The organism is Aeromonas sp. DNRA1, assembly GCF_963888745.1.
GTDB lineage: Bacteria > Pseudomonadota > Gammaproteobacteria > Enterobacterales > Aeromonadaceae > Aeromonas > Aeromonas hydrophila.
The window spans coordinates 390,407-445,773 of the sequence record NZ_CAWPKQ010000005.1; the positions used below are offsets into that span (position 1 = coordinate 390,407).

At 62.5% G+C, this 55,367-nt stretch carries 55 protein-coding genes (2 of these 55 running past the window's edge); 34 read left to right on the forward strand and 21 right to left on the reverse strand.

Translation table 11 applies throughout. The features are described from left to right. The 4 genes from AACQ43_RS17780 to luxS form a co-directional block, all read left to right on the forward strand. Window positions 1-86 carry the 3' end of an NAD+ synthase gene (locus AACQ43_RS17780; RefSeq protein WP_168968047.1) on the forward strand. The gene continues 1,537 nt to the left of window position 1, outside the view, so the window shows 86 of its 1,623 coding nt (coding positions 1,538-1,623); the start codon falls outside the window, past its left edge; the stop codon is at window positions 84-86. Between the two features lie 9 nt (window positions 87-95). Beyond that, window positions 96-434, forward strand: coding sequence for a nitrogen regulatory protein P-II (gene glnB / locus AACQ43_RS17785; protein WP_005308848.1), 339 nt, complete (start codon window positions 96-98; stop codon window positions 432-434). A 61-nt stretch (window positions 435-495) separates the two neighbouring features. Further along, on the forward strand, window positions 496-1,089 hold the full coding sequence (locus tag AACQ43_RS17790; RefSeq protein ID WP_275065681.1) for a transglycosylase SLT domain-containing protein: 594 nt from the start codon (window positions 496-498) through the stop codon (window positions 1,087-1,089). Between the two features lie 18 nt (window positions 1,090-1,107). Next, window positions 1,108-1,617, forward strand: a complete 510-nt coding sequence (gene luxS / locus AACQ43_RS17795) for an S-ribosylhomocysteine lyase (protein WP_011704660.1) — start codon at window positions 1,108-1,110, stop codon at window positions 1,615-1,617. Window positions 1,618-1,680: 63 nt separating this feature from the next. Here luxS and AACQ43_RS17800 read toward each other — a convergent pair whose 3' ends face one another. Further along, window positions 1,681-2,703 carry a GGDEF domain-containing protein gene (locus AACQ43_RS17800; protein WP_043127928.1) on the reverse strand — a complete coding sequence of 341 codons (1,023 nt, stop codon included), beginning with the start codon at window positions 2,701-2,703 and terminating at the stop codon, window positions 1,681-1,683. Between the two features lie 134 nt (window positions 2,704-2,837). Here AACQ43_RS17800 and rnr point away from each other — a divergent pair, with 134 nt between their 5' ends. The 6 genes from rnr (at window position 2,838) to AACQ43_RS17830 (ending at window position 9,097) form a co-directional block, all read left to right on the forward strand. Then, window positions 2,838-5,231, forward strand: a complete 2,394-nt coding sequence (gene rnr / locus AACQ43_RS17805) for a ribonuclease R (protein WP_146061694.1) — start codon at window positions 2,838-2,840, stop codon at window positions 5,229-5,231. After that, window positions 5,228-5,977, forward strand: a complete 750-nt coding sequence (rlmB, locus tag AACQ43_RS17810; protein ID WP_168968048.1) for a 23S rRNA (guanosine(2251)-2'-O)-methyltransferase RlmB — start codon at window positions 5,228-5,230, stop codon at window positions 5,975-5,977. The genes rnr and rlmB overlap by 4 nt, the downstream gene beginning before the upstream one ends. 10 nt (window positions 5,978-5,987) lie before the next feature. Then, window positions 5,988-6,554 (forward strand): Crp/Fnr family transcriptional regulator, encoded by a 567-nt coding sequence (locus AACQ43_RS17815; protein ID WP_168968049.1) that lies wholly within the window; start codon window positions 5,988-5,990, stop codon window positions 6,552-6,554. Between the two features lie 57 nt (window positions 6,555-6,611). Beyond that, window positions 6,612-7,061 (forward strand): GNAT family N-acetyltransferase, encoded by a 450-nt coding sequence (locus tag AACQ43_RS17820; RefSeq protein ID WP_011704664.1) that lies wholly within the window; start codon window positions 6,612-6,614, stop codon window positions 7,059-7,061. A 218-nt stretch (window positions 7,062-7,279) separates the two neighbouring features. After that, on the forward strand, window positions 7,280-8,140 hold the full coding sequence (locus tag AACQ43_RS17825) for a DMT family transporter (protein ID WP_029301975.1): 861 nt from the start codon (window positions 7,280-7,282) through the stop codon (window positions 8,138-8,140). Window positions 8,141-8,260: 120 nt separating this feature from the next. Continuing rightward, complete coding sequence (locus tag AACQ43_RS17830) at window positions 8,261-9,097, forward strand: DMT family transporter (protein ID WP_076361488.1); 837 nt, start codon at window positions 8,261-8,263, stop codon at window positions 9,095-9,097. Between the two features lie 33 nt (window positions 9,098-9,130). Here the strand turns inward: AACQ43_RS17830 and AACQ43_RS17835 are convergent, their stop codons facing one another. Both AACQ43_RS17835 and AACQ43_RS17840 read right to left on the reverse strand, forming a co-directional pair. Then, window positions 9,131-10,021: a hypothetical protein gene (locus AACQ43_RS17835; RefSeq protein WP_168968050.1), complete on the reverse strand. Its 891-nt coding sequence runs from the start codon at window positions 10,019-10,021 to the stop codon at window positions 9,131-9,133. Window positions 10,022-10,087: 66 nt separating this feature from the next. Then, complete coding sequence (locus AACQ43_RS17840) at window positions 10,088-11,311, reverse strand: Nramp family divalent metal transporter (protein WP_016349448.1); 1,224 nt, start codon at window positions 11,309-11,311, stop codon at window positions 10,088-10,090. A gap of 237 nt (window positions 11,312-11,548) precedes the next feature. Between AACQ43_RS17840 and rpsF the strand changes: the two genes are divergently transcribed. The 4 genes from rpsF (at window position 11,549) to AACQ43_RS17860 (ending at window position 13,537) form a co-directional block, all read left to right on the forward strand. After that, window positions 11,549-11,935, forward strand: coding sequence for a 30S ribosomal protein S6 (gene rpsF / locus AACQ43_RS17845; protein ID WP_005308887.1), 387 nt, complete (start codon window positions 11,549-11,551; stop codon window positions 11,933-11,935). Between the two features lie 30 nt (window positions 11,936-11,965). Further along, window positions 11,966-12,196: a 30S ribosomal protein S18 gene (gene rpsR / locus AACQ43_RS17850; RefSeq protein ID WP_005308890.1), complete on the forward strand. Its 231-nt coding sequence runs from the start codon at window positions 11,966-11,968 to the stop codon at window positions 12,194-12,196. Window positions 12,197-12,248: 52 nt separating this feature from the next. Beyond that, the gene (rplI, locus tag AACQ43_RS17855) at window positions 12,249-12,695 is read left to right on the forward strand and encodes a 50S ribosomal protein L9 (protein ID WP_168968051.1); all 447 of its coding nucleotides are present in this window, start codon (window positions 12,249-12,251) and stop codon (window positions 12,693-12,695) included. Window positions 12,696-12,796: 101 nt separating this feature from the next. Then, the gene (locus AACQ43_RS17860; protein WP_042064859.1) at window positions 12,797-13,537 is read left to right on the forward strand and encodes a ferredoxin--NADP reductase; all 741 of its coding nucleotides are present in this window, start codon (window positions 12,797-12,799) and stop codon (window positions 13,535-13,537) included. A 52-nt stretch (window positions 13,538-13,589) separates the two neighbouring features. Here AACQ43_RS17860 and AACQ43_RS17865 read toward each other — a convergent pair whose 3' ends face one another. Continuing rightward, on the reverse strand, window positions 13,590-13,901 hold the full coding sequence (locus AACQ43_RS17865) for a hypothetical protein (RefSeq protein ID WP_168968052.1): 312 nt from the start codon (window positions 13,899-13,901) through the stop codon (window positions 13,590-13,592). Between the two features lie 302 nt (window positions 13,902-14,203). On the opposite strand from AACQ43_RS17865, the gene AACQ43_RS17870 reads away from it, so the two are divergent. After that, window positions 14,204-15,202: a hypothetical protein gene (locus AACQ43_RS17870; RefSeq protein ID WP_039214230.1), complete on the forward strand. Its 999-nt coding sequence runs from the start codon at window positions 14,204-14,206 to the stop codon at window positions 15,200-15,202. Between the two features lie 48 nt (window positions 15,203-15,250). On the opposite strand, the gene AACQ43_RS17875 is transcribed toward AACQ43_RS17870, so the two are convergent. Beyond that, entirely contained in the window at window positions 15,251-15,418 is a 168-nt protein-coding gene (locus tag AACQ43_RS17875) for a hypothetical protein (protein WP_005308905.1), read from the reverse strand. Between the two features lie 56 nt (window positions 15,419-15,474). Between AACQ43_RS17875 and AACQ43_RS17880 the strand changes: the two genes are divergently transcribed. The 5 genes from AACQ43_RS17880 (at window position 15,475) to AACQ43_RS17900 (ending at window position 22,835) form a co-directional block, all read left to right on the forward strand. Then, a complete protein-coding gene (locus tag AACQ43_RS17880) occupies window positions 15,475-16,440 on the forward strand; it encodes an NADP-dependent oxidoreductase (protein WP_168968053.1) in 966 nt (321 codons plus the stop codon). Continuing rightward, window positions 16,437-16,874, forward strand: a complete 438-nt coding sequence (locus AACQ43_RS17885) for a YqaA family protein (protein ID WP_024944550.1) — start codon at window positions 16,437-16,439, stop codon at window positions 16,872-16,874. Before AACQ43_RS17880 ends, AACQ43_RS17885 begins: the two co-directional genes overlap by 4 nt. 19 nt (window positions 16,875-16,893) lie before the next feature. Next, window positions 16,894-19,707 (forward strand): insulinase family protein, encoded by a 2,814-nt coding sequence (locus tag AACQ43_RS17890; protein ID WP_168968054.1) that lies wholly within the window; start codon window positions 16,894-16,896, stop codon window positions 19,705-19,707. A gap of 60 nt (window positions 19,708-19,767) precedes the next feature. Next, window positions 19,768-21,366, forward strand: coding sequence for a glutamate--cysteine ligase (gshA, locus tag AACQ43_RS17895; protein ID WP_168968055.1), 1,599 nt, complete (start codon window positions 19,768-19,770; stop codon window positions 21,364-21,366). Window positions 21,367-21,620: 254 nt separating this feature from the next. Further along, a complete protein-coding gene (locus AACQ43_RS17900) occupies window positions 21,621-22,835 on the forward strand; it encodes an aldose 1-epimerase family protein (RefSeq protein ID WP_139703267.1) in 1,215 nt (404 codons plus the stop codon). A gap of 82 nt (window positions 22,836-22,917) precedes the next feature. Here AACQ43_RS17900 and AACQ43_RS17905 read toward each other — a convergent pair whose 3' ends face one another. Further along, on the reverse strand, window positions 22,918-24,708 hold the full coding sequence (locus AACQ43_RS17905) for an AMP-dependent synthetase/ligase (RefSeq protein WP_076361481.1): 1,791 nt from the start codon (window positions 24,706-24,708) through the stop codon (window positions 22,918-22,920). A gap of 185 nt (window positions 24,709-24,893) precedes the next feature. On the opposite strand from AACQ43_RS17905, the gene AACQ43_RS17910 reads away from it, so the two are divergent. After that, complete coding sequence (locus AACQ43_RS17910) at window positions 24,894-25,439, forward strand: hypothetical protein (RefSeq protein WP_168968056.1); 546 nt, start codon at window positions 24,894-24,896, stop codon at window positions 25,437-25,439. Window positions 25,440-25,462: 23 nt separating this feature from the next. On the opposite strand, the gene rimI is transcribed toward AACQ43_RS17910, so the two are convergent. Continuing rightward, a complete protein-coding gene (gene rimI / locus AACQ43_RS17915) occupies window positions 25,463-25,912 on the reverse strand; it encodes a ribosomal protein S18-alanine N-acetyltransferase (protein WP_168968057.1) in 450 nt (149 codons plus the stop codon). A gap of 50 nt (window positions 25,913-25,962) precedes the next feature. Next, a complete protein-coding gene (locus AACQ43_RS17920) occupies window positions 25,963-26,442 on the reverse strand; it encodes a DNA polymerase III subunit psi (protein ID WP_168968058.1) in 480 nt (159 codons plus the stop codon). A 238-nt stretch (window positions 26,443-26,680) separates the two neighbouring features. Between AACQ43_RS17920 and AACQ43_RS17925 the strand changes: the two genes are divergently transcribed. Both AACQ43_RS17925 and viaA read left to right on the forward strand, forming a co-directional pair. Continuing rightward, the gene (locus AACQ43_RS17925; RefSeq protein WP_168968059.1) at window positions 26,681-28,288 is read left to right on the forward strand and encodes an ATPase RavA domain-containing protein; all 1,608 of its coding nucleotides are present in this window, start codon (window positions 26,681-26,683) and stop codon (window positions 28,286-28,288) included. A 52-nt stretch (window positions 28,289-28,340) separates the two neighbouring features. Beyond that, window positions 28,341-29,795 carry an ATPase RavA stimulator ViaA gene (viaA, locus tag AACQ43_RS17930; protein ID WP_076361478.1) on the forward strand — a complete coding sequence of 485 codons (1,455 nt, stop codon included), beginning with the start codon at window positions 28,341-28,343 and terminating at the stop codon, window positions 29,793-29,795. A 9-nt stretch (window positions 29,796-29,804) separates the two neighbouring features. Here the strand turns inward: viaA and AACQ43_RS17935 are convergent, their stop codons facing one another. After that, entirely contained in the window at window positions 29,805-30,809 is a 1,005-nt protein-coding gene (locus AACQ43_RS17935; RefSeq protein WP_017409062.1) for a sensor domain-containing diguanylate cyclase, read from the reverse strand. A 223-nt stretch (window positions 30,810-31,032) separates the two neighbouring features. Between AACQ43_RS17935 and AACQ43_RS17940 the strand changes: the two genes are divergently transcribed. The 3 genes from AACQ43_RS17940 (at window position 31,033) to AACQ43_RS17950 (ending at window position 35,246) form a co-directional block, all read left to right on the forward strand. Beyond that, window positions 31,033-32,895 (forward strand): diguanylate cyclase, encoded by a 1,863-nt coding sequence (locus AACQ43_RS17940; protein WP_168968088.1) that lies wholly within the window; start codon window positions 31,033-31,035, stop codon window positions 32,893-32,895. A 254-nt stretch (window positions 32,896-33,149) separates the two neighbouring features. Continuing rightward, entirely contained in the window at window positions 33,150-34,739 is a 1,590-nt protein-coding gene (gene prfC, locus AACQ43_RS17945) for a peptide chain release factor 3 (protein WP_085946238.1), read from the forward strand. A gap of 168 nt (window positions 34,740-34,907) precedes the next feature. Further along, window positions 34,908-35,246 carry a nuclear transport factor 2 family protein gene (locus AACQ43_RS17950; protein WP_168968060.1) on the forward strand — a complete coding sequence of 113 codons (339 nt, stop codon included), beginning with the start codon at window positions 34,908-34,910 and terminating at the stop codon, window positions 35,244-35,246. A 66-nt stretch (window positions 35,247-35,312) separates the two neighbouring features. Here the strand turns inward: AACQ43_RS17950 and AACQ43_RS17955 are convergent, their stop codons facing one another. Next, window positions 35,313-35,789 carry a MarR family winged helix-turn-helix transcriptional regulator gene (locus tag AACQ43_RS17955; RefSeq protein WP_248281018.1) on the reverse strand — a complete coding sequence of 159 codons (477 nt, stop codon included), beginning with the start codon at window positions 35,787-35,789 and terminating at the stop codon, window positions 35,313-35,315. Window positions 35,790-35,869: 80 nt separating this feature from the next. Between AACQ43_RS17955 and AACQ43_RS17960 the strand changes: the two genes are divergently transcribed. After that, window positions 35,870-36,328 (forward strand): carboxymuconolactone decarboxylase family protein, encoded by a 459-nt coding sequence (locus tag AACQ43_RS17960; protein ID WP_168968062.1) that lies wholly within the window; start codon window positions 35,870-35,872, stop codon window positions 36,326-36,328. Window positions 36,329-36,385: 57 nt separating this feature from the next. On the opposite strand, the gene AACQ43_RS17965 is transcribed toward AACQ43_RS17960, so the two are convergent. Then, window positions 36,386-37,324, reverse strand: a complete 939-nt coding sequence (locus AACQ43_RS17965; RefSeq protein WP_146061678.1) for a bifunctional helix-turn-helix transcriptional regulator/GNAT family N-acetyltransferase — start codon at window positions 37,322-37,324, stop codon at window positions 36,386-36,388. Between the two features lie 204 nt (window positions 37,325-37,528). Continuing rightward, a complete protein-coding gene (locus AACQ43_RS17970) occupies window positions 37,529-38,566 on the reverse strand; it encodes an alkene reductase (protein ID WP_016349467.1) in 1,038 nt (345 codons plus the stop codon). Between the two features lie 188 nt (window positions 38,567-38,754). Here AACQ43_RS17970 and AACQ43_RS17975 point away from each other — a divergent pair, with 188 nt between their 5' ends. Continuing rightward, a complete protein-coding gene (locus tag AACQ43_RS17975; RefSeq protein WP_168968063.1) occupies window positions 38,755-39,321 on the forward strand; it encodes a TetR/AcrR family transcriptional regulator in 567 nt (188 codons plus the stop codon). Between the two features lie 197 nt (window positions 39,322-39,518). On the opposite strand, the gene AACQ43_RS17980 is transcribed toward AACQ43_RS17975, so the two are convergent. Next, window positions 39,519-39,854, reverse strand: a complete 336-nt coding sequence (locus AACQ43_RS17980; RefSeq protein WP_073348885.1) for an endonuclease domain-containing protein — start codon at window positions 39,852-39,854, stop codon at window positions 39,519-39,521. A 430-nt stretch (window positions 39,855-40,284) separates the two neighbouring features. After that, window positions 40,285-41,238: a LysR family transcriptional regulator gene (locus AACQ43_RS17985; RefSeq protein ID WP_168968090.1), complete on the reverse strand. Its 954-nt coding sequence runs from the start codon at window positions 41,236-41,238 to the stop codon at window positions 40,285-40,287. A gap of 153 nt (window positions 41,239-41,391) precedes the next feature. Here AACQ43_RS17985 and aguA point away from each other — a divergent pair, with 153 nt between their 5' ends. Together aguA and AACQ43_RS17995 are read left to right on the forward strand one after the other, a co-directional pair. Continuing rightward, window positions 41,392-42,489, forward strand: a complete 1,098-nt coding sequence (gene aguA / locus AACQ43_RS17990; RefSeq protein WP_168968064.1) for an agmatine deiminase — start codon at window positions 41,392-41,394, stop codon at window positions 42,487-42,489. 163 nt (window positions 42,490-42,652) lie between these two features. Next, entirely contained in the window at window positions 42,653-44,356 is a 1,704-nt protein-coding gene (locus AACQ43_RS17995) for an amidase (RefSeq protein ID WP_168968065.1), read from the forward strand. A gap of 60 nt (window positions 44,357-44,416) precedes the next feature. On the opposite strand, the gene AACQ43_RS18000 is transcribed toward AACQ43_RS17995, so the two are convergent. Continuing rightward, window positions 44,417-44,860, reverse strand: coding sequence for a hypothetical protein (locus AACQ43_RS18000; protein ID WP_168968066.1), 444 nt, complete (start codon window positions 44,858-44,860; stop codon window positions 44,417-44,419). After that, complete coding sequence (locus AACQ43_RS18005) at window positions 44,850-45,737, reverse strand: hypothetical protein (protein WP_168968067.1); 888 nt, start codon at window positions 45,735-45,737, stop codon at window positions 44,850-44,852. The genes AACQ43_RS18000 and AACQ43_RS18005 overlap by 11 nt, the downstream gene beginning before the upstream one ends. A gap of 853 nt (window positions 45,738-46,590) precedes the next feature. On the opposite strand from AACQ43_RS18005, the gene cphA reads away from it, so the two are divergent. Together cphA and AACQ43_RS18015 are read left to right on the forward strand one after the other, a co-directional pair. After that, entirely contained in the window at window positions 46,591-47,355 is a 765-nt protein-coding gene (cphA, locus tag AACQ43_RS18010) for a CphA family subclass B2 metallo-beta-lactamase (protein WP_168968068.1), read from the forward strand. Between the two features lie 165 nt (window positions 47,356-47,520). Beyond that, window positions 47,521-48,813, forward strand: a complete 1,293-nt coding sequence (locus tag AACQ43_RS18015; RefSeq protein ID WP_168968069.1) for a lipopolysaccharide biosynthesis protein — start codon at window positions 47,521-47,523, stop codon at window positions 48,811-48,813. A gap of 73 nt (window positions 48,814-48,886) precedes the next feature. Here the strand turns inward: AACQ43_RS18015 and AACQ43_RS18020 are convergent, their stop codons facing one another. The 3 genes from AACQ43_RS18020 to AACQ43_RS18030 form a co-directional block, all read right to left on the reverse strand. Continuing rightward, window positions 48,887-50,134, reverse strand: coding sequence for a DEAD/DEAH box helicase (locus AACQ43_RS18020; protein ID WP_168968070.1), 1,248 nt, complete (start codon window positions 50,132-50,134; stop codon window positions 48,887-48,889). A gap of 109 nt (window positions 50,135-50,243) precedes the next feature. Further along, a complete protein-coding gene (locus AACQ43_RS18025) occupies window positions 50,244-51,662 on the reverse strand; it encodes a GGDEF domain-containing protein (RefSeq protein WP_248281020.1) in 1,419 nt (472 codons plus the stop codon). Between the two features lie 326 nt (window positions 51,663-51,988). Next, window positions 51,989-52,903 carry a LysR family transcriptional regulator gene (locus AACQ43_RS18030; RefSeq protein ID WP_168968072.1) on the reverse strand — a complete coding sequence of 305 codons (915 nt, stop codon included), beginning with the start codon at window positions 52,901-52,903 and terminating at the stop codon, window positions 51,989-51,991. Window positions 52,904-53,121: 218 nt separating this feature from the next. On the opposite strand from AACQ43_RS18030, the gene AACQ43_RS18035 reads away from it, so the two are divergent. Beyond that, complete coding sequence (locus AACQ43_RS18035) at window positions 53,122-54,354, forward strand: MFS transporter (RefSeq protein WP_168968073.1); 1,233 nt, start codon at window positions 53,122-53,124, stop codon at window positions 54,352-54,354. 6 nt (window positions 54,355-54,360) lie between these two features. Here AACQ43_RS18035 and AACQ43_RS18040 read toward each other — a convergent pair whose 3' ends face one another. After that, a complete protein-coding gene (locus tag AACQ43_RS18040) occupies window positions 54,361-54,510 on the reverse strand; it encodes a hypothetical protein (RefSeq protein WP_168967858.1) in 150 nt (49 codons plus the stop codon). A 58-nt stretch (window positions 54,511-54,568) separates the two neighbouring features. Beyond that, on the reverse strand, window positions 54,569-55,024 hold the full coding sequence (locus AACQ43_RS18045; RefSeq protein ID WP_168968074.1) for a hypothetical protein: 456 nt from the start codon (window positions 55,022-55,024) through the stop codon (window positions 54,569-54,571). Between the two features lie 169 nt (window positions 55,025-55,193). Between AACQ43_RS18045 and AACQ43_RS18050 the strand changes: the two genes are divergently transcribed. Then, a protein-coding gene (locus tag AACQ43_RS18050; protein WP_016349479.1) for an SAM hydrolase/SAM-dependent halogenase family protein crosses the window boundary here: on the forward strand, window positions 55,194-55,367 show its beginning. Its footprint extends 735 nt past the window's final position; 174 of the gene's 909 nt are visible here — the first part of the coding sequence; it begins with the start codon at window positions 55,194-55,196; its stop codon lies beyond the right edge, outside the window.

Below are 55,367 nucleotides of genomic sequence, written 5' to 3' on the forward strand. Positions count from 1 at the left end.
CGGTCGGGCCCCGCATCACGGCCCGCAACTTTGGTAAGGATCGCCGTTACCCCATCACGTCCGGGTTTGGCAAACAGAACTGGTAAGGAGTCACCATGAAGAAGATTGAAGCCATCATCAAACCGTTCAAGCTGGACGATGTGCGCGAGGCCCTGGCCGAGATCGGCATCAACGGCATGACAGTGTCCGAGGTCAAGGGCTTCGGCCGTCAGAAAGGCCACACCGAGCTCTATCGCGGTGCCGAGTACATGGTCGACTTCCTGCCCAAGGTGAAGGTGGAGCTGGTGGTGCAGGACGAGGATCTGGATGCCTGCCTGGAAGCGATCCAGAACACCGCCCGCACTGGCAAGATTGGTGACGGCAAGATCTTCGTTTGTGAGGTGGAGCGCGTCATTCGTATCCGTACTGGCGAAGAGAACGAAGACGCCATTTGATGAGATGGCTGTGCCTCGTGATAAGACAACGAATGGAGACTCGATCCTGCTGATGTCCTGGATGCGCCTCGTTGCGGCGGCCGGCCTGCTGGCCGGTCTGACCGCCTGTAGTACCCGGCCGCCGGCCCAGCCGGAAAACCTGTGCCAGATCTTTCGTGAGAAACCGGACTGGCACAAGGCGGCGCTCAAGATGAACGAGAAGTGGGGAACCCCGATCCACGTGGTGATGGCCATGATGTATCAGGAATCCTCCTTCGTGCACGATGCTCAGCCGCCGATGCAGTATTTCCTCTTCATCCCGACCGGGCGGGCTAGTTCGGCCTACGGCTATGCCCAGGTCAAAGATGAAACCTGGGCCGACTACCAGCGGGAAACCGGCAACGGCTGGAGCGATCGCGACGACTTTGCCGACGCCATCGACTTCATGGGCTGGTACACTCACAAGGCCCAGCGGCTGAACGGCACCTCCAAGTGGGATGCGTATGGCCAGTATCTCAACTATCACGAAGGGTGGGGTGGCTATCGGCGTGGCAGCTACCGCAGCAAGGGATGGCTGATGAAGACATCCCGCAAGGTGGAGGCCCGCGCCCAGCGCTACGGCGCCCAGTATCGACAATGCAAGGATCAGCTCTCCAGCGGGGGCTGGTTCTGGTAACCAAATCAGGAGTCAGAAATGCCGTTATTGGACAGTTTTACCGTTGACCACACCCGCATGGCTGCGCCGGCGGTGCGTGTGGCCAAGACCATGCAGACCCCGAACAAGGACACCATTACCGTGTTCGACCTGCGTTTCTGCGTGCCGAACCAGGAGATCCTCTCCGAGCGCGGCATCCACACCCTCGAGCATCTGTTTGCCGGTTTCATGCGTGATCACCTGAACGGCAACGGGGTGGAGATCATCGACATCTCCCCCATGGGCTGCCGGACCGGCTTCTACATGAGCCTGATCGGTGCGCCGGACGAGGCCCGGGTTGGCGCCGCCTGGCAGGCCGCCATGAGCGACGTGCTGACCGTGCAGGAGCAGGGCAAGATCCCCGAGCTGAACGAGTATCAGTGTGGTACCTACAGCATGCACTCGCTGGAAGAGGCTCATGCCATCGCTCGCCACGTGCTGGAGCGCGGCATCGGCGTCAACCGCAATGACGAGCTGGCCCTGCCGGAAGAGAAGCTGAAAAGCCTCTGATTCCTAGGGTAGTAAACATGAAAAAGGCCGGTCATTGACCGGCCTTTTTGTGTGCTGACGAAATCAGGATGGCAGCGGCATCACCCGGTTGCGGCCCAGCTCCTTGGCTTTGTAGAGCAGCTTGTCGGTGCGTTCGACCAGGCTGTCGCCCGTCTCCTGGCCATTGTATTCACCCACCCCGAACGAGGCGGTGATGTGGTCGATACGCCGGCCCGACTTGCGATCCAGGATCGACATCTTTTCGATGGCCCGGCGCAGGCTTTCCGCCATCTGACGGCTCAGCGCCAGACTGCGCATGGGGACCAGCAGAGCAAACTCCTCGCCGCCAAGGCGGTAGGCTGTGACGCCCTCCTTGCAGGTTTCCCGCAGCCGCTTGCTGAAGGCTCGCAGCACTTGATCCCCCAGCAGATGGCCATATTCGTCGTTGAAGCTCTTGAAGCGGTCTATGTCCGACAGGATCAGGGAGAAGGGCTGCTTGCTGCGGATCAGGCTCTCTATCTCCAGATCGAAGGCACGCCGGTTGAGCAGGCTGGTGAGGGCATCCTCGTTGGCCAGTTTGCGAGTCTCGTTGAGCGCCTCGCGCAGCTCCTTGATCTCCTTCTCGGCGCTGCTGAGTTGGTTGCGAAAGTGCATGGTGGACATGCGCACGTCCCGTGACTCGCGCACCAGATCCCGCAGGATCCCCATGGTGTCTTCCAGGCTTAGCCCCTCGTCGTCGATGAGGCTCAGTCGGTCGAAGCTCTTGTCGAGCATGTCCTGAAACATACCGGTGTCGGAGAGGGCATCCTGCATGGTGTGACCAAGCTCGTTGGCCATGGCGGCCAGGTTGAGCTTCATGGTTTCCATCTGCTGCTCATCTTGCGCGGCGAGGTGCTGGTGATAGAGGCGTTCACAGGTGGTGAGAGAGCAGGTTCCCTGCAGCTTGATGGCCTGATCGATGGCCTGATTGAGCTCGGGCATGCTGGCCGCCACGTAGTTATACCAAAGGGTGTAATTATCCGGCGTGGTGGGGATTTGATACTTGATCATCAGGGGAACCGCCTGCTTGAGATAGGCGGCGGATTGGGCGAACGAGTCCTTGCTCATGAGTTCCATGTCTCATCATGCCTGCAAACTGTGCATAGTATGACAGAGAGATTGGCCAAAAGGCAGTCGATGGATGCCATTCGCCCCCCCCTCCGATATAATGGCACCGTTACCACCTACCCTAAGGCCTGCTTATGTCTCAAAAAGATCCTTTCCTCGAACGCGAGGCCGAAAAATACGAGAACCCCATCGCCAGTCGCGAGATGATCCTCGACCTCATCAAGGGCCATGAAAAGCCCATGTCCCGTGAAGAGCTGGCAAAGGTCCTCAAGCTGACCGAAGAAGAGCCGCTGGAAGCCCTGCGCCGTCGTCTGCGCGCCATGGAGCGTGATGGTCAGCTGGTATTCACTCGCAACCAGTGTTACGCCCTGCCAGATCGCCTGAATCTGGTGAAAGGCTACGTGCTCGGCCACAAAGATGGCTTCGGTTTTCTGCGCCCCGAGGGTGGTGGCCCGGATCTGTTCCTGAACAACCGTGAGATGCAGCGCCTGATGCACGGCGACTACGCCCTGGTGCAGCCTACCGAGATCGACCGCAAGGGGCGCCAGGAGGCGCGTCTGGTACGCCTGCTCAAATCCCGTGAAGCGGACATCGTCGGCCGCTACTTCGTCGAGAACGGCGTCGGCTTCGTGGTGCCGGATGACAGCCGCATCGGCCAGGACATCATCATTCCGGAAGGGGAGAACAAGGGGGCTCGCCAGAGCCAGGTAGTGGTCGTGCGCATCAATCAGCGCGCCACCGCTCGCTTCAATGCGGTCGGCACCGTGCTGGAAGTGCTGGGTGAAAACATGGCGCCCGGCATGGAGATTGAAATCGCCCTGCGTACCCACGGCATTCCGCATACCTGGCCGGAAGAGGTGACCAAGGAGGTCGCCGGTCTGGGTGAGCAGGTGCCGGAGAAGGCCAAAGAGGGTCGCATCGACCTGCGTGCCCTGCCGCTGGTCACCATCGACGGGGAAGATGCCCGCGATTTTGACGACGCCGTCTTCTGTGAAGCCAAGCGCGGCGGCGGCTGGCGCCTGTGGGTTGCCATTGCCGACGTCTCCGCCTACGTGAAGCCGGGCACCGCCCTCGACACCGAAGCCTATCAGCGCGGCAACTCGGTCTACTTCCCCGAGTTCGTGGTGCCCATGCTGCCAGAGGTGCTCTCCAACGGCCTCTGCTCGCTCAACCCGCAGGTTGACCGGCTCTGCATGGTGTGCGAGATGACCATCTCCGCCGCCGGCCGCATGTCCGGCTACAAGTTCTACGAAGCGGTGATGAACTCCCACGCCCGTATGACCTACACCAAGGTGGCGGCGATCCTGGATGGCGATCCCAAGCTGCGCCAGCAGTACGAGCCGCTGGTGGGCCACATCGAGGAGCTCAACAACCTCTACAAGGCGCTCAAGCATGCCCGCCATCAGCGCGGTGCGGTGGAGTTCGAGAGCGAAGAGACCCGCTTCATCTTCAACGCCCAGCGCAAGATCGACCGCATTGTACCGCTGGTGCGCAACGACGCCCACAAGATCATCGAAGAGTGCATGATCCAGGCGAACGTGGCCGCGGCCCGCTACATCGAGAAGAACGAGGCTGCCGCCCTGTTCCGGGTGCACGACCGCCCGGGCGAAGAGCGCCTGACCGGCTTCCGTGACTTCCTGGCCGAACTGGGCCTGGAGCTCAAAGGGGGTCTCGAGCCCGAGCCGAAGGATTTCGCCGACCTGGCCGCCAAGTTCGAAGGGCGCCCGGATGCGGAGCTGCTCTCCACCATGCTGCTGCGCTCCATGCGTCAGGCCATCTATCAGGCTGACAACATCGGTCACTTCGGTCTGGCGCTGAAGTCCTACGCGCACTTCACCTCGCCGATCCGTCGTTACCCCGACCTCATCCTGCACCGCGCGATCAAGTATCAGACCGCCAAGGAGCAGCAGGCCAACCTGCGCCACAAGTGGACCCCGAGCGGTGGTTACCACTACCAGTTGGAAGAAGTGGACCCGATGGGCGAGCACTGCTCCATGACCGAGCGCCGCGCCGACGACGCCACCCGTGACGTGGCAGACTGGCTCAAGTGCGAGTACATGCTGGATCACGTGGGTGACGAGTTTGACGGCGTCATCGCCAGCGTCACCGGCTTTGGCTTCTTCGTGCGCCTGGCCGAGATCCACATCGACGGTCTGGTGCACGTCAGCACCCTCACCAACGACTACTACCAGTTTGACCCGCTGCACCAGCAGCTGATCGGCGAGAACTTCCGCCGCCGCTACCGTCTGGGCGACAAGGTGCGGGTCAAGGTGATGGGCGTGAACCTGGACGATCGCAAGATCGACTTCGTTATGGTGGAAGAGCCCCTCAAGGCAACCGGCAAGAACGCCAAAGAGATGGCGCGCAAGCAGGCCGAGATCAAGAAAGAGAAGGCCAAGAGCGCACAGCGTCACGAAAAACGTAAAGAGGGCAAGGACCACGGCAAATCCGACAAGGGTGGCCGTGCCAAACCCAGCAACAGACGACCGAGCAAAAAAGCTCGCGACAAGGCCAAGAGCACTAAATGAGTACTGAACTGATCTACGGCATTCACGCTGTATCCGCGCTGCTGGAGCGCACCCCGGAGCGTTTCATCGAAGTGTGGGCCCTCAAGGGGCGCGATGACGACCGGCTGCAACCCCTGCTGGCCGAGCTGGATGCGCTCGGCCTCAAGGTGCAGAGCGTGAACCGCAAGACGCTCGACGACAAGGCAGAGGGCAACAATCACCAGGGCATCATGGCCCGGGTGAAAGAGGCGCCCAAGCTCGCCGAGCACGATCTGGCCAGCCTGCTGGACAAGTTGGCCGAGCAACAGACTCAGCCCTTCCTGCTGGTGCTGGACGGGGTGACCGATCCGCACAATCTGGGCGCCTGCCTGCGCAGCGCCGATGCGGCCGGCGTCCATGCGGTGATCGTGCCGCGCGACAAGGCCACCGGTCTGACGCCGATCGTGCGCAAGGTCGCCTGTGGCGCCGCCGAAGTGGTGCCGCTCATTCAGGTTACCAACCTGGCCCGTAGCCTGCGCGAGCTGCAGGAGCGTGGCGTGTGGATCGTTGGTACCGCCGGCGAGGCGGATCACGACGTGTTCCAGGCCAAACTCACCGGCCCCATGGCGCTGGTGATGGGGGCAGAGGGCAAGGGGATGCGTCGCCTCACTCGCGAGCACTGCGACGAGCTGGTGAGCATCCCGATGGCAGGGGCGGTATCCAGCCTCAACGTCTCGGTCGCGACCGGCGTCTGCCTGTTTGAAGCCGTGCGCCAGCGTCGTGTCTGAGGCGAGCTGAATGGACAGACCCCCGTTTTGCCGGGATCGGGTCACAGATGAGCAGGAGGCCGCGCGCCTCCTCTCTTTTGCCCGTCCGCTGACCCTGAGCCCCCGTGCCTGCCTCTGGCATGCTGGGGATCGACCTGATCTGCTGGTGATGGTGGAGCAGGGGCTGCTGCGGGCCAAGGTGGTGTTGGCGGATGGCCGCGAGTACATCAAGGAGTTCTACTGGGAGGGGGACGAGTTTCTCGACTTCCACCACCTGCTCAGTGGCGAGCCGGCCCGCTACAGCGTGGAGGCGCTGGAGCCCTGTCGGCTCTTGCTGTTCAATCTGGCCGACCTGCACACGCTCTCCTGCTGGCCCGCCTGGTATCAGCATCTGCTGGCGGTGCAACTGCGCATCAAGGAGGAGAAGGAGCTGCTGCTCCTGACCGAAAGCCCGCAGGCCCGCTATCAGCACTTTCTGCGCAGTTTTCCCGCGCTGGAGGCCAGGGTACCCGATCACCAGATTGCCGCCTACCTCGGCATCACCCCCATCAGCCTGAGCCGCATTCGCAAACGGCTGAAGGATCTTAACAAAGGTTAATGCCGACCCGCGTGTGGCTGGCTATGCTGCCCTTCTCATCATGAGCAAGGAACCTCCATGAACTGGTCTCTCAAGTCTTTTGAACAACTCGACGTCAACGAACTCTATGAACTGCTCACCCTGAGATCCCGGGTCTTCGTGGTGGAGCAGACCTGCGTCTTTCTCGATCTGGACGGCGTCGACAAGCGCCCCGACGTGCTGCACCTGCTCGGCTGGCAGGATGGGGCTCTGGTGGCCTACGCCAGGCTGATGGCACCCGGTGTGGCCAAGGCGCAGCAGGTGGTGATCGGTCGGGTGGTGACGGCGCCCGAGGCGAGAGGTGATGGTCTGGGCCACCGGCTGATGCAGCAGGCGCTGCAGGAGTGTGCGCGGCTGTGGCCAGGGGTCAGCATCTATCTCGGGGCCCAGGCACACCTGCAAGGTTTCTACGGCCGTCACGGCTTCACCGCCGTGGGTGAACCCTATCTGGAGGATGACATTCCCCATATCGGCATGAGCTCCTCTTAATACCTTTTAAGCATAACAATGAAATTATTATGTCTTGAGGTAGTAAAGAAAACGGGTGCTCGGCGCCATGTTAGTGGGTACCCTCTGAGTGATTAATCGGCAACAGTTGATGGATAGGTTTTAAAAATGGTCTTTTACCCCATTAATTCAGAACAAGATTCAGCGATTGAGCCGTTGAGCCATTTTATTAGCGTTCGCCACTCGAGCGGCTGTCGCTGATGGAGTTGTTGCGCAAGCGGTTCGCACTGGACCTGCAAACCTTCGCCATCATCACCCTGGTGCTGGGCAATCTGGCCCAGGCCTTCTCCGACGTGCTGGTCAAGCTGATCGGCCCCGGCTTCAGCCCCTTCCAATACATGTTCCTGCGCCAGCTGCTGACCCTGCTGGTACTGCTGCCCTTTATGCTGCGGGTACCGCGCTCGGCTTGGGGGTTGGGTGCCTGGAAGTGGCACCTGCTGCGCGGCCACCTCTGCCTGCTCGGTGGGGGTGGCATGATGCTGGCCCTGACCCAGCTGCCGCTGGCCACGGCCAACGCCATCTTCTATGTCTCCCCGTTGCTGACGCTGCCGCTGGCGGCCTGGCTGCTCAAGGAGAAAATCAATTCCCGCGTCTGGTTGCTGGGAGGCATGGGGCTGCTTGGGGTGGTGTTCGTGCTGCGGCCGGGGGATTTCCATCTGGCTGGGCTGGGCGCCCTGGTGACCGCCTTCACCCTGGCGCTGTTCAACATCACGGGTCGCAAGTTGCCAGCCGGGATCTCGGTGGTGGCGACCCTGTTCTGGGCCAATCTGCTGGCTCTGCCGTTGACCGCCGGGCTGGCGGTACATCAATGGCAGCCGGTGGACTGGCGACTGCTGGTGCTGATCGGCGGCAGCGGCGTCATGCAGCTGCTCTATCATGCCAGCTGCTTCTACGCCTATCGTCAGGTGGAGGCCAACCGCATCGCGGCGACCGAGTACTCGGGCCTGATGTTCGTGGTGCTGCTGGGTGTCTGGCTGTTTGGCGAGATCCCGGCGTGGAACCTCTGGGTCGGGGTGAGTTTCATCCTGCTGGCCATTCACTGGCAGCGCCGATTGCGCTGATGACATCCCCATCGGCAGCAGGCCGATGGGTGAGAAAAGCCGGCATCTTATGAGGCCGCTCTCTGTCATGGCCGGGCAAACCGGCTATGCTGGGCGGCCTGTTGTTATCGGAACCCTGTCGTGACCCCTACCATCTTTGCTGCCATCCTGTTGGCTGCCCTGCTGCACGCGCTTTGGAATGCGCTGGCCAAACGCCAGGCCGAGGGGCGAGTCAGCGTTTTGCTGGTCTCCCTCTGCTCCGGCCTGTTTGCCGCTCCCTTGCTGCCCTTGGTGGGCTGGCCGGTGGCGGCCGAATATCCCTGGCTGGCGCTCTCCATCCTGCTGCACTGCGGCTACTGCCTGTTTCTCGGCCGAGCCTACCGGCTGGGTGAGTTTGGCCAGATCTATCCGCTGGCCCGGGGCAGTGCCCCTCTGGTGACCCTGCTGTTCGGTGCCCTGCTGCTGGGGGAGGTGCCGGGAATGGTGGCGGTGACGGGGGCCGTGGTGCTGGTGAGCGGCGTGCTGCTGATGGCGTGGCGAGGTGGCCTGCGGCTGGCGCCGGCCGCGCTGCAGGCGGTACTCATCACGGCGCTGTTTACCGCCTCCTACACCTTGTCCGATGGGGCGGGAGCCCGCTCGGCCGGTGAGCCGATACGTTACACCCTCTGGCTGTTCGCCCTCACCGCGCTGATGATGCCGCTGCTGATGCGCTGGCAGAGTCGCACCGCCTGGCGCGAGCTGGGGCCTGCGGCGTGGCGCAGCGGCGCCATCGGGGGCGCCCTGTCGCTGTTGGCCTACGGGATCGTCATCTGGGCCATGACCAAGGCGCCCATCGGCTTGGTGGCGGCCCTGCGCGAGAGCAGCGTGCTGTTTGCGGTGCTGCTCTCCTGGGGTTGGTTGGGGGAGGCGCTGGGGCGGGTCCGGTTGCTGGCCGCCCTGGTGATCCTGGGCGGGATCCTGCTGATCCGCCTCGGCTAGGGGGAGGTGGCTTAAGGCATCCGGGCCGGCCGGTCAGGGAGTGACCCGGGTAGTGAGGGTGAACCCCTCCTCACAGGTGGCCAGTTGCACCTGAACCTGCCCCAGTTCGGCCAGGCTGCCCGCATGGGTGCCGCCACAGGGGATGGTGACCTCCCGGCCTTCCAGCGAGCAGTGCCAGTAACGGGAGTCGATGATCGCCTCGCCGGCCCGGCTGCGGCGAATGTCAGCTCCGCTTGCTACCCAGCCGGCGAGCTGGCGGTTGACCTGCACTTCAATCTGCGCCAGATCTGCCAGCAGCGCCTCGCTGTTTACCCCTTTCTTGCGCAGGCTCTTGCCGATCCGGTACTGCTCGCGCGAACCCATGGGCTCGACCCGCGAGGTCTGGATGGCGAGGCGATCGAAGTCCGGTTGGTCCAGCGCGTCCCGCTCGCTGACCTCCTTGCGCCAGTAAGGCATCAGCGCCCGGTTGAGCGCCAGTGCCGCCAGATGACAGCCGCTGTGGCCCAGGCTCAGGGCGTGGCGGGCCTCGGCATCCACCCGCAGTGTCACCTGACTGCCCACTGGCAGCGCACAGTGACCGGCCAGCGGGTGCACTACCACGAAGCGCCACCCTTCTGCGCCCCGCTTGACCGGGATCGCCTGGTCGACGAACAGCTCCCCATCCGGGCTGATAGCCCCCATGCGGCAGGGGCCGACGACCGCTTCGCCACCCTCCCAATGCACGGTACCCACGTCACCCGGCTGATCGGGCCAGAGGTGGCTCTGGGGATGAAAGGGAGTGAGGTCGGTGACCAGCAGGCTGGTGTCGCCGCTCTGGCAGCAGATGACGCTGGCCTGCTCCTGATGGTGGCCCAGCACGAAGCTGGCTCGGGTATGTGGCATGGATGGCTCCCGCAAATCGAAGAGGAAGAGAGCCGCCAGCATACGCCAAAGCGCAGGCCGGCTCATTAACCTCGGTTAACGAGCCGGCCTTGGGAGTGGATTGGTGGGCTAGATCATGGCGACCAGCAGGTAGGCGTTGAGCCCGATCACCAGGGCGACGATGAGGCGGCCGACCGCCTGGGTCACCGGGTGGTTGCGATACTCCCCCATCAGGGCGCGATCGCCGGTCAATATCAGCAGCGGGATGAGTGCCAGCGCGATGCCGAAGCTCAGCACCACCTGGCTCAGCACCAGGATTTCGGTGGTGTTGAGGCCCATGGCGATCACCACGAAGGCGGGAGCCATGGTGATGGCGCGGCGCAGCCAGAGCGGGATGGTGAAGCGCACGAAGCCCTGCATCACCACTTGGCCGGCCAGCGTGCCCACCACGGTAGAGCTGATGCCGGAGGCGACCAGCGAGAGGCCGAACAGGGTGGCGGCCGCCTGCCCCAGCAGCGGGGTCAGGGTCTGGTAGGCCGACTCCAGCTCGGCCACCTGCTGGTTGCCGGAGCTGTGGAAGGCGGCCGCCGCCATCGCCATCATGGCCAGGTTGACGAAGCCGGCGATGGTCATGGCGATGGCCACGTCGACCCGGGTGGTGTGCAGCCGCTGGGGGACCGAGCCCTGATCCTGGGTGTGCTGGGTCAGTGCCGAGTGCAGGTAGATGACGTGGGGCATCACGGTGGCGCCGAGCACGCCTGCCGCCAGATAGACGGCGTCGCTGTTGGGCAGGCCGGGGAAGAGGGCGCCCTCCAGCAGGCTAGGCAGATGGGGGCGGGAGAACACCAGCTCGACGATGTAGGCCGCCGCCACGAACAGCAGCAGGCCGCCCACCACGAACTCCAGCGGTTTCTGGCCGCGGGACTGCAGCATCAGAATGCCCCAGGTGACCACGGCGGTGATGCCGGCCCCTTCCAGCAGGGTGACCCCGAGCAGCAGCTTGAAGCCCACGGCCGCACCGATGAATTCGGCCAGATCGGTGGCCATGGCGATGATCTCCGCCTGTACCCAGTAGGCCCAGACCGCCGGCTTGGGAAGCCGGTCGCGAATGTGCTCCGCCAGGTTCTTGCCGGTGACGATGCCGAGCTTGGCCGAGAGGGTCTGCACCAGCATGGCCATCAGGTTGGCCCATACCACTACCCACAGCAGTTGGTAGCCGAAGGTGGATCCGGCCTGAATGTTGGTGGCGAAGTTGCCCGGATCTATGTAGCCGATAGCGGCGATAAAGGCCGGCCCGAGCAGGGTCAGCTTGAATTTGCGGGCCGGGATGGCCGTGGTCAGCGCGGGTTGCATGGTATCAGCCTCCATAAGTGCATGGAGATAGAATAGATCTAAATGATAATTATTATCAATTGAAGTTTTGTATTGTTCCCATAGATAAAAACATCGGTGGCGGCTGGTTGCAGTGAGGGATTGGATTTCGTACAATACGCCGCCCTAGAAAAGCAGCGTCTAAACACCATTATGTTCCTTGCCTCCGAGGTCTGGCTGCACCTGGGCGGAGGCTGAATTAATCCGTAAGGAGCTAAAATGCGTCATTACGAAATCGTCTTCATGGTTCATCCGGACCAGAGCGAGCAAGTACCTGGCATGATCGAGCGTTACACCGGCGCCATCACCACCTCCGGTGGTACCATTCATCGCCTGGAAGATTGGGGCCGTCGTCAGCTGGCTTACCCGATCGACAAACTGCACAAAGCCCACTACGTTCTGATGAACGTAGAAGCAGAGCAAGCCGTTATCGATGAGCTGGAAACCAACTTCCGCTTCAACGATGCCGTTATCCGCAACATGATCATGCGCACCAAGCACGCCGTGACTGAAGTTTCTCCGATGGCCAAGGCCAAGGAAGAGCGCTTCACCCGTCGTGACGACGAGCGCCGCGAAGAAGCTACTGAAGCTGCTTCCGAAGAGTAATTCTGGATCACTGACTAGAGGATAAAGGCCATGGCACGTTATTTCCGTCGTCGTAAGTTCTGCCGCTTCACCGCCGAGAACGTTACCGAGATCGACTACAAAGATATCGTTACTCTGAAAAACTACATCACTGAATCTGGCAAGATCGTACCGAGCCGTATCACCGGTACCCGCGCCAAATATCAGCGTCAGCTGGCACGCGCCATCAAGCGTGCTCGTTACCTGGCTCTGCTGCCGTACACCGATCTGCACAACAAGTAAGAATCGGTCCGGCGCTTAAGCCTAACTCAACGAAATTTATAGAGGAAAGGTAATGCAAGTTATCCTGCTCGACAAAATCGCCAAACTGGGCGGTCTGGGTGACCAAGTTTCCGTGAAAGCTGGTTATGCCCGTAACTACCTGATCCCGCAAGGTAAAGCTGTTATGGCTACCAAGGCCAACATCGAGACCTTCGATGCTCGCCGTGCTGAACTGGAAGCCAAACTGGCTGCCGGTAAAGCTGCCGCTGAAGAGCGCGCTGCCAAGCTGGCCGAACTGGCTGCCGTTGTTATCGCCTCCAAGTCTGGCGACGAAGGCAAGCTGTTCGGTTCCATCGGTACCCGTGACGTGGCTGAAGCCATCACTGCTGCCGGCGTAGCCGTTGCCAAGAGCGAAGTCCGCATGGGCAACGTTCTGCGTAACACCGGTGACTACGAAGTTGTTGTTCAGCTGCACGCTGACGTCAAAGCAACCGTACAGATCCAGGTTGTTGCCCTGTAATAGCTATTCGCTTTTGCAGAAAAAACCCGCGCACTTGCGCGGGTTTTTTATTTTCAGGCCCAGGGTTAGAGTAAGGATCCGTTCTTCTGGAGGAGATCCCTATGGCCTGGGTCGAAGGTCGCGTCCTTGAGCGTATCGAGTGGACGCCCACCCTGTTCTCCCTGCGTGTGGCGGCCGAGCTGGCCCCCTACAAGGCGGGGCAATTCACCAAACTGGCCCTCGAGCAGGGCGAACGCCGCGTCCAGCGGGCCTACTCCTTCGTCAACCCCCCGTCAGCCCCCTATCACGAGTTCTATTTCGTCGAGATCCCCGATGGGGAACTGACTCCCTCCCTCGGTTCCCTGCAAGCGGGCGACAGCCTGCTGGTGCAATCCCTGGCGACCGGCTTTCTGACTTTGGACGAGGTACCGGCCGGGCGCGATCTCTGGCTGCTCTCCACCGGCACCGCCATCGGCCCCTTCCTCTCCATGCTGGCTGACGGGGAAGCTTTCGCCCGTTTCGAGAATCTGGTGCTGGTGCACGGTGTGCGCAAGGGGGAAGAGCTGAGCTACCGGGAGCTTATCGCAGGTTTTGCCGCCCGCCACGGCGAGCGTTTTCGCTATGTGCCTTTCGTCAGCCGGGAGGAATGGCCCGAGGCGATGGCAGGGCGGATCCCGGCAGCTATTGCCGACGGTCGGCTGCAGGCGCGGGTCGGGCTGGAATTTGCCCCCGAGCTGAGTCAGGTGCTGATCTGCGGCAACCCGGCCATGGTGAAGGAGACCCAGCAGACCCTGCTGTCATTGGGACTGGCCAAGAACCTGCGGCGGGCGCCCGGCAACATCAGTGCGGAGAACTACTGGTAGAGAAATGCACACAGGGGCTTCGGCCCCTGTGTCAGGGTGACGAGGATGACGATCAATTCTTCTTGCCGTTGCCTTTCTGCTTGTTGTGGCCCTGGCCCGGGTTGTTGCCGCTGTGGATGCTGCGGTTGTAGTGGTCCCGGTATTTGCCGTCCATCTTGTCGCAGTTGAGCTGAATGCGGCTGTCGCCGATGCCGAGATCCAGGCAGTTGCTCTGCCACCAGTCGTACTCTTTCTGATCCCAGTTGATGTCCAGCTTGATGTCGTCGGTGGAGAGTTTGACGCCATCGTTGTTCTTGGAGGGGGGCGCCGCCATGGCCACGGCTTGGACGAGCAGCAGGGAGAGCAGCAGTATGGATTTGTGCATGATGATCTCGAGTGCGGAAGGATTGGTCTCAGTGTAGAAGCTGACGCCTTAACCGGGCCGGAACTGGGCACGACGTCAGTGGGCGGGCATGTCATGCCGGCTTGCCGCGGGTGGGCAGGAGATTAGGCTAGCGGGGGTTGTAGCGGTGGACAACGGGGAGGCGCCGACAATTTGCCCAATCTGGTCGCAGCCTGTCCGTTTGTGAAGGTATCTGAGTCAATTCAAATGATTAGCCTTCATTCTGTGGCTCGGCTGACTATAATCGGCAGCCAACTTTTCCTGCATATCGCACCCCCTTCATCATGACTACACAGGCTTCTACCGTGCTGCGCTACCCCAAGGGGTGGTTCGCCTTGACCACGGTGTACAGTTTTACCGGGCTGGCCATTCTGGCCTCCATCGTCTTCTCCCTGCTGCTGTTTCTCTCCATCGACGAGAATCCCCTGATGAAGTGGCTGTTTGGCGGCCTGGCTATCATCTTCGAGCTGGGCAAGTTCTACGTCTGGTACGAGTACGGCGAGTGCAAGGCGCGGCGGGAGTTGAGCGGGGCCTTCTGGTCACTGCTGTTCTACAGCGTGCTGGCCGCCATCTCCATCGGTGGCAGCATCGGTGGCATCAACAGCGCCACCAACACCATCCTCAACCAGCAGGCGCGCCATGAGCGGGAGATCGCCCGCTTCGATGAGCAGATCGCCAGCATAGAGCGGCAGATCCAGCTCAACGAGGAGGCGGCCCGCAAGTATATCGAGATGGCGCGTATCTCCAGCGGCGTCAGCGGATTGCAGCAGGCCAACACCAAGCTCAGGCTGCGCCAGGACGAGCTGCGCCAGGAGCGCGACGCCAAGCCCATCAACGAGCAATCCTCCATGCTGGGGCTGATGAGCAGCCTGGCGGACGGGGTGGGGATGAGCATCAGCCAGGTGCAGTTTCTGCTGGTCTGCTTCCTCTCCGTGCTGCTCGACGTGTTCGGCGCCTTCTTCGTCAGCCTGATCGGCGAGGAGAACCGCTTTCGCCGCAGCTGGCTGTGGCAGCAGGCCAGGGAGCAGACCCTGGCCCGCCAGGCGGAAGCGGCGGCCATGGTGCCCGCCGTGGTGGCCAGACCGGAACCCGAGCCAGAGGTGGTGGCTCAGGTGCGCAGCGCGCTGGAGAGCGGCGAGCTCAAGTGCAGCAAGCGGCGGGTCGCAGAGGCGCTGTCACTGTCGCTGGAGGAGGTGGACCGGGTGTTCCAGCATCTGCTGGCGCAGGGGGTGCTGGGGCAGGGCAGCAACCGTCACTACCATCTCAGTTCGCAGGGGAGTTGATCATCAGGCCACCGTAGGGTGGCCTTTTTATTGCCGCGCGGGGCTGTGCTAGTGGGTCAGCACCATCATCAGGCTGAGGAAGGCGGCCAGCCCGCCGCCGATGCCGATGATCCAGTAAAAGCCCTTGGCCCCCTGTTTGAGCGGGATGCGGAAGTAGAGCAGAAACGCCCACCACCCCAGGGCCAGCAACAGAGGAATAAGAAACATTCGAGCCATGGTGTCCTCGCTGTTATTCTGTTGACCCTTGATCAATCAACAGGATGGATTGTGCAATGACGCAGCTACAGATTACCGCATTCGGCGACCCCTCGGTACTTCGGCTCAACCCTTCCCTGGACAAGGTGCCAGCCGACGGCGAAGTGCGGGTGCGCATCTGTTTTGCGGGGGTCAACCCCATCGATGCCAAGACCCGGGCCGGCCTCGGCTGGGCGGCGGCCCAGAACAAGGACAAGCTGCCCTGGACACCGGGCTATGACGTGGCCGGGGTGGTGGAGAAGGTCGGCCCCGGCGTCACCGCGCTGGCCGAGGGGGATCGAGTGTGCGGCATGGTGGGCTTTCCCCTCGCGGCCGGTGGCTACGGCGAGTCCGTGGTGGCACGCGAGGAGGAGCTGGTCAGGCTGGAGGATATTGGCCTCAGGCAAGGGGCGTCGCTGCCGCTGGCGGGCCTCACCGCCTGGCAGGGGCTGTTTGAACACGGCGCCCTCAAGGCGGGGCAACGGGTGCTGATCCTGGCCGGTGCCGGCGGTGTCGGCCACCTGGCGGTGCAGTTTGCCAGCGCCTATGGCGCCGAGGTAGTGGCGACGGCGAGTCGCGACAACCACAGCTTCCTGCACGCTCTGGGGGCGCGCCGGATGGTGGATTACCATGACGCAGACTGGGTCGCCCAGGTGGGTCAGGTCGATCTGGTGCTGGATCTGGTGGGGGGCGAGAGCGGCAAGGCGGCGCTCGCCTGCGTCAAGCCCGGTGGCCGGCTGGTGACGGTACCCACCATCAGTGCCCAGCAGATCAAGGATGCCGCGGCCGGCAGCGCCATCGAGGTGCTCGGCATGCTGGTGCACCCCGACCGTCAGCAGCTGAGCCAGATGCTGACCCTGCTGCGCCAGGGCGAGGTTCAGGTCACGGTCGCCGGGGAGTATGCCCTGGCCGAGGGGGCGCTGGCCCATCAAGCCATCGAGCAGGGCCACGTGCGTGGCAAGCTGTTGCTGCGCATGCCCGCCGCGGACGGTCTGGCCGGATGAACGGCATCACCGAGCTGGGGCTCGGCTGGCTGTTTCTGAGCGCCTTTACCTCCGCCACCCTGCTGCCCGGCAGCTCGGAAGTGCTGCTGGGTGCCATGGCGGCCAAGGGGGAGTGGAGCATGGCCAGCCTGCTGCTGTGGGCGACGCTGGGCAACACCCTCGGCTCCATGACCACCTGGTGGCTCGGCTGGCTCGCCACTTTCAAGAAAAAACCGGAAGATTTTCAAGGCCGTGGGGAACAAAAAGCCCTCGGCTGGCTCAAACAACATGGCCACTGGTGTCTGCTGCTGGCCTGGACGCCGGTGATCGGCGATGGTCTCTGTCTGCTGGCCGGCTGGCTGCGCCTCTCCTTCTGGCGCTCTCTCATTCTCATCGGGCTCGGCAAATTGTTGCGTTATGCCCTGGTCTTTCTGCTGGCCAGGCAGATCTTCTAGCTTCACTCACGAGGTAACCGTGAACAAACTCATTCCATTAAGCATGCTTCTGGGCTTCTCCCTGCCCGTGCTGGCGGCACCCACCCTGGTGTCGGAACAGGTCAAGGAAGAGGGCAAGCTCGGCATTCCCTATCAGATGTACAAGCTGGACAACGGCCTGACCGTCATTCTGGCGCCCGACAAATCCGATCCCTTGGTGCACCTGGACGTCACCTACCACGTGGGCTCGGCCCGCGAGCAGGTGGGCAAGTCCGGTTTCGCCCACTTCTTCGAGCACATGATGTTCCAGGGCTCCAAGCATGTGGGGGATCAGGAGCACATGCGGATCATCAACGAAGCTGGCGGTGACATGAACGGCACCACCAACAAGGACCGCACCAACTACTACGAGACCGTGCCGGCCAACCAGCTGGAGAAGGTGCTGTGGCTGGAGGCCGACCGCATGGGCTTCTTGCTCGACGCGGTGAGCCAGAAGAAGTTCGAGATCCAGCGCGCCACCGTCAAGAACGAGCGGGCCCAGCGCATCGACAACCAGCCTTACGGCCTGGTGAGCGAGAAGGTGGGGGAGGCGCTCTACCCGCGCACCCACCCCTACTCCTGGCAGCCCATCGGCTATGTGGAGGATCTCGATCGGGTCGACGTCAACGACCTCAAGCAGTTCTTCCTGCGCTGGTACGGCCCCAACAATGCCACCCTGACCCTGGGCGGCGACTTCGACACCAAGCAGGCGCTGGCCTGGATTGAGCAGTATTTCGGCTCCATCCCGCGCGGCCCGGACGTGGCCGAGCCGACTCCTGCGCCCGTCACCCTGCCCGAGACCCGTTACGTGACGCTTGAGGACAAGGTGCACCTGCCGCTGCTCTACATCAGCTATCCGACCGTGTCCCTTGGCGATCCGCAGGAGCCGGCGCTCGACATGTTTGCCGACGTGCTTGGCGGCTCCGCCAGCTCCATGCTCTACCAGTCGCTGGTCAAGAGCGGCAAGGCTATTGATGCGGGCGCCTCCCACTACTGCGAGGAGCTGGCCTGTACCCTGACCGTCTACGCCTATCCCAACCCGGCGGTGGACGGCAGCCTGAAGACCCTCAAGAGCGAGGTGGACAAGGTGATCGGCGAGTTTGCCGGTCGCGGCCTCAAGCCGGAGGATCTGGAGAAGGCGATCAACAGCTATCGCGCCTCGGCCATCTGGGGCCTGGACAGCGTCTCCGGCAAGGTGAGCCAGCTCGCCATGGGCCAGGTGTTCGCCCAGGATCCCAACTATGTGTTCAAGAGCCTGGATGCCATCGGCAAGGTGACCCCGGAGCAGGTCAAGACCGCCTACGACAAGTTCATCCTGAACAAGCCGGCGGTGGTGCTGAGCGTGGTGCCCAAGGGCAAGAGCGACTGGCAGGCTGCCAAGCCCAACTTCACCCCGGCCAAGCGCGAGCTGCCGGATTACAGCAAGCATGACAAGGTGCTGGCCGAGCGACCGGTGAAAGACGATTTTGATCGCAGCGTGCAGCCCAAGGCGGCCGATGCGGTGAGCGTCAAGGTGCCGGCCATCTGGCACGGCAAGCTCGACAAGGGGATCGAGATCATCGGCACCCAGAGCGACGAAATCCCCGCGGTCTCCATCATGGTCGCGCTGCCGGGTGGCATGCGGGCCGAGGGCAAGGGCGAACTGGGGCTGGCCAGCCTCACCGCCAGCATGATGGGACAGGGCTCGGTGCGCCTGACCGAGGCCCAGCTCAGCGACGAGCTGCAAAAGCTCGGCTCCAGCGTCAGCGTCTCCAGCGCCCAGTACAACAACCTGGTCACCATCAGCAGCCTGACCGACAAGCTGCCGCAGACCCTGGCACTGGTGCGTGAGGTGTTTGAGCGGCCCGGCATGCGCGAAGCCGACTTCGAGCGAGTCAAGGCGCAGATGCTGCAAGGGATGAAGCAGAGCGAGCAGCAGCCGGAGTGGCTGGCGGGTCAGGCATTCCGCGAGCTGGTCTACGGCAAGCAGAACCGCCTCGGTCAGCCGGGTGACGGCGTGCTGGCCGATGTCGAGAAGCTGACCCTGGCGGACGTGAAGCGCTTCTACCAGAACTACTACAACCCGACCAACGCCAAGGTGGTGGTGGTGGGTGACGTGACCCAGTCCCAGGTGGAGGATCAACTTGCCTTCCTGACCCAGTGGAAGGGGGCCGAACCCTCTCTGGGCAGCCTCAAGCCGGCAGGTGAGCAGGCCAAGCCGGGCATCTATCTGGTGGACAAGCCGGGGGCGCCCCAGTCGGTGATCCGCATCGGTCGCCGTGCCATGCCGTTCGATACCACGGGTGACTACTTCACCGCCGGGCTGATGAACTTCAACCTGGGCGGCAACTTCAACAGTCGCATCAACCTCAACCTGCGCGAAGACAAGGGCTACACCTATGGTGCCAGCTCGGGCTTCTCCGCCAACCGCGAGGCGGGTACCTTCGCCACCGGTGCCAACGTGCGGGCCGATGCGACCGTGGATGCCATCCGCCAGTTCCTCAAGGAGATGGACAACTACCGCAAGAACGGGCCGACCTCGGTGGAACTCGCTTACATGCGCAGCGCCGTCTCCCAGCAGGATGCCCTCTCCTACGAGACCCTGGGCCAGAAGGCGGGCTTCTTGCTGCAGATGATCATGTACGACCTGAAGCCGGACTATGTGCAGGCCCAGAACAACCTGATCAAGACGGTGTCGGCCGAGACGCTCAAGGCCAGTGCGGCACGCTGGCTTGACCCGGCCGAGATGGTGATTGTGGTGGTGGGGGACAAGCAAAAGCTTGAAAAACCCTTGAAGGAGCTTCATCTTCCCATCTATCCGCTGCAGCTGCCCTGAGGGCGCTACATAATAAAGAGTGCCGCCCCCCTGTGGGGCGGCCACACATGAGCCGTGAATATGACTACGACAAGCTTGTCACTCACCGAGTTGTTGACCGCCCTGGGTTCGCCGGAACGGCTGACCGCCCTCAAGGGGATCCGGCGCGGGATCGAACGTGAATGTCTGCGCATCACCCCGGAAGGAACCCTGGCCCAGACCGATCACCCCCGCAGTCTGGGCTCGGCGCTGACCCATGCCAACATCACCACCGACTACTCGGAGAGCCTGCTGGAGTTCATCACGCCGGCCACCGACTCCATCGACAGCCTGATGGAACAGCTTGGCGACATTCACCGTCACACCATTCACCATCTCGGTGATGAGCGGATCTGGCCGCTCTCCATGCCCTGCTTCGTCGGCGACGAGGAGAACATCCGGCTGGCCCAGTACGGCAGCTCCAACATCGGCCGGATGAAGACCCTCTACCGGCAGGGGTTGAAGAACCGCTACGGCAGCCTGATGCAGGTGATCGCCGGGGTGCACTTCAACTTCTCCATGCCGGACAGCTTCTGGTGCGAGTGGCAGGAGCTGGTGTGCGAGGGGTGCTGCAGCCAGCGCTTCATCTCCGACAAGTACATGGGGCTGATTCGCAACGTCTACCGCTTCGGCTGGCTGGTGCCCTATCTGTTCGGCGCCTCGCCGGCCATCTGCGACTCCTTCCTGAAGGGGCGCAAGAGCAATCTGCCGTTCCAGAAGACCGGCAAGGGCACCCTCTACCTGCCCTATGCCACCGCGCTGCGGCTGTCGGATCTGGGCTACACCAACAGCGCCCAGGCGGGGCTCAAGATCAGCCACGACAGCCTGCCGGCCTATGTGAGCAGCCTGCGTCGCGCCATCAACACTCATGATCCCGACTTCGCCAAGATCGGCGTCAAGGTGAACGGTGAATACCGCCAGCTCAACGACAATGTGCTGCAGCTGGAGAACGAGCTGTACGCCCCGATCCGGCCCAAGCGTACCCCGCGCAGCGGCGAGAAGCCGTCGGACGCGCTGGAGCAGCGCGGCATCGAATACATCGAGCTGCGCACCGTGGACGTGAACCCCTTTACCCCGTACGGCATCGAGGTGGATCAGATCCGCTTCTTCGACCTGTTCCTGGTCTGGTGTCTGCTGCGCCCGTCCCCGGTGCTGGGCGACGAGGAGATTGCCCGCAATCGCCGCAACCAGACCAAGGTGGTGCTGGAAGGGCGTCGTCCCGGTCTTGAGCTGGAAGACGAGCAGGGCCATGCCATCGGCCTCAAGGAGTACGGCCTCAAGCTGTTCGACGAGCTGGCCGAGGTCGCCGCGCTGCTGGATCGATGCTGCGGTCGCAACCGCTACCGCGAGACCTTGGCGATGCACCGCGAGAAGCTGCTCAACCCCGATCTCACCTACTCCGCCCGCCTGCTCAAGCAGTTGCTGGAGAGCGGCCAGGACAACGGCTGCTTCGGTGACGAGCTGGCGAGTCGCTACCGGGAAGAGATGCTGGCCGGTGAGCTGCAGTACTGGGATGAAGCCTATTTTGCCGGTGAGGCCCGCGACTCGCTGGCCAAGCAGCGGGAACGCGAGCGTAGCGACAGCCTGTCGTTCGACGACTTCCTGGCCGACTACTTCGGGACCAGCAAGACCCCGGCCTGACGGGATCCACTTCTGCTGCAAGCCGCTCTTCGGAGCGGCTTTTTTATGGGCGGTCTCCAGTGGGCGCCGGCCCGTCACGGGCCCGAAAATAACTGTGAGTCAGCCTTCACTTCAGCAGCGTGATGGGCGGTTTTATTGTCAATCGGCTCACATTTTCCTCTTTTGCAGCTTGAGTCTGATGGGCTTGCCGCCTAATTTCTCGAAAACTGAAACGATTCAGCTTAAACAAAAACAAGAGACATGAGGATAAATCCATGTTGAAGAGACTTTCCATTGCCGTACTGTTCGCGCTGGGCGCCAGCTCGGGCCAGGCTGCCGAATTCCTGCTGACCGATTCCCAGCAGGGGCTGGATGTGGGGGACTGGAAGATCACTAGCGACAAGCTGGGGATCAAGAGTCCGGCACCGTTCAGCATCGAGAAGAAACGGCTGCATGGTGGGCGTCAGGAGGGGGTGGACCTGCTGATTGTCGACAACGGGGTGATGAAGATAACTCTGATCCCGACCCGTGGCATGGGGATCAAGGAGGTCAGAGCCGCCGATCTGCGTCTCGGCTGGGATTCGCCGGTCAAGGAGGTGGTCAATCCGGCCTTCATCGATCTGGAGAGCCGCGCCGGGCTCGGCTGGCTCGATGGCTTCAACGAGATGCTGGTGCGCTGTGGCTACGAGTGGACCGGTCACCCGGGCGTGGATGACGACGGCCGCCTCAAGAGTCTGCATGGCCGGGTGCAGAACATTCCGGCCTCCGTGGTCAGCGTGACCATAGACGAGGAGCCACCCTACGCCATTCACGTGCTGGGCCGGGTGGATGAGCGCACCTTCAAGATGAGCGAGCTGGTCACCTGGACCCAGCTCAGCGTGGTGCCGGGTCAGGCGGAGTTTGCCCTGCAGGACAAGCTGACCAATCACGCCGACTACGAGAACGAGTACCAGATCATCTACCACGGCAACTTCGGGGCTCCCATTCTGGAGGAGGGCGCGCGAGTCAGCACCCCGGTGAAGCAAATCTCCCCGTTCAACGACTACGCCAAGGGGGGGCTGAAGAGCTGGCAAACCTATCTGGGGCCGACCAAGGGTTTCGACGAGATGGTGTTCAACCTGGTGCCCTACAGCGACGCCGAGGGCAACACCCTGGCGGTGCTGAACAACCGGGCAGGCAGCGCCGGGGTGGCGGTGGGTTACAACACCAGGCAGTTGCCGGTGCTGACCCTGTGGAAGAACACCGACACCCGGGCTCAGGGCTATGTGACCGGCATCGAACCCGGCACCAGCTATGCCTACAGCACCAAGTACCAGCGCCCGCTGGGGTTGGTCCCCAAAATTCAGCCGGGGGAGACCAAGACCTTCGATCTGACCTACCGCCTGCTGCAGAATGCCGACGAGGTGAAGCAGGCTCTGGCCAGAGTGGAACAGATCCAGGCCGGTCGTCCCACCGAACTGCGTGACCAGCCGCTGGTCAAGCTGCCGTAAGCAACGGACAAACAGCAAAAAGCCGCTCTTGAAGCGGCTTTTTTATTTCCCTGAACCCGAGCGGTCTTAGACGTGGTTGTACTCAGACATGGTTATACATGGCCTCGATCTCGCTCTGGTACTTGGACTCGATGATCTTGCGACGCAGCTTCATGGTGGGGGTCAGCTCCCCCAGCTCCATGGAGAAGGCGCTCGGCAGCAGGGTGAACTTCTTCACCTGCTCGAACTTGGCCAGCTCTTTTTGCAGATCTTGAATGCGCGCCTCGAAGAACTCCACCACCTTGGAGTGGCGCAGCAGCTCGGTCTTGCATTGGTACTGCAGGTTGATGGAGCGGGCGTACTCTTCCAGCGACTCGAAGCAGGGCACGATCAGCGCCGAGACGAAGTGGCGAGCATCGGCGACAATGGCGATCTGCTCGATGAAGCGATCCTTGCCGATGGTGCCTTCCACCAGTTGCGGGGCCACGTACTTGCCGTTGGAAGTCTTCATCAGCTCCTTGAGGCGCTCGGTGAAGTAGATGTTGCCTTCGCTGTCGAGCTCACCCGCATCGCCGGTACGCAGGAAACCATCCTCGGTCATCACCTCGGCGGTCGCTTCCGGCTTGTTGTAGTAGCCGCGCATCACGGTCGGGGAGCGCACCAGCAGCTCGTTGTTCTCACCCAGTTTCACCTCGATGCCGCAGAGCGCCGTGCCGATGGAGCCCAGCTTGAACTGGCTGTCTTCGTAGCAGCAGACGGTGGCGGTGGTCTCGGTCATGCCGTAGCCGTACTTGAGATTGAGCCCCATGGCCTGGAAGAAGAAGTTCACCTCGTCGGCGAGGCGGGCGCCGGCCACCGGCAGGAAGCGGGTGCGGCCGCCAAAGCGGGCGCGCAGCTTGCGAAATACCAGCCGCTCGGCGAGCCAGAGCTGGCCGTAGAGCAGCGGCGAGGCGGTTTTGCCCGCCTGGCGGGTGGCGACCATCTGCTTACCCACTTTGGTGGCCCAGCCGAACAGGGCCTGGCGCAGACGCGGCGCCTGGGCCACCCTGGCCTGGATCATGGCGTAGGCTTTCTCGTAGAGGCGCGGTACGGCGCACATCACGGTCGGCTGCACCTCGCCGATGACATCCATCACCTTCTGCGGATCGCGGATGTAGACGTTCTCGGCGCCGCAATAGAGCACGTAGTAGCTCCAGGCCCGCTCGAACACGTGGCTGAGCGGCAGCATGCAGAGCGACACATCCTGCTCGTTCAGATCGAGACGGCTGTTGTGCATCTCGAAGCAGGCGGCGATGTTGGCGAAATCGAGCATGACCCCCTTGGGCTCACCCGTGGTGCCCGAGGTGTAGATCAGGGTCAGCAGGTCGTCCATCCGGTACTGGCTCTCGCGCTCGCGCAGTGCCTGTTCGCTGGGCTGGTGATTGCCGGAGACCAGAAACGTCTGGAAGTGGCTCGCCTGCGGGCAGCCGCGCAGGTTGACGCTGCCGTCGAGGGCGACCAGCTGGCGAATCTCGCCGCTTTCAATGAGTTGCAGCGCCTGGTCGAACTGAGGCTGTTCGCCGACGAACAGCACCTTGATGCCGGCGTCTTTGACGATGTAGCGCAGCTGATCCAGGGTGCTGGTGGGGTAGATGGGGACGCTGACGCCGCGGGCGGCCAGGATGCCGAGATCGGCCTGGGTCCACTCCGGCATGTTGCGGGCATAGATGCCGACCATCTCGGTGGGCTGGTGGCCGGCGCGGATCAGCGCCTGGGCACAGTAGTCCATGGCCTGTCCCAGAGTACGCCAGCCGATGGCACGCCACTGGCCATCCTGTTGTACGCGCAGGGCGGCCTTGTTGCCAAGCCGGGCGATACGCTCCCGCATCAGTCGAACCAGGTGGTGTTTCGGCATCAGTCAGACATCCTCAAGTAACAGTTGTACGCCCTAAGGGGCACTGAAAATCGCGCTGGAGTTTAAACTCTAAGATTACAGCTTACAAGTGTTCGCCGTTTGTCTTGGATCACAAAGTCGTCAATTAGGGTGAGCTTGAGGCATGATGGGGGCTGACATGTGGAGCCATTCAGGGAGGGTGAACAATGAGTGTCGGTATCAAGGGGGTGGTGACCGGGGTATTGCTGTTATTGGCGGGAGCCGGCGGGCTCTGGTTTACGCTGGGAGGCTCAGGGAGTGAGGAGGACAACCCCTGGCTGAGCGGCGCCGAGGGTTACGCGCAGGCGCAGCAGCTGGCCCTGCAAAAGGGTTATCCGCTGCTCTACGTGATCGAGCGCGCCAAATGCCGGCGCTGCAAGCTGCTGGATACCAGCCTGTGGCAATCAGAGGAGATGGCCCCGGTGCTGGCCCGGCTGGTGAAGGTGCGCCTCAACCCGGATGCGGGGGATGGCAGCGAGCACATTCTGCGCCGCTTTCCGCAGGTGGCAACGCCGCCAGGCATCTATGTGCAGCAGCCGGACGAGCCGCTCAAGCCCATCAAGATAGTGGTGGATATCCAGCAGATCTGGATGCCCGGGGTGACCTGGCAGCGCGGTTTCTTCATGCCGCTCTCTGCCGCCGGGTTCGAGGCGGTGCTGCACACCACTCAGAGCCTGCAGGATCCGGCCCTCGACAACGCACCGCTGCTGTAGTGCTGCAGATGTAGCGCGGCGGCTTAGCCGAAGTCGAACAGGCGGGACATCAGCACGGCATCTTCCCGATCCTGGCCGGTGCCATAGTAGTCGGCGCGCCGGCAGTACTCGGCAAACCCTTCGCTCTCGTAGAGGCTGATGGCGGTGCTGTTGCCGGCCCGCACTTCGAGGAACCAGGCCTCGGCCTTGTTGGCCTTGCTGCGGGTGAGGTACTCCCTGAGCAGCGCCCGCCCCAGCCCCTTGCCCTGAAAGTCGGGGTGCACGCAGATGTTCATCAGCGAGCTGTCACCCGCCACCAGATCCGAGATGTAGAAACCGGCCGGCTGGCTGTCGACCAGCAGCAGACCGTTGAGGTAGCGCGGCCCGAAGCAGGAGAGCAGGTTGGCCTGGCTCCAGGGCTCCTTGTGGGCAGCCTGTTCAATGGGGTAGATGAGCTCGAAGTCGGTCTCGAGCAGGGGACGAAATTGCACCATGATGGCTCCGGGTCGGGGCGGCTGAACGAAGAGAGGGTGGGGCCTGGCACTCAGCCGAGGCGCCCCTTGAGCTGCTGCCACAGCGCCCGTTTCTGGGCCGGGCTGGGCGCGAGCGGGCAGATCAGGGCCTCTGGCCAAGCGGGATCGGCCGCCTCCAGCCAGAGCAGGGGCGGAGTGTGGCCAACGGGCAGGCTGCTTAGCAGGCTGACCTCGTCGCTGCCGATGCCGAGCAGCTGGCAGAGATCCGCCAGCAGGCTGGGGGCGGGCAGCCGGCTCGCCAGGATCCAGAGCTTGCCGCTTGGTGGCTCGCTCGGCACGGCCGAGGCGGGGGCAGCCGCCTGCTCGCTTGCCGGGATCTCATTGGCCGGCGTGGGCGCAACCTGATGGCCCGCCAGCAGGGCTGGCCGGCGCAGTTGCCAGCTCGGAATGCCCATCCGGGCCAGCAGGTGTTGCCGCAGGCGACCGGATGCCTGGTCAGGTTGCGCGGGGGCGGGCTCCCGCGACGTGGTCAGCTGCACTGGATCTTGCATGGGCGATGACTCAGTCTTGATCTGCATTGATGAAAAAAGCTCTGCGCAGGGTACACTCGAACGCGTTTTGCTGCATCTTTTGCGGTATGTTTTAGCCAGGTGAGGCGGCCCGGCGCTCGGCAACCGGCTGGAGCGAGCCACAGGCGGCCTCCCGACAATCCAACAAGCAGGACAGGGAACCTTCGATCGCGTCGCGGGTGTGCCGGTTCCAGACAACCCCAGTATCGGAAGTGTGCCTATGCCACCTTTAGCATCACAGAATCTTCGTCTCGCCCCCATTCACGAGCGCCTGCCACGCCTGCTGTCGGCCCTCGGCGAGGGGCTCTACGAGCGCCAGGATGCCCTGCGGCTCGGCCTGCTGGCGGCCCTGTGCGGCGAGAGCGTGTTCCTGCTGGGCCCGCCCGGCATCGCCAAGAGCCTGATCGCGCGGCGCCTCAAGCTGGCCTTCTTCGATGCCCGCCACTTCGAATACCTGATGACCCGCTTCAGCACGCCGGAGGAGGTGTTCGGCCCGCTCTCCATTCAGGCGCTGAAGGAGGATGGCAAGTATCTGCGGCTCACCGCCGGCTACCTGCCGGAGGCCGAGGTGGTGTTCCTCGACGAGATCTGGAAGGCGGGCCCCGCCATCCTCAACACCCTGCTCACCGCCATCAACGAGCGGCAGTTTCGCAACGGCGACAGCCAGCACCCCATCCCCATGCGGCTGCTGGTGACCGCCTCCAACGAGCTACCGGCCCCCGACAGCGGGTTGGAAGCGCTCTACGACCGGATGCTGGTGCGGATCTGGATGGACCGGGTGCAGGAGAAGGCCAACTTCCAGGCCATGCTGGCCAGCGACGGTCAGTCCCACCAGAATCTGCCGCCCTCGGTGCAGATCCACGGCGAGGAGTACCTGGAGTGGCAGGAGCAGATCGACCGGATCCGGTTGCCGGACGACTGCTTCGAGCTCATCTATCAGCTGCGCCAGCAGCTCGACAGCCAGCTGGCCCACAGCTGCTACGTGTCGGATCGGCGCTGGAAGAAGGCCGTCAGGCTCATCAAGGCGAGCGCCTTTTTCAACGGCCGCGACGAGGTGGCCCCGCTCGATCTGCTGCTGTTCAAGGATTGCCTCTGGCATGACGAGGCCTCGCGCACCGCCCTGCTGGAGATGATGACCGAGTTCTCCCGTCTCTACGGCTATCAGCAGCTGGCCATGACTCGTCAGCTGATGGGGCTACGGGAGCAGTTCAAGCAGCTCAAACAGAGCGTGGCCCAGCGCCTGTGTTGCAAGGCCAGAAAGCGCCAGCAGTGGTTCGGACGCCGCGCCCGCGGCATCCAGATCCCGCTGGCCAACGCCCGCCCGTTCGGCAAGCTGGCGCACTTCCACCTGCTCACCCCGGCGGCGCTGGATGGCGACGATCCGGAGCGGCTGGTGGAGACGCTGGTGTTCGACCGCACCCTGCTCTCCCACTGGCATCCCACCGGCGAGGCGCTGGTGGGCTGGCCGCTCGGCAACCCCAAGGAGGGCCACTACGAGCTGGTGCTGGACGACGAACTGCGGCTGCACGTGCTGGACTTGCAGCGCCAGCAGATCCCCCTGGTGCTGGTGGAGCGCAACCCCATCCCCGAGGTGGTGATCGCCCCCTGGCAGGCCGCCCTGACCGGGCTGCTGGCAGAAGCCGGCGTGCTGGCGCAGGAGCTCAAGCGCCAGCGCAACCTGTTCGAGCGCCATCAGCAGCACCTCTTCATCGGCCGCCACTGGCTGCAGCAGGTGGAGGACAGCTTCTTCGTGCTGAACCGGGATCTGGACCAGCTGCGCACCGACCTCAGCCACTGGCACGACCGGCTGCCGCAGCTGGACGCCTGAACCATGGCGAGCGCGAAAGGGACTGTGGTGAGCCCGGTCGGCGGAGGTCGCCATGCTTGAGATCGGCATGATGGATCTGGGGCTGCTTATCGGCGAGGGGGAGCTGGCGGGCGAGATGGCACTGCTGTTGGCCTCCACTCCCAAGATCTCCGAGTTCATCAAGCGCTCCCCGCTGCAGGGCAAATTGTTGCAAAAGCGCATCCGCCGCTGGAGCGAACAGCTGGGGGAGGAGATGCGCCACAAGCCGGTGCCGGTGGCGCTGGAGCAGGAGTATCGCCTCTATCAGGCCCACAAGGGGTTGCCGCTGGCCGAGCTGATGGGGCGTCTGCCGGCCCTGCTGGACGGGCTGGAACAGTACAGTCCCTTCGCCGGCGAGGCGCGCAGCCTGGTGCGCCAGCTGATGGCCCACCCCACCGACAGCCAGCGCCAGCTGCTGATCGAGAAGTGGCGCACCAGCCTGGTGGGCAGCCTGCTGCAGCTGCAGCAGCAGATCGCCGAGGCGGAGCGGGAGAAGCAGCGCCAGGAGATAGAAGATCAGCTGCTGGCGAGCCGTACCCTGGCCGATGCGCTCGATCCCAACCAGATCTCCGCTGGCGGGCTGTGGGATCTGGCGCAAGGCAGCTGGCACAAGCGCAGCCTGGTGCTGGTCAAGCAGTACGCCCGCATGCTGCAGCGCGAGCCGCTGCTGGCGGAGATCGCCAACCTGCTGGGGCGCAGCGAGCAGGACAACCGGGCCAACGATTCGCCGGTGCCGCCGGTGCAGGTGCATGAGCTGGAGGAGGTGCAGACCGACGACGTGCCGGACGATCTGGTGGGCATTCACCCGGCCAGCGATCTGATGCGACTGTTGCCGAGCGAGGCGGTGATGCTGGCGCTGCCGGAGCTGGAACTGGAGTTCTACCGCCGCTATCTGGAGCGGCGCCTGCTCAGCTACCAGTCGCGTGGCACCCTGCCGCGCCAGCGCATCATGCTGCGCACCCCGGAACTCGGCGGACGCCAGCTGCAGCAACGGGGGCCCTTCATCGTCTGCATCGACACCTCGGGCTCCATGGGGGGATACCCGGAGGAGTGCGCCAAGGCGTTGTTTCTGGCGCTGCTCAAGGTGGCGATGGACGAGAAGCGGGGCTGCTACCTGATGCTCTTCTCCACCGAGGTGGCGACCCTGGAGATCACCGCCGACACCGGGCTCGACAAGGCGGAGCGTTTCCTCTCCATGAGTTTTCACGGCGGCACTGATCTGGTGCCCTGCCTCGAGAAGGCCCTGATCAAGCTGGATGACCCCGCCTTTGCCAAGGCGGACGTGCTGGTGATCTCCGACTTCATCGCCCAGAGCCTGCCTCACAGCCTGCTGGATCGGATGAATCGCCAGCGCAAGCAGCAGACCCGCTTTCACGCGGTGGCCATGTCCCGCCACGCCAAACCGGCGCTGCTGCGGGTGTTCGACAACAGCTGGTTGCTCGATTGCGGCCTGCGCGGGCGCCTGCTGCGGCGCTGGCAGCGCAGCTGAGCCTGGTCGTCAGCAGCGAGGCTGGTGGCCGAGTCCCCGTTCGTTGACCTGCTCCTGATCCAGCAGCGGCTGGCCGCTTGGCTGGGAGACGTAAAAACCCCGCTTGCCGCTGCGCTTGACCCGATACATGGCCTGATCGGCGCGGGCCAGCGCCGTGCTGAAATCATCCTGTGGCCGGATCGCCGCAATCCCCATGCTCAATCCCACCGAGGCGTCGCCGTTGGGCAGCTCGAACGGGGTGGAGATGGCATTGATGCACTGGCGGGCCAGGTGGCTGGTGCGGGGATCGTCGCAGGTCCAGGGCAGCAGCAGCACGAATTCGTCGCCGCCGAGCCGGCCTATCTTCACCCCCTCCTCGCAGCAGTCGCGCAGCCGGCGGGTGAGGGCGATCAGCAGCTCGTCGCCGGCGCGGTGGCCCAGGTTGTCGTTGACCTGCTTGAAGTCGTCGAGATCGATGAAGCAGATCGCCTGGTACTCCTGCGGGAACTGGCGCTGCAGTGCGGTGCGGTTGAGCAGACCGGTGAGGGGATCCCGGTGGGCCAGCTGGGCCAGCTGCTGCTCGTACTCCTTCTCGTGGGTAATGTCGATGTGGGTGCCCATCACCCGGATGGGGTTGCCCTGTGCGTCCCGCTCCACCACCCGGCCCCGGTCCAGCACCCAGGTGGTCTTGCCGTCCTTGGCGATCATCCGGTGCATCACCTGATAAAACGGGCTCTTGCCGCTCAGGTGATCGAAGAAGGCCTGCAGCACCCGCTCCCTGTCTTCCGGGTGCAGGTGCTCGCGCCAGACGTCGAAGTGGGCCGACAGCTCCTTGGGCTGGTAGCCGAGCATGGCGCCCCAGCGGCGGTTGAAGATAATGAGCTTGCCGGTGGGCACATGGTTCTGCCAGATGCACAGGCCGGTGCCGTCCATGGCGGCTTCCAGTTTCTCCCGCGCATCGTCGGCGACCCGCTTGAGCCGTTCGTTCTCCTGCAGCAGCTTGTCGTAGGCCGCCTGCAGCTCCTGGTATGTCATCAACCCGCGCTTCCCTGTAGTGGATGGCGCTTATAGTCGATGCTGATTTTCCATCTGTAAAGAGGCACGAGGAGTCAGTGTGAGAGCCAGCCAGATCTGGCTGATTTTCTCTCTTTCTCCCAGATGGCTGTGTGCTTGAACAAGGCAGGATATGATGGTCATAGTGAACACACCTGCCTAGCTGCACCACCAGAGGGGAAACCGAACCGGCATGAAACGCATCATGACCCTGATCCTGCTGACGGGATTGTGCACGCCCCTCGCCTGGGCGGCCCGGGCGCCGCTGACCGAACCCCAGCTCTCCCGCGAGCTGCAACTGCTGGAAGAGGGCTTCCAGCCCGACCGCATATTCCGGCTGCGCATCGCCGCGCTGGTGGCGAGCAAGGAAGAGTATCCCCTCGATGTGCAGGGGCGCATCGTGCGCCTGCAGTGCTGGGCCATGCCCGCCGAGTGGGACAGCGAGTATCGCGCCGTGGTGGCCTTTGCCGATCAGGAGTTGGCTATCGCCCGGGCCCGCAAGGACAGGATCACCGAGACCGGCCTGCTCACCTGTCGTGGTTTTCACCAGCAGCTGCTCGGCAACATGGACCAGGCCAAGGCCGACTATCAGCAGGCGCTGGTGCTGGCCCGCCGGCTCGGCGATCGGCTGCAGGAGGCCGACATCCTCAGCTTTCGCGGCGACATGTACGCCTATCAGGGGGAGCTGGCGGAGGGGCTGATGGAGCTTATCGAGGCGCACAAGCGCTTCGAGTCGCTCGAGCAGGACGGCAAGGCGCGGGAGGTGCTGGCCCAGATCGCCAACGCCTACCGGCGAATGGGGCTCTACGAGCGGGCCGAGGGCTACTTCAAGGAGCTGGAGCACGACTACGGCAACCTGGGGGATCAGGAGCGGCTGGTGGACATCCGCTCCCAGCAGGGGCTGCTCTATGCCGAGATGGGGGAGTATGAACGGGCTCTGCCGCTGATGATCCAGGCCGAGCAGCTCTACCGCTCCCAGCAGAAGGAGGGGCAGCTGGCCTGGATCCAGATCGAGATCGCCACCATCCTGCTCAACCAGAACAAGGTGGCCGAGGCGGTGGGCAAGTTGCAGCAGGCAGATGCCATCCTGCGTGGTGGCGAGAGCTCCGACAGCGTGACCCTGGGCCACTGGCAACTGGTGATGGGGATGGCGAAGGCGGCGCAGAGCAACCCGACCAAGGCGCTCTACTACCTGGCGCAGGCCGAGCCCATCTTCGTCAAGGAGAATAACCAGCGCTTCCTGGCACGGGTCTACGAGGTGCGGGCCCGGATCCTGGAGCAGCAGGGCCAGATCAACGGGGCACTGGCCAGCCTCAAAAAGTACGTCGAGACCAAGCACTCTCTGGAGCGGGTACTCAGGGAGCAGCGCTCGTTGCAGATGCGCTTCGAGTTCGACCTGGCCCGCAAGGAGCTGGAGAACCAGGCCCTCAAGACCAAGCAGCTGCTGCAGGAGGCCAAGCTCAAGCAGCTGCAGGAGCGGCGCCACTGGCAATATGCAGTGGTCATTCTGTTGCTGGTGGTGATGGGCATGCTGGCGCTGCATCAGTTCAACCGCTCCCGCAAGATGCGCCGGCTCGCCATGACCGACGACCTGACCGGGCTGCACAATCGCCGCCAGATCCAGGCCAAGGGGCAGGCCTGGTTCAAGCAGGCGCGAGAGCATGGCCGGACCTTGTCGGTGCTGCAGCTCGACATCGATCACTTCAAGCAGGTCAACGACACCCTGGGCCACCACATGGGGGACAAGGTGCTGGCCGAGGTGGCGAGCTGTGTCGCCGCCCAGCTGCGCTCCCTCGATCGGGTGGGGCGCAACGGTGGCGAGGAGTTTCTGGTGCTGCTGCCCGACACCTGCCTCGACGAGGCGGTCGAGGTGGCGGAGCGGATCCGCCATCGGGTCGCCCAGCTGCGCATCGACGGGATGCCGGAGGGGCAGCCGGTGCACGTCAGCATCGGCTGTGCCCAGTACAGCCCCCTCGACGAGAGCTTCGGCGATCTGGTGCAGCGGGCCGACGAGGCCATGTACCGGGCCAAGCAGGCGGGCCGCAACCAGGTGATGCGGGCCGAGTAGGGCGCGCAGGCCGCCCTGCTCGTCTGCAAAGCCGGGCTGGGTATTTTTCACTCGCGCGGGTATAATGTCGCGCAATTTTGCTTTGGCTCAGGTGAGAAGACCCATGTAACGCAACCCTCTTCCTCTCTCCACCGGTTGGTCTGATGCCAGCTTGGTGTGGCTCGTTGCGTATCCATGCCGGACCGTGAGTCAATGCGGCACTCCGGAATTATCCCACGGTGGCTTAAGGCCGCCGCCCAATAGAAGAACGTTGAATTATGTCAGCTGAATTTCTGAGTGAAGTCTCCAAGAGACGCACTTTTGCGATCATCTCGCACCCGGATGCGGGTAAAACCACCATCACCGAAAAAGTCCTGCTGTTCGGACAGGCCATTCAGCGCGCCGGTACCGTCAAGGGCCGTGGCTCGGGCCAGCATGCCAAATCCGACTGGATGGAGATGGAGAAGCAGCGTGGTATCTCCATCACTACCTCGGTGATGCAGTTCCCCTATGCCGATTGTCTGGTCAACCTGCTCGACACCCCAGGTCACGAGGACTTCTCCGAAGATACCTACCGTACCCTGACCGCGGTCGACTGCTGTCTGATGGTCATCGACGCCGCCAAGGGTGTTGAAGACCGGACCCGCAAGCTGATGGAAGTGACCCGGCTGCGCGACACCCCCATCCTCACCTTCATGAACAAGCTGGACCGCGAAGTGCGCGATCCGATGGAGGTGATGGACGAGGTGGAGCGCGAGCTCAACATCATGTGCGCCCCCATCACCTGGCCCATCGGCTGCGGCAAATCCTTCAAGGGTGTCTACCACCTCTACAAGGACGAGACCTATCTCTATCAGAGCGGTCAGGGCCACACCATCCAGGAGAAGCGGGTGGTCAAGGGGTTGAACAATCCCGAGCTGGACGCCGCCATCGGTGAAGATCTGGCGGCCCAATTGCGTGGCGAGCTGGAGCTGGTGCAGGGTGCCTCTCCCGAGTTCGATCACGATGCCTTTATCGCCGGCGAGATGACCCCGGTCTTCTTCGGTACTGCACTCGGCAACTTCGGTGTTGACCACATGCTGGACGGCCTGACCGACTGGGCTCCGTCTCCCATGCCGCGCAAGGCCGAGAGCCGTGAAGTGGCCGCCACCGAGGAGAAGTTCTCCGGCTTCGTGTTCAAGATCCAGGCGAACATGGACCCGAAACACCGCGACCGCATCGCCTTTATGCGCATCGTGTCAGGCACCTACTCCAAGGGCATGAAGATGCGCCACGTGCGCATCGGCAAGGACGTGAACATCTCCGACGCCGTGACCTTCATGGCCGGTGACCGCGAGCAGGCGGAAGACGCCTTCGCTGGCGACATCATCGGTCTGCACAACCACGGCACCATCCAGATCGGCGACACCTTCACCCAGGGTGAAGATCTCAAGTTCACCGGTATCCCGAACTTCGCGCCGGAATTGTTCCGCCGCATCCGCCTGCGCGACCCGCTCAAGCAGAAGCAACTGCTCAAGGGGCTGGTGCAGCTCTCGGAAGAGGGTGCGGTGCAGGTGTTCCGTCCGCTCATCAGCAACGATCTGATCGTTGGTGCGGTCGGTGTGCTGCAGTTCGACGTGGTGGTATCGCGCCTCAAGAGCGAATACAACGTCGAGGCGTTGTACGAGGCGGTCAACGTCTCCACCGCCCGCTGGGTGGAAGGGACCGACGTCAAGAAGTTCGAGGAGTTCAAGCGCAAGAACGAGGTCAACCTGGCACTTGATGGCGGTGACAACCTCACCTACATCGCGCCGACCATGGTCAACCTGCGCCTGGCCCAGGAGCGTCACCCGGACGTCCAGTTCCGCCAGACCCGCGAGCACTGATAAGGGCTTGCCCGCTAGGCAGACAAGATAAAAAAAGACCCCGCCCAGGCGGGGTCTTTTTTTGCATGGCGATCAAGGCGCAGATGGGGGCTGAGCTGCCGTCATCCGTCGACAAGGGGGGCAATGCCCCCTATAAAGGAGGCTGTTACATGATTCAGGGAGTGATGCATGTCGGTCGAACTGCCCGTCGAGGCACAATTTAACGCTTACAACGCCCATGATCTCGAGGCCTTCCTAGCCTGCTTCTGCGAGGCGTTCAAGGGATACCGGATGCCGACGGAGAGCCCGAGCACTGTGGGCAAGGGGGCGCTCAGAGCCTTCTATGCCGAGCACAGATTCAATAACCCGCAGCTCAGGGCCGAGCTGCTGTCGAGAACCGTCATCGGCAACAAGGTGTTTGATCACGAGTTGATCTATGGCCTCTCCCCCGAGCCGCTGGAGAGCATGGCGGTCTTCGAAGTGGAGGTCGGCCTTATCAAGACGGCCTGGTTCTACTTCCCCACCTGAAAGGCGCCCGGCGCCCCTGTCTGCCTTGGCCTGACTGCAAACCCCGTCCGCTAACGCCGGCTGGCGTCAGGCCTCGCCCTCCATGCCGCTGGCGAGGTTCGCCAACCAGCGTTTGACCAGCCGCAACTCCTCCTCGGCCAGCGGGGCGGCCAGCTCCTGCTCCAGCCGGGTGACCCTGGCCTTGGCCTCGGCCAGCAGCGCGGCGCCCGCCGGGCTCAGGCTGAGCTGCTGGATGCGGCCATGCTGTAGGTGTGGGGTGCGGGCCAGCAGGCCGATGCGCTCCAGGCTGGTCACCATGGGGCTCACCGTCTGGGGGGTGAGCAGGGTGAGGCGGGCGAGCTCGGCGTTGGAGCTGCCGGGGTAGGCATCCAGCATGGTGAGCAGGGCAAACTGGGGCGCCGTGATGGGCAGGTCCGCCAGCGCCCGCTCCATGCGCAGGCGCTGGGCGGCCGCGGCCTGGCGCAGCAGATAACCGAGGTGGCCCGCTTCGCCGCGCTTGCCCTCGCCGGGGGCGGGCAGGGGGATGGGCAACTCTGTACTCAAGGGGGGCTTGTTTATCATGTCAGGGTGCTGATATGTTGTTCGTGCCCTGATATTAAATCATGCCCAAGGAGAACACCAGAATGAGCACCCGCATCGATTACCCCGACTTTCGCCAGCTGCTGCCGGCGGCTCACGACGCCCTGATCGCCGCCGGCAAGGCGGTGGACGAGGCTGGCCTCGACAAGAACCTGAGCGAGCTGGTGAAGCTGCGCGCCTCCCAGCTCAACGGTTGCAGCTTCTGCCTGCAGTATCACCTGAACATCGCCCGTCGCAGCGGGGTGGGACAGGCCAAGCTGGATCAGCTGGCGGCCTGGCGCGATGCCACCGTGTTCAGCGCCCCGGAGCGGGCGGCCCTGGCCTGGACCGAAAGCCTGACCCGGCTGCCGCCGGACGGTGTGCCCGACGCACTCTATGGCGAGCTGCGCGAGCACTTCAGCGAGGCCCAGATAGTGCAGCTGTCGGTGACGGTGGCCACCATCAACAGCTGGAACCGGCTCGGGGTTGCGCTGCGTTTCGTGCCGCCCGCCGCCCAGCTCTGAGCGGCAGCCAAACAAAAGGGCGGCATCGCTGCCGCCCTTTTATCCTGAGCTGATCACTCAGGCCGGTCGCTGACCATCGTCGACACCAAGCGCCAACACCATGCAGATCTCGCAGGCATCGTGCCCGGTGCTGCCGAGCGGGCCCGGCAGGTGTTCGAAGCCCAGGGATTCGTAGAGCGCGGTGGCCTCGCGCAGCACGGCGGTGGTCTCCAGGTAGCAGCGCTGATACCCGAGTGCGCGCGCCTCGTCCAGCGCCTGCAGCACCAGCCGGCGTCCCAGCCCCAGCCCGCGCAGGGAGGGCATGAAGTACATCTTTTGCAGCTCGCAGACTTGCCCCTCTTCCCCCGCCAGCGGCGCTATGCCGCCTCCGCCGAGAATGGCGCCGTCCGGCCCCTCGATCACCCAGTAGCGGCTCTGCGCGCCCTGATAGGTCTCATGCAGCCGATCCAGATTGGGGTCGGCCACCCCGTAGCCCTTGTCGGCGGTGAGCCCGTATTCGGCGGAGACGGCGCGGATCACGGCGGCAATCTGGCCGTTGTCGGCCGCCCGGATCGGGCGAATGCGGTAACCCTGCTGGCGACGGGCGCGGGAGAGGGCGCTGCGATAGAGGCGCAGGCCGGTCCACAGCTGCTCGCGCTCGGCGAGGGTGAGCTGGGCCAGGGTCTCCTCCATGGCGCTGTCCATCTCCTGATGCAGATCCAGCAGCTGGGCCTGGCCGGCGATGGTGAGGCGCGCCTCCTTGCTGCGGCCATCGGACGGATGGGGGTGCCAGCTGATGAGCTCGCGCTCGGCCAGGCGGGCCAGCGGGCGGCTGGCGTTGGACTTGTCGATGCGCAGCCGTTCGGCCAGTTGCTGGTTGGTGGCGGGGCCGCTCTCCAGCTCGATCAGCAGATGGGCTTCGAGCGGGCTGAGCGCCAGTTCGCCGCACTGTTGGGAGAGCATGCCGAGTTCGCGAACCAGATCGCGCGACAGGGCGCGCAGGGGGCGGGGATCCATATCAGGGCTTCCTATTTGGTTGTCGTCAACAACCAATATAGCCAACTAGTTGTTACTAGCAACTTTTTTATTGCACTGGCGAGGGTTGGGAAACGGCGGACATGACAAGCGGGTACAAAAAAGGGCCCGGGAGGGGGCCCAAACATTGGAAACCCGCGCGAGGGCGCGGATCCCATCCTTGGTCAGGCAAGGCGCCGGCGAGCGTTAGACCAGCTCGGCCAGCATGGTGTCGGCATAGGGCACCAGGGCGTCGCCCTGTTTCACTTTGGCAAGGTAATCCGGGTTGGCGATAAGCGGGCGACCGATGGCGACGAGGTCGAAGCGGTCGGCCTTGATGGCCTCGGCTGCGGTCTCGGCGCTGTAGTTGCCCACCCCCACCAGATGACCGTCGTAGCGGGCGCGCAGGTAGTCGGAGGCGCGGCCGTCCAGGTAGTCGAAGGTGAGGCTGTCATCGAAGATGCCCAGATGCACATAGGCCAGGTTGCGCTGGTTCAGCTCGGCCAGCAGGTGGTCGAACACGGCGCGATCCCGCGCATCCCCTTCAAGGTGTACATAGGCACCGGGGGAGAGGCGCAGGCCCACCCGATCCCCGCCGATGCGGGCATTGATGGCATCCACCACCTCCAGTGCGAAGCGGCTCATGTTCTCGGGGCTGCCGCCGTAGTTGTCGGTGCGCAGGTTGCTGGCGTGGTGCAAGAACTGATCGATGAGGTAGCCGTTGGCACCGTGGATCTCCACCCCGTCAAAGCCCGCTTCGATGGCGTTGGCGGCGGCCTGGGCGTAATCCTCGACCAGCTGGGCGATTTCGCTCTCGGTCAGGGCGCGCGGCACCTGATAGACCAGCTCGCGCATGCGGGGCACAGTGCCCTCATGGGCGACGGCAGAGGGGGCCAGCACTTCGGCGTGGTGGAAGAAGGGGTGGGAGAGACGACCCACGTGCCACAGCTGGGCGAAGATCTTGCCGCCGTTGGCATGCACGGCGCTGGTCACTTTCTTCCAGCCGGCGATCTGCTCGGCGCTGTAGAGCCCCGGGGTATTGGGGTAGCCCTGTCCGTCCGGCCGGATGATGGTGGCTTCGGAGATGATGAGGCCGATGTCGGCGCGGCGCGCGTAATAGGCGGCCATCTGCTCGGTCGGCACCAGGCCCGGGCCTGCCATGCAGCGGGTGAGGGGAGCCATCATGAAACGGTTGGCCAGGGTGAGGGTGTCGTTGAGGCGATAGGGCTGAAACAGGGTATTCATGATCGTCTGTCCTGAGGGAGTGATTCTTGAACGTGCATTCAAGACGTTTTTTGTTTTGTGTGCAAGTCTTTTTTGAACGAGCATTCAACATGGGTTGGTGTTGCCGTCCCGCTGGGGTAAACTTGCCGCCCTCTTATTTCCCCCCGCCGGCCCCTGGCCGGTGAATCCGCTTTTTCAACGGAGAAACCATGCGCAGCGCCGAGTTCAACCGGGACGACGTCTTGCGAAATGCCATGGAGGCATTTCGGGCCAAGGGTTACGCCAAGACCACCATGCAGGAGCTGGTGGCGGCGACCGGGTTGCATCCGGGCAGCCTCTACGCGGCGTTTGGCAACAAGCGCGGCCTGCTGCTGGCGGCGGTTGACCACTATGTGCAGGAGAAGAGCACCCTGCGGCGCAGCTTCTTCGCCGCCGCTAGCCCGCTGGCGGGGGTGCAGGCCTACCTCGAGCAGGTGGTGAACGACGCCCTCTGCGGCACCTGTCTGGTGACCCGCACCCTGATGGAGCTGGCAGAGCAGGACGAAGAGCTGCACCTGAAGCTCAAGGCCATCTATGGCGAGCTGGATGCGGATCTGGCGGCGGTGCTGACGCTGGCCCTCGAGCGCGGCGAGCTGGCGGCCGGGCGCGACATTCCGACCCTGACCGCCTTCCTGCTCATCAACATCCAGGGCCTGGTCACCTTCGCCCAGTGCCGCCCCGATCCCGCCCTGCTGGGCGGCGTGGTCATCCAGTTGATGACGGCCCTGCGGGCATAATGCGCCCCCCAGAAACAACCATGGCTCCCGCGGGAGCCATGGTTGTTTCTGGGGAGGTCACACGCCGCCAAGTTGTTCGCTCCCTTCTCCCCTTGTGGGAGTCATGGTTGTTTCTGGGGATGCCACACGCCACCGGGTTGTTTGCTCCCTTCTCCCCTTGCGGGAGAAGGGTTGGGGATGAGGGGGGAGGACTCTGCTCAGCGCAATGAGAGCCAAATATGGGCCAGTACGACATCCATCCGACTCAACACATCGTTATTCCACACCCTGATCACCCGAAAGCCTTGCTGATTGAGGTAGGCCGTTCTTGCTCCATCATATTGCCGCCCTGCCGGTTCGTTGTGCTGTGACCCGTCTACCTCGATGATCAGCCTCTGCTCAAGAGAGATGAAATCGACAATGTAGGGCCCGATGGGCATCTGGCGACGGAATTTCACCCCGGCCAGACGGCGGTCGCGCAATTGCAGCCACAGCTTCTGTTCGGCAAGGGTGGCTTCTCGCCTCATGCGCTTGGCAAACGGATGGGTTCTCATGGTGCCTATCCAGAGCTATTTGACCCTATTAGATATAGCCATTCCCCGGTCTGGTGACTGAGTGGGTTGCTTCCCCTCACCCTGGCCCTCTCCCAGAGGGAGAGGGGACAGATCGAGTAACAGTTGTCATCTTGTTGGTCATCTCGGGGCCATCGTGAACTGATGAACTGATGAACTGATGAACTGATGAACTGATGAATCGACAGGTCGATGTGCTGGTGGGATGTATTTCGCCCTAGCAGACAGGTTGTTTGCGATGCTGCCAGTGGCGCAGATCTGCTCCCTTCTCCCCTTGCGGGAGAAGGGTTGGGGATGAGGGGGGCACACGCCGTCGGGTTATTCAGGAGTCACCAGCTCTTTCATTAGATTCTTGAGCCATACCAGGGCCGGTTGCTGCGCATGCTGCTTTGGTATGCCAGACGCAGCGGGTTTACGCCGGACTGACCAACTCCTTCATCAGGTCTTTCAGCCAGATCAGGGCGGGTTGCTGCGCATGCACCGGATGCCAGACACAGTTGAGGTGATAATCCGGCACATCTTCGGGCAGCGGCAGGCTTTTCAGCGGCCAGTGGCTGGCGAGCAGCTCGGCCACCATGCTGGGCAGCACCAGCAGATGATCGCTCTGGCTGACGATGGCGGCGGCGGACATATAGCTCTGGCTGTTGACCGAGATGGTGCGACTGAACCCCAGCGTCTTCAGATAGCGATCCAGGCTAGCCTCCGAGGTGCCAAGTGGCGAATGGAACACGTGGGGCATTTCGATAAGTTGCGCCAAGCTGATGCGCTCGCCCTGCAGCGCCGGGTCATCCCCACTCTCTGCGATCGCCGGGGCGGCCATCGGCAGATCGGCGCGCACCAGTCCGGCCAGCGGCTCGGTGAGCCAGGTCTCCTTGCCGAGATACCCCGGCACCTGCATGTATTCGTCAAAGCCCAGCACCAGGTCTATCTCGCCGCTCGCCAGCTCGGCTTCGGGCAGGGTGTCGCGCAGGATGCGGATCTCGATGGTGACCCCCGGCGCCAGCCGTCTGAGGCGCTGGATAAGCGGCGGGATCAGCACGCACTCCACGTAATCCGTGGTGCAGAGCACGAAGCGGCGTTTCGACTGGCTCGGTTCGAACACCTCCTCGTCGCTGAGCTGCTGCTCCAGCAGTCGCAGCGCCTGCTGTACCCCCAGATGCAGCCGCTGGGCGCGCGGGGTCGGCAGCATTCCTTGCGGGGTACGCACCAAGAGCGGATCGCCAAAGAAGGTGCGCAGCCGGTTAAGGGAGTGGCTCATGGCGGGCTGGCTGATAAAGAGCGTTTCGGCGGCGCGGGTGACGCTGCCCTGCGCCATCAGGGCGTCAAAGGCGAGCAGCAGGTTGAGGTCGAGCTGGTGCAGTTTCATCAAGATTATTTGCCAGGCTTATGGGACAATCCATCCTATTCATTTGATGGATGTGAGCGCAACTTCTTACACTGCGACCACTGTTATTTTTCCAGGATCCCCGCGCCGCGTTTTCACGCCTGCGGGGTCTCAATCCATGCAAGGAGCCTTGCGATGAGCATCAAGACCATGAACACCACGCCGGCCGCTGACGGCTTCACCATGCCCGCCGAGTGGGCACACCAGCAGGCCGTCTGGATGATCTGGCCGTTTCGCCCGGACAACTGGCGTGAGGCCGGTCGCTTCGCGCAAGCCACCTTTGCCAAGGTGGCGGATGCCATTGGGCAAGCCACCCCGGTCTTTATGGGGGTGCCGGCCCAGTTTATGGAGCAGGCCCGCGCCATCATGCCCAGCCACGTCACCCTGGTCGAGATGAACAGCGATGACTGCTGGGCCCGCGACAGCGGCCCGACCATCGTCACCAACGCAGCCGGCGAGTGCCGTGGGGTGGATTGGGGCTTCAACGCCTGGGGCGGCCACAAGGGCGGTCTCTACTACCCCTGGGATCAAGACGAGCAAGTGGCGGCCCAGATGCTGGCACAGCACGGCATGGATCGTTACGATGCGCCGCTCATTCTGGAAGGGGGCTCCATCCACGTCGACGGCGAAGGCACCTGCCTGACCACCGCCGAGTGCCTGCTCAACGAAAACCGCAACCCGCACCTGACCAAAGAGCAGATCGAAGCTTACCTGCGCGACTATCTGGGCGTCACCAGCTTTATCTGGCTGGACGAAGGCGTCTACATGGATGAAACCGATGGCCACATCGACAACATGTGCTGCTTCGTGCGTCCGGGTGAAGTGGCCCTGCACTGGACTGATGACCAGAACGATCCCCAGTACGCCCGCTCCGTGGCCGCCCTCAAGGTGCTGGAAGCGGCGGTCGATGCCAAGGGTCGCAAGCTGAAAGTGTGGAAGCTGCCCCAGCCGGGCCCGCTGTTCTGCACTGAAGAGGAGTCTGCCGGCGTCGAGAGCGGTACCGGTGTGCCGCGTGAGGCAGAAGGCCGTCTGGCCGGTTCCTATGTGAACTTCCTCATCACCAACGATCGCATCGTCTACCCGCTGCTGGATGCCGCCACCGATGGCGAAGCCCAGCGCATTCTGGAAGAGATCTTCCCGGAGCACACTGTGGTCGGCGTGCCGGCCCGCGAGATCCTGCTGGGCGGTGGCAATATCCACTGCATTACCCAGCAAATCCCTTCTGGGAAATAAGCAGCAGGCTCGACTAACTCGACAAAACCCCACATCGTGGGGTTTTGTCTCTTGATATACGGGGGTCGGGAGTTGTAGCGGCTGCGACCACCCTGAAGCGATTCGCTGCGATATTGCTGCGTTAGCCGATATCGCACACCGTCACCCTTTACAGGAGATCCAAATGATCGAAGTGACCGAGGTTTCCATTGCCGAGTTACGCGGTGCGCTCGAAGCAGGCCGCACCACAGCGGTCGAACTGGTCAAGGCCTATCTGGCCCGGATCGAGGCCTACAACGGCCCCGAGACTGCCACCAAACTCAATGCCGTGGTGGTCGCCAATCCCGATGCGCTGAAAGAGGCCGAGGCTTCCGATGCCCGCCGCGCCCGTGGCGAGACCCTGAGCCCGCTCGACGGCATCCCCTACACCGCCAAAGACAGCTATCTGGTCAAGGGGCTGACCGCCGCCTCCGGCAGCCCGGCCTTCAAGGATCTGGTGGCCCAGCGCGATGCCTTTACCGTTGAGCGCCTGCGCGCCGCCGGTGCCATCTGCCTTGGCAAAACCAATATGCCGCCGATGGCCAATGGCGGCATGCAGCGCGGCGTCTATGGCCGTGCCGAGAGCCCCTACAACGCCGACTACCTGACCGCACCGTTTGCCTCCGGCTCCTCCAACGGCGCCGGTACCGCCACCGCCGCCAGCTTCTCCGCCTTTGGTCTGGCGGAAGAGACTTGGTCGAGCGGCCGTGGCCCTGCTTCCAACAACGGTCTCTGCGCCTACACCCCGTCCCGTGGCGTCATCTCGGTGCGCGGCAACTGGCCGCTGACTCCGACCATGGATGTGGTGGTGCCCTATGCCCGCACCATGAATGACCTCTTGGAAGTGCTCGATGTAGTGGTCGCCGACGATGCCGATACCCGTGGCGATCTGTGGCGCCTGCAACCTTGGGTGCAGCTGCCCAAGGCCTCTGAAGTGCGTCCGGCTTCCTATCTGGATCTGGCTGCCAAGCCCGATGCCCTCAAGGGCAAGCGCCTCGGCGTGCCGCGCATGTTTATCAACAAGGATGAACTGGCCGGCACCAGCGAAAACCCCGGCATCGGCGGCCCGACCGGTCAGCGCATCCATACCCGCGAGACCGTGATCGCCCTCTGGGAAGATGCGCGCAAGGCGCTGGAAGCTGCTGGCGCCGAAGTCATCGAAGTGGACTTCCCGCTGGTCTCCAACTGCGAAGGGGACCGACCCGGCGCGCCGACCGTGTTCAATCGCGGCATCGTGAGCCCGGAGTTTCTCAACGACGAGCTGTGGGAGCTTTCCGGCTGGGCGTTCGACGACTTCCTGCGCGCCAACGGCGATCCCAAGTTGAACAAGCTGGCCGATGTCGATGGGCCGAAGATCTTCCCCCACGATCCGGGCACCCTGCCGAACCGCGAGGGCGATCTGGCGGCGGGCATGGACGAGTACGTCAATATGGCCAAGCGCGGCCTCAAGCGCTTTGACGAGATCCCCACAGTGCCGGACGGCCTGCGCGGGTTGGAGAAGACTCGCAAGCTGGATCTGGAGGACTGGATGGACGGGCTCAAGCTCGACGCCGTGCTGTTCCCGACCGTCGCCGACGTCGCCCCGGCTGATGCGGATGTGAATCCGGCCTCCGCCGATATCGCCTGGAGCAACGGCATCTGGGTTGCCAACGGCAACCTCGCCATTCGCCACCTCGGCGTGCCGACCGTCACCGTCCCCATGGGCGTGATGGCCGATATCGGTATGCCGGTGGGCCTGACCTTCGCCGGTCGCGCCTATGACGACAACAACCTGCTGCGCTTCGCCTCGGCCTTCGAGTCCACCGGCAGCAAGCGTATGGTGCCGCCACGGACACCGCCGTTGGTTTGATTTGTGTTGTGAGTTAAATTTCTTAGGATTTACCGGCAATAAGAAAAGCAAACCCATCCGTTATGCGGGTGGGTTTTCTTTCTTCTGATAAACTACTTCATCGATCATTACATGTGCAGCGGAACCAATCCAAAAGAATATTGATGTTGCAACAATGTACAGAATGACTTGGATAGCCATAATATAAATTGAGTTGGCATCGTTTAATAAAATGATAGCAATAAGAATTAAGCATGGGGAAACTCCCATGATAAAAAGCAGTGTAACTATCAAGACTATTTTAGGTGATGCAGAGTTTTTGTTGATTACGCCGGCGCTAACAATTTTTACTATTGCCTGACCAAATAAAATAGCTGATGCAAAGCTCCAGTCTGCGGCAGCAAAAAAATCCCCCATGCTTGATTTGTATAATTTTACCATCCCAATAACAATAAATGGCAAAAGTATAAACAAATACTCAGAGAGCAATGTTATTCTTGCATTTGAGTAGACGTTATTCTTCATAGTCAAAGTTCCCCTGCTTATAAAAACGCATTTCTACAGGGTTATGTACTTTGATGACTTCATACTTTGTCTCTATTGGTTTATCATATTTGTCATAGAAAACAATGGTAACTAAGTCACATAACAAACCATCTCCGGGTGCCACTAATACTTTCCGATTATGAAATTCAGTTAACCATTCAGGAACACGCATCTTAGCTGATATTTTTGTTTTTCCCTTAATGAAATCCCACATGGAATTGCCAATAAAGTCGGCTTTTTTAATAATCAGCGTTTCTTTTGTTATATTACTTCTAGTTGAATCCACTATTAATAGGTCGATGTCATCTTTTGTAAGTTTAAACATCTTATTTAGCTTTACAGTGTGCTCATTTGTTAAAACATATATATTATCTTTGGCATTTAATTTTTCTGATGCATCACTGATGGAAGTATAAGCTTTTAACAATCTATATCTATTAAGGTCGAAGACATTTGGAAACTCTTCCAAATTAAGTTCATCGGCCTTCCAATGAAGTTCATCTATAAGAGGGTCTAATTCATCTACATTTTTTATAGTATCTTTGTCTTTTATGAAGTCGATTAGTCGTTCTGTGCAATAGTTCATGAAATCAATGAATTTACTTTGTTTTTCGTTTGGTATGTCACCATCTATGTTGATAGTGAGCCATGATTTTATGGACCCTTCATTAATATCAGATAGTAGGAGAAATGGTCGAATTTCTGTATCTACAGCTTGCAAGACACTTTCGTGAAACTCTTCAACGCTACTAATTAGCAGGCTCATCGAGTCAAAAACACGCTGAGGCTTTTCAGAGTTTTTTTGAAAGTCTATTTTTAGGCAAATGTTATTTTTGTATGGGTTTTCTGTTTGCATAAAACTAATCCATTCAGCATTAGATATATAAATTAAGAGCCAGTCTTAGCTTTTCAGTAATTAATCTGTCCAGTCTACCTAAGTAACTTCTGCACCCTCTAAGGAACAGCTAAATATTATTTCTATTGAAAAATTCAACTAATAATAGAATCAGAAAGTTTTGATATGACACCTAGCTTTTCCAGAAATATTTGATGTCTGTACATTAACAATACTCCTGTATCGATATTCAAATGAGCGTTGTAGCCATAATGAGGTATTGTTGGGGTTAGGGCAAGAGGGCTGTCGGTTAGAATAGCGAAGCGTATTCGGACGATCGCGAAAGTAAGGGGGGTGAGGTGACGCTGATGTTCAGGGTTTCCTGCTTCTCTTGCTATCAGGATATTCGAGGTAAACGGACGATTACGCTGCGCTAATCGACCCTACATGATGGGGCTATTGTTACCTCCCCTCATCCCCGGCCCTTCTCCCGCAAGGGGAGAAGGGGGAAAATAGGCTCCGCTGATTGTGCTTTACGTGCGAGGTACGGGTGGGGATGGGAGTTTGGAATTGGCATGTGCCATCCCCTCTCCCTCGGGAGAGGGCTAGGGTGAGGGACTGCTATCTGTGTTGTCGTTTCGTTTTGAGCCTTTACCTCTCTCCACTTCCCGTACCGTCGATCGCCATATTGGTCGTGGCTCGTCGCCGATTCCCCCTGATTTTTTCTGACTTCCCCCTGACTTCCCCCAGACTTCACCTTCTCTTCACACAACCTCATTTTCCCCTCACAAATACCCCGTATTTTCTGCCCACTGATAAATGGGCCCGGCTTGTCACAGGGGGGGCGAGGGGCCGGTTGGTTCGAGGGAGCAAGATGATGAAAGGTTGGATAAAGTGCGGATTGGCCGGGGCCCTGGTGCTGATGGCGAGTTTCTGGGGTGGCAGCGTGCGGGCGGCGGGGATGTCGCTGACACAGGTGAGCGGCCCCGTCTATGTGGTGGAGGACAACTACTACGTGCAGGAAAATTCCATGGTCTATTTCGGGGCCAAGGGAGTGACGGTGGTGGGGGCGACCTGGACGCCGGATACCGCCCGCGAGCTGCACAAGCTGATCAAACGGGTCAGCCGCAAGCCGGTGCTGGAGGTGATCAACACCAACTACCACACCGACCGGGCAGGCGGTAACGCCTACTGGAAGTCCATCGGCGCCAAGGTGGTATCGACCCGTCAGACCCGGGATCTGATGAAGAGCGACTGGGCCGAGATTGTCTCCTTTACCCGCAAGGGGCTGCCGGAGTACCCGGACTTGCCGCTGGTGCTGCCGAACGTGGTGCACGATGGCGACTTCACCCTGCAAGAGGGCAAGCTGCGCGCCTTCTACGCGGGCCCGGCCCACACGCCGGACGGTATCTTTGTCTACTTCCCCGACGAGCAGGTGCTCTATGGCAACTGCATCCTCAAGGAGAAGCTGGGCAACCTGAGCTTTGCCAATGTGAAGGCCTATCCACAGACCATCGAGCGGCTCAAGGCGATGAAGCTGCCGATCAAGACGGTGGTGGGCGGTCACGACTCGCCGCTGCACGGCCCCGAGCTTATCGATCAATACGAGGCGCTGATCAAGGCCGCGCCCCAGTCATAAGCCGGCGCGGCGGCAGCCGAATGACGCGCTGGATGCACGATAAAAGAGACGCCTGGCCGGGCGTTGCTGGCAGGGGGATGTCCTTGCCCCCTGTTTCGGGCTGTTCAAGGGCGCCCCCCTTTCATAAGATGGGCCTCTCTTCACGCAGTTAGCGGGCCTTTCGTGATGCACGCCATTCAAGACGAACAACCCGATTCACTTGGCCGCCTCAAGCAGGCTTTTATCACCGGCATGTGGGCGTCCCTTGCCAGCATCATCATCGGCTTCGCCTTCAAGGTGTGGCTGGCGCAGTGGGTGGCCAAGGGGGATCTGGCGCTGTTCAACAGCGTGGTGGATTTGATCTCCCTCTCCTTGATCCTGATGACCGGCTTTCGCTCCTCCATGGTGGTGAGCTACTCCCAGACCAAAAACGATCGGGACATCATCAATATCTTCCGCTACTTCCTCATTGGCATGGTACTGCTCACCTGGGGGCTGGTGATCCCCTACATCAAGCACGGGCTCCATATCCGGGCCGAATATCTGCAACTGGTAGGGGTCATCTTCGGGCTGGGGCTCAAGGTCTACTTCACCAATCTGGTGGCCATGTACCGGATGTACGGGATCTCCAACCGGGTCACCTGGCTGGAACCGCTGGCCAATGGCCTGCTGTTTATGGCCTGCTATTTCGGGCTCGGGATGGCTGCGCTCCCTTCGCTCTTCTACGGGCTGACCTTCTCCTCGCTCGCCATCGCCGGCTACATGTATCTGCACCGGCGTCGGGCCATCGCCACCCGGCCGCTGGCCAAGGTCGAGCTTGGCCCCGAGATGCGCAGTTATGTGAAGAAGAGTTTTACCGCCTCGCTGGAGGCGGGGGCCAGCATCCTGATGATCTACATCACGGTACTGCTCACCATTCGTCACTTCAGCCTCGACGAGCTGGGGGATTTTCAGGTGGTGGTGCGTCCCATCTTCACCTACATGACCACCCTGTTCGTCTTCCCCATCTACCGTTTCGTGCTGCCTGAGCTGGCGGTCAATCTGCGCAGCGGCGATCACCGCCAGATCCGCCTGATCCGGCGCTGGATCTTCCGCCTCAGCGTCATCGTCAGCCTGGTGTTCTTCCTGGTGATGCTGCTGGCGGGCAAGCCGCTGGTGTCGCTGCTGTTCCCGGCTGATTATCTGGGGGCCGTGCCGGTGCTGCTGCATTTCTCCCTCTTCTTCATCTTCATGATGCTCAACGGCTACCAGCTCGCCTACATCAAGGCCCACGGCCACTTTACCCAGAGCCTGCTGATCCGGGCGGTGGGCATAGTGGCACTGGTGGCGGCCTACTACCTGGTGGCCCGCTTCACCACCAACGTGGTGGCCATTATCGTTGCGCTGGGCCTCGGTTATCTGGTGATGTTCGTGCTCTCCACCCTGGCCGAGCAGCGCATCCTGCGGGCCCTGCCGCCGGAACTGGCGGCTGCGCCTTAGGAGTGGAGCAGGTGTGTATCGGATAACAAAAAACGCCCGACTGGGCGTTTTTTTATGGCGGTGCCGGGGCGGCTTAGCGTCGGCCCTTGCCACCCTTGTTGCCAGCCAGAGCCTGCTTTCGGGCACGCTGCTTCTGGGCTGCCTTGCTGCTGCGGCGTGGCTCGGGCTCGAAGCGGGTCAGATCCGGCTCAAAGGCCGGGAACCACTGCTGGGGCAAACGGGTGTCGAGCACCGCTTCCACCTTCTCCAACAGCGGCGCATCTTCCGGGCTGAACAGGGTGATGGCGAGCCCCTTGTTGCCGGCGCGACCGGTGCGGCCGATGCGGTGCACGTAATCCTCTGCCACAAACGGGAATTCCATATTGATCACGTAGTTGAGATCCGTGATATCGAGGCCGCGGGCCGCCACGTCGGTGGCGACCAGCGCCTGCAGGGTGCCGGCGCGAAACTCCAGCAGCACCTTCTCCCGCGCCCCTTGTGACAGGTCACCGTGGAAAGCCAGCGCGTTGATGCCGGCCTTGCCGAGCTGCTGGGCCAGCTGGTCAGCCCCTTGGCGGGTGCGGCTGAAGATCAGGGCCGGTGCCCAGCCTTTCACTTTCAGCATGTGTTCGACCAGCGCCAGCTTGCGATCGCTGTCCACGGTATAAACCCGCTGCTCCACCTCGGCTGCCGTGGTGTTGCGCGGCGCCACCTCGATAAGCGCCGGGTCGCGCAGCAGCACTTTGCTCAAGGCAAACAGGTTGTCGTCGCAGGTGGCGGAGAAGAGCAGGGTCTGGCGATCCGCCGGGATCTGTTTGAGCAGCGCCTTGATCTCGTCCATAAAGCCCATGTCGAGCATGCGATCCGCCTCGTCAAACACCAGATGGCGCAGTGCCGCCAGACTCAAGGCCCCCTGCCGCAGATGGTCGAGCAGCCGGCCCGGGGTGGCGATCAGGACATCCACCCCGGCTTTCAGCGCCTCCACCTGCGCCGCGATACTCACCCCGCCGTAGACCAGCGTGCTGGTGAGGTCGGTGCCCTTGGCGTAGCGCGTGACACTCTCATGTACCTGTGCCGCCAGTTCGCGGGTCGGCACCAGCACCAGGGCGCGGATGGGGCGGGCATCGTTCGTCGGGTTTTGCAGCAACAGCTCCAGCAGCGGCAGCACGAAGGCGGCGGTCTTGCCGGTGCCGGTCTGGGCGCCCGCCATCAGATCGCGCCCCGCCAGAATGACGGGAATGGCGCTGGCCTGCACCGGGGTCGGTGCGGCGTAGCCAAGCTCGGTCAGGGTCTGCTGCAAGCGGGGAGAGAGTGCCAGGTCGGCGAAGGAGGCAATGGACATAAGGGTACCCGTCGGGATGAGCGCGGCCACGCCGCGCTGGAAACAGTCTTGATGGCCGGCATGGTAACAGATAGAGGAAGGCCGGCAGAAGCAGGGGCGCTCAGGGAGCCTAATCGGCGCCCGGATCGCGGACAAAGCAGATGGTCTGCCCCTGGTAATAGGCGATATTGCGCTTGCCGTGTTGTTTGACGTGGTAGAGCAGATCGTCGGCCAGTTGCACTGCCTCGGTCACCGTCAGGTAATCGCGAATGCGGGTCACCCCGGCGGAGAAGGTGATGGGAGCGGGCAGCTCGGGGATGCGCAATGGCCGCTCCAGCAGACGGGCGGCGGAGTGATGCATCATTTTGTCATCGTCCATCCCCTTGAACAGCACGATGAACTCTTCTCCACCCCAGCGAATGGCGACATCTCCCCTGCGGATATTGGTCTTGAGGTGATTGGCGAAGGCGACGAGAGCCTGGTCACCCACCCCGTGCCCATGGGTGTCGTTGACGGATTTGAAGTTGTCGATGTCGAGGATCATCAGGTAGTCATGTTCTCGCAGCAGGGCCTGATTGAGGATGTCACGGCGCGGCAGCCGGGTCAGTGCGTCGGTCTGTGCCTGAGTGCGTACTCGAGTGATAATGCTTCGCCCCGTCAGCATCAGCAGCAGCAGGGCGATGAGATAGATCTTGAAGGCCGGCCCATAGAGCACGGCCCGGGCAAAATCGCCGTAGCTGTATGACCACTTGAGATAGAGGTCGCTGCCCGCCTTGGTGCGCATCAGTGGCGTGCTCAGGCAGAGGTGGAACGGGCGGCAGGGCTCGACTTCTTCGAAGGAGAGGATGGCTCGAGTGGGATTGAGGTTCTGGAAGGGCTGCAGCACCTCCTTGAACGCCCGGTCGACGGCGATGTCGATGCCCATGAGCCCATAGCGGTAGTCCTTGATGGCTGGCTCGTAATAGACGAAGGGGAAGTAGAGGGTGATGGCCTGCAATCCAGTGAAGGTATCGATATAGAGACCTGAGACCCAGGCCTCATCCGTGCTGCAAGGAACATGGGTGGAGGCGAAGAAGGCGCAGCCGAAATAGTGGGTCCAGGGCTCGATGTCATTGAGGTTGGTGTTGACCGGTAGCAACTGGCTCGGCAGCATCCGCTGGTTGGCGACCATGCCGAGCAGGCGGCGATCGTCATAGAAGGCGTAGAGGTTGAGGACCTCGGGGTTGGAGATGACGTACTGGTAGGCCAGGAGCATCTGGTTGGCCGGGGGCAACACGGGAATGACCGCCAGACGCTTCAGGGTAGGGAGATCATAGCCATAGGCATAGGTCGCCGCATCCCCGCTCTCGTTGAAGATGGGCATCTTGATGCTGCTGTTGTCGATGAAGGCTGCCAGTTTCTCTGGCGCCAGGATGCGGGCCCGCTGATAGAACACCTCGAACAGGTTGGGCTGCTTGGCGGTGATGAGCTGCATGTCGTGCCGGATACGGAGGTAGGTGTAGTTGGATACCAGCCCCAATCCCGCTATCGCCAGGCCAAGCAACCCCAACCGATTCAGCCACGAGCGGGGGACGATATGCCTCAGTGATCCAGCCATGCGATGAACGCTCCCGTGGCGACAGAGATCATTTTTGTAACTGATTTTGCCGGGCATCACCAGATGAAGCTGATGGAACCTCATCCGGCATGCGCAAAGATGAACCAACAATATCAGAACGATAGACGATGATGCGGCATTCGATGGCAGGCAGGGAAAGGCGTGGTGAAGAAAACAAGAGGGCACTGTGCCCTCTTGTGTGTTCAGTGACGGCGAGCCTTATCGGGTCTGGTATGTCGGTGAGCAGGGCTGTGGAGGATGCCGTTGAGCATGTCGGCTCAATCCCTGTACGTTTGACGGGATGTGGTGAGGGGCCGGGTCTGTAGCAGGGGCTGAAACACCTCCTCCAGCGCATCCACCACGGCGCGCACCCGGCTGGCTTTTTGCAGGTCGGGGTGGAGCACCAGCCAGATGTCGACCGGATCACACAGGGTGGGTAGCACGCGCACCAGTTCCGGCTCCTTGTCTGCCAGAAAGGTGGAGAGCAGGGCGATGCCGAGCCCCTGGCGAGCCGCCGCCAGCAACAGCAGCTGGGCGTTGCACTGCAGCACCACGTTGGGCTCGTGCAGCGGCTCCCCGCACAGGCTGTGCCAGTGGCGGGAGACCAGCTCCCTGGCAAACAGCAGCAGGGCGTGCTGGCTGAGAGCGTGGCCGCTTTTGGGCGTGCCGTGGCGGGCCAGATAGTCGCGGGAGGCATAGAGCCCCATCTCTATGGTGGTGAGGCGCTTGATCACCAGCTCGTCGTTGTCCGGGCGCAGCCCGCGGATGGCGAGGTCGGCCTCCCGGTAGGCGATGTCGCTGACGTTCACCGCGGTCTGCAGGCTGAGCCGGATGCCGGGGTGGCGCTCGCGCAGCAGGGTGAGGGCGGGCAGCACGAAGGCCTGGGCCAGGGTGTCGGTGGTGGCGATGCGCACCTCGCCGCACAGGCTCTGATCGCCGGCGCTCGCCTTGCGTTCGATGGCCTTGATGGCCTGCTCCATGGCGCTGGCATCCGCCAGCATGGCCTCGCCGAGGGGGCTGAGATCATAGAGCTTGGGGGTGCGGATAAAGAGCTTGGAGCCGAGGTTCTGCTCCAGCGCCGTGATGCGGCGCCCCACGGTGGCCTGATCGACCCCCAGTACACCGGCGGCACCGCGCAGGGTACCCTGCCGTGCCAATGCCAGAAAAAACCGCGCGTCGTCCCAGTTGATCATCGAGCCTCCCACTCAAAGTGCCCCGGCGGGGCGTGCCCATTAGAAGCCAGTGCTGGCGCGATCACAAGGCGAGAGTGTCCTTGTCGACATGCAGATAGATACCACTGACATGCATTATTGAAGCAGGCTGATGCATTTGTGTCGCTGTCGAGTGGCCGCGGCGGGCGCTATCATGGCGCCTCTCGTCAGCGGCCTTGCCCGCCTCATCGGAGCCTTGCATGTCATCATCTCTTTGCGCCGCCGCCCCCTCTGCGGCGGCTACCTCCCATCGCGCCATCCTGCTGTTTCTGCCGCTGGCGCTGATGTCGGCGCTGCTCAACAGCAGCGTGCCCACCCCCCTTTATCCCCACTATCAGCAGGCGCTGGCCCTGAGCGATGTCAGCCTCACCCTCATCTACGGCGGCTATGCGGGCGGGGTGCTGATCTCCCTGTTCGGGGTGGGCAATCTGGCGGGCCGGGTGAGCGATCTGCGCGCCATGATCCTGCCAGCTCTGCTGGCGGTACTGGGGGGCGCCCTGCTGTTCTCTCTCGCGGACTCCTTCTGGTCGCTATTGCTGGCGCGGGTGCTGGCCGGGATCGGCACCGGCGCCCTGACCGGCGCCGCCAATGTGGCCCTGCTGCGCTTCGGTCCGCGCGATGGCGGCAAGCGGGCCGCCCTCAGCGCGACCCTCTCCTTCACCGCCGGGCTGGCGCTAGGCCCGGTGTTCAGCGGGTTGGCGTTGCAGCTGGAGTGCTATCCGACCCAACTGCCCTTCCTGCTCATCATGGGGCTGGCGGCCTGCGCCATGGTGGGGGTGGCGTTGAGCTGGCCCGCCCGCGCGCAAGGGGCGCCGGCTGCGGCAACGCAGCAGGGCAGGGGATCGCTGGGGGAGGGGCTCAAGGCCACCGGGGCGGCCTTCTTTATTTGTGCACTGGCGCTGTTTACCGCCTGGGCGGTGGCGGCCAGCCTGCTGGCCATCGGTCCCAAGGTGGCGAGTCAGTTGCTGGGGCTGTGGGATCTCGGCCTGTTCGGCTATCTCATCGCGGCCTACATGGTGCTCTCCGGCCTGTGCCAGCTCTGGGCCCGCCGGCTCGATGCCCGTCACACCCTGCAAAGCGGTGCCCTGGCGCTGGCGCTCTGCATGCTGCTGTTTGCCGGCGCCGTGCATGCCCAGTCGTGGTGGCTGGCGGTGCTCGGCTTGCTGGTGGCCGGTTACGCCCAGGGCGCGGTGTTCGTCGGCAGTGCGACCTTGGTCAACCGCATCGCGCCAGCTGCCAGCCACGCCCGGCTGGTGTCGCTCTTCTACGTGATCGCCTATGTGGCGAACTGGGTGCCGGTGCTGCTGGGCTGGGTCAGCGACGGGGCCGGCGTGCAGGCGGCGGTGGATCTGCTCACCGTCGGCAGCGTGCTGATCAGCCTGGGGCTGGCCTGGGCGACCTGGCGCACCCGCTTCGAGCCGGCTGCCGGCTAGCATGACTCAGGCGGCCAGCACCACCTGCTCGGCCGACAAATATTGCATCCACTCGCGCAGGATCAGCAGGGCGGCGGCAAAGCGCCGGGTCTTGGGCTGGTTGATGTGACTCAGTCGGCCAGCACGACTCGCTCGGCCGACAGATGGTGCATCCACTCGCGCAGGATCAGCAGGGCGGTGGCAAAGCGCCGGGTCTTGGGCAGGCTAGTGTGACTCAGTCGGCCAGCACTACTCGCTCGGCCGACAGATGGTGCATCCATTCGCGCAGGATCAACAGGGCGGCGGCAAAGCGCCGGGTCTTGGGCAGGTTGGCGGCGGCCAGCGGGTCACCCTCCACCATGGCGGCCAACTGGCTGAACAGCTGTTCCAGGCTCTCCCGGCTCAATTCACGACTGCCGAGCACCTCGGCCAGCGGCAGCGGCGCCTGCAGGGTCACCACCTCATGGGGCGGTACCTCGGCGGCCAGCGGCATCAGCACGTCCTCCACCACCATGATGGCCTGCTCCAGCTCCAGCACGCTCGGCGGATCCCGGCGAAACGGGCCCGGTGTCATGGCCTCGAGGCCGAAGCCCAAGTCGCGGGTGAAGTGGGTGCCGTCGGCCCGGGTCAGCTGCAGCTGGCTGCTGTGCTCCCCCAGGCTGAGCAGGATGGCGGTCTGGTTGCGGGTCATGGGATCTCCTTGTGGCGGTCGCGACTCAGCCCTATCCATACACCCGCCGCGACCTGCTGGCGAGGGCTTTCGGCGCCCCCATCCGGGGAATACGGCTTGCAATATGTGACAGTGATGGCATTCTGGATGTCTAGATGGTTGTTTCGTCGTTACCTTCAGGAGTTCAGATATGGATATTCGTACCGCCCCCCGTGCACTTGCGCTCGCCCTGTTGCTGGCCAGCGGCCTTGCCACCGCCAACGAGGCACTGGTGATCCAGACCGACTTCGGTCTCAAGGATGGTGCCGTCTCGGCCATGAAGGGGGTCGCCTTCGGGGTGGACCGCACCCTGCCGCTCTATGAC

Bases quoted from the DNA above. Each gene is read 5' to 3' on its own strand.
- rnr (WP_146061694.1), top strand. From the start codon at position 2,838: ATGTCTCAAAAAGATCCTTTCCTCGAACGCGAGGCCGAAAAATACGAG.
- AACQ43_RS17865 (WP_168968052.1), bottom strand. From the start codon at position 13,901: ATGCACAAATCCATACTGCTGCTCTCCCTGCTGCTCGTCCAAGCCGTG.
- AACQ43_RS17920 (WP_168968058.1), bottom strand. From the start codon at position 26,442: ATGCAAGATCCAGTGCAGCTGACCACGTCGCGGGAGCCCGCCCCCGCG.
- AACQ43_RS17995 (WP_168968065.1), top strand. From the start codon at position 42,653: ATGATCGAAGTGACCGAGGTTTCCATTGCCGAGTTACGCGGTGCGCTC.
- AACQ43_RS18035 (WP_168968073.1), top strand. From the start codon at position 53,122: ATGTCATCATCTCTTTGCGCCGCCGCCCCCTCTGCGGCGGCTACCTCC.
- viaA (WP_076361478.1), top strand. From the start codon at position 28,341: ATGCTTGAGATCGGCATGATGGATCTGGGGCTGCTTATCGGCGAGGGG.
- AACQ43_RS17835 (WP_168968050.1), bottom strand. From the start codon at position 10,021: ATGCTGGCGGCTCTCTTCCTCTTCGATTTGCGGGAGCCATCCATGCCA.
- rpsF (WP_005308887.1), top strand. From the start codon at position 11,549: ATGCGTCATTACGAAATCGTCTTCATGGTTCATCCGGACCAGAGCGAG.
- AACQ43_RS17825 (WP_029301975.1), top strand. From the start codon at position 7,280: ATGGAGTTGTTGCGCAAGCGGTTCGCACTGGACCTGCAAACCTTCGCC.
- AACQ43_RS18015 (WP_168968069.1), top strand. From the start codon at position 47,521: ATGCACGCCATTCAAGACGAACAACCCGATTCACTTGGCCGCCTCAAG.
- AACQ43_RS17800 (WP_043127928.1), bottom strand. From the start codon at position 2,703: ATGAGCAAGGACTCGTTCGCCCAATCCGCCGCCTATCTCAAGCAGGCG.
- AACQ43_RS18020 (WP_168968070.1), bottom strand. From the start codon at position 50,134: ATGTCCATTGCCTCCTTCGCCGACCTGGCACTCTCTCCCCGCTTGCAG.
- rplI (WP_168968051.1), top strand. From the start codon at position 12,249: ATGCAAGTTATCCTGCTCGACAAAATCGCCAAACTGGGCGGTCTGGGT.
- rlmB (WP_168968048.1), top strand. From the start codon at position 5,228: ATGAGTACTGAACTGATCTACGGCATTCACGCTGTATCCGCGCTGCTG.
- rpsR (WP_005308890.1), top strand. From the start codon at position 11,966: ATGGCACGTTATTTCCGTCGTCGTAAGTTCTGCCGCTTCACCGCCGAG.
- AACQ43_RS18045 (WP_168968074.1), bottom strand. From the start codon at position 55,024: ATGACCCGCAACCAGACCGCCATCCTGCTCAGCCTGGGGGAGCACAGC.
- AACQ43_RS17925 (WP_168968059.1), top strand. From the start codon at position 26,681: ATGCCACCTTTAGCATCACAGAATCTTCGTCTCGCCCCCATTCACGAG.
- glnB (WP_005308848.1), top strand. From the start codon at position 96: ATGAAGAAGATTGAAGCCATCATCAAACCGTTCAAGCTGGACGATGTG.
- AACQ43_RS17880 (WP_168968053.1), top strand. From the start codon at position 15,475: ATGACGCAGCTACAGATTACCGCATTCGGCGACCCCTCGGTACTTCGG.
- cphA (WP_168968068.1), top strand. From the start codon at position 46,591: ATGATGAAAGGTTGGATAAAGTGCGGATTGGCCGGGGCCCTGGTGCTG.
- AACQ43_RS17970 (WP_016349467.1), bottom strand. From the start codon at position 38,566: ATGAATACCCTGTTTCAGCCCTATCGCCTCAACGACACCCTCACCCTG.
- AACQ43_RS17875 (WP_005308905.1), bottom strand. From the start codon at position 15,418: ATGGCTCGAATGTTTCTTATTCCTCTGTTGCTGGCCCTGGGGTGGTGG.
- AACQ43_RS17965 (WP_146061678.1), bottom strand. From the start codon at position 37,324: ATGGATCCCCGCCCCCTGCGCGCCCTGTCGCGCGATCTGGTTCGCGAA.
- AACQ43_RS18005 (WP_168968067.1), bottom strand. From the start codon at position 45,737: ATGCAAACAGAAAACCCATACAAAAATAACATTTGCCTAAAAATAGAC.
- AACQ43_RS17985 (WP_168968090.1), bottom strand. From the start codon at position 41,238: ATGAAACTGCACCAGCTCGACCTCAACCTGCTGCTCGCCTTTGACGCC.
- AACQ43_RS18030 (WP_168968072.1), bottom strand. From the start codon at position 52,903: ATGATCAACTGGGACGACGCGCGGTTTTTTCTGGCATTGGCACGGCAG.
- AACQ43_RS17815 (WP_168968049.1), top strand. From the start codon at position 5,988: ATGGACAGACCCCCGTTTTGCCGGGATCGGGTCACAGATGAGCAGGAG.
- gshA (WP_168968055.1), top strand. From the start codon at position 19,768: ATGACTACGACAAGCTTGTCACTCACCGAGTTGTTGACCGCCCTGGGT.
- AACQ43_RS17910 (WP_168968056.1), top strand. From the start codon at position 24,894: ATGAGTGTCGGTATCAAGGGGGTGGTGACCGGGGTATTGCTGTTATTG.
- AACQ43_RS17860 (WP_042064859.1), top strand. From the start codon at position 12,797: ATGGCCTGGGTCGAAGGTCGCGTCCTTGAGCGTATCGAGTGGACGCCC.
- rimI (WP_168968057.1), bottom strand. From the start codon at position 25,912: ATGGTGCAATTTCGTCCCCTGCTCGAGACCGACTTCGAGCTCATCTAC.
- AACQ43_RS17975 (WP_168968063.1), top strand. From the start codon at position 38,755: ATGCGCAGCGCCGAGTTCAACCGGGACGACGTCTTGCGAAATGCCATG.
- AACQ43_RS17790 (WP_275065681.1), top strand. From the start codon at position 496: ATGCGCCTCGTTGCGGCGGCCGGCCTGCTGGCCGGTCTGACCGCCTGT.
- AACQ43_RS17905 (WP_076361481.1), bottom strand. From the start codon at position 24,708: ATGCCGAAACACCACCTGGTTCGACTGATGCGGGAGCGTATCGCCCGG.
- AACQ43_RS18000 (WP_168968066.1), bottom strand. From the start codon at position 44,860: ATGAAGAATAACGTCTACTCAAATGCAAGAATAACATTGCTCTCTGAG.
- AACQ43_RS17940 (WP_168968088.1), top strand. From the start codon at position 31,033: ATGACCCTGATCCTGCTGACGGGATTGTGCACGCCCCTCGCCTGGGCG.
- AACQ43_RS17870 (WP_039214230.1), top strand. From the start codon at position 14,204: ATGACTACACAGGCTTCTACCGTGCTGCGCTACCCCAAGGGGTGGTTC.
- aguA (WP_168968064.1), top strand. From the start codon at position 41,392: ATGAGCATCAAGACCATGAACACCACGCCGGCCGCTGACGGCTTCACC.
- luxS (WP_011704660.1), top strand. From the start codon at position 1,108: ATGCCGTTATTGGACAGTTTTACCGTTGACCACACCCGCATGGCTGCG.
- AACQ43_RS17980 (WP_073348885.1), bottom strand. From the start codon at position 39,854: ATGAGAACCCATCCGTTTGCCAAGCGCATGAGGCGAGAAGCCACCCTT.
- AACQ43_RS17885 (WP_024944550.1), top strand. From the start codon at position 16,437: ATGAACGGCATCACCGAGCTGGGGCTCGGCTGGCTGTTTCTGAGCGCC.
- AACQ43_RS17820 (WP_011704664.1), top strand. From the start codon at position 6,612: ATGAACTGGTCTCTCAAGTCTTTTGAACAACTCGACGTCAACGAACTC.
- AACQ43_RS17950 (WP_168968060.1), top strand. From the start codon at position 34,908: ATGTCGGTCGAACTGCCCGTCGAGGCACAATTTAACGCTTACAACGCC.
- AACQ43_RS17900 (WP_139703267.1), top strand. From the start codon at position 21,621: ATGTTGAAGAGACTTTCCATTGCCGTACTGTTCGCGCTGGGCGCCAGC.
- AACQ43_RS17960 (WP_168968062.1), top strand. From the start codon at position 35,870: ATGAGCACCCGCATCGATTACCCCGACTTTCGCCAGCTGCTGCCGGCG.
- AACQ43_RS17935 (WP_017409062.1), bottom strand. From the start codon at position 30,809: ATGACATACCAGGAGCTGCAGGCGGCCTACGACAAGCTGCTGCAGGAG.
- AACQ43_RS17840 (WP_016349448.1), bottom strand. From the start codon at position 11,311: ATGCAACCCGCGCTGACCACGGCCATCCCGGCCCGCAAATTCAAGCTG.